Origin of the sequence: Paraburkholderia sp. Cy-641 (assembly GCF_011752945.1) — a bacterium.
In the GTDB taxonomy this organism is placed as follows: domain Bacteria; phylum Pseudomonadota; class Gammaproteobacteria; order Burkholderiales; family Burkholderiaceae; genus Paraburkholderia.
On the sequence record NZ_VWWM01000057.1, the window covers coordinates 1 to 49307 of the forward strand.

The 49307-nt window shown below is 64.8% G+C and carries 38 protein-coding genes and 1 pseudogene; 15 read left to right on the forward strand and 24 right to left on the reverse strand.

Annotated elements, in window-relative coordinates; translation table 11 throughout:
• Positions 1-51 precede the first annotated feature (51 nt).
• From tagF to F3J20_RS25245, 3 genes are all read right to left on the reverse strand, one after another.
• Positions 52-1062, reverse strand: coding sequence for a type VI secretion system-associated protein TagF (gene tagF, locus F3J20_RS25235; RefSeq protein ID WP_167284890.1), 1011 nt, complete (start codon positions 1060-1062; stop codon positions 52-54).
• Positions 1059-4898, reverse strand: a complete 3840-nt coding sequence (tssM, locus tag F3J20_RS25240; RefSeq protein WP_167284896.1) for a type VI secretion system membrane subunit TssM — start codon at positions 4896-4898, stop codon at positions 1059-1061. The genes tagF and tssM overlap by 4 nt, the downstream gene beginning before the upstream one ends.
• 265 nt (positions 4899-5163) lie before the next feature.
• Entirely contained in the window at positions 5164-6021 is an 858-nt protein-coding gene (locus tag F3J20_RS25245; protein WP_167050105.1) for a M15 family metallopeptidase, read from the reverse strand.
• A 135-nt stretch (positions 6022-6156) separates the two neighbouring features.
• On the opposite strand from F3J20_RS25245, the gene F3J20_RS25250 reads away from it, so the two are divergent.
• Entirely contained in the window at positions 6157-7071 is a 915-nt protein-coding gene (locus F3J20_RS25250; RefSeq protein WP_167284898.1) for a hypothetical protein, read from the forward strand.
• Positions 7072-7296: 225 nt separating this feature from the next.
• Here the strand turns inward: F3J20_RS25250 and F3J20_RS25255 are convergent, their stop codons facing one another.
• From F3J20_RS25255 to F3J20_RS25285, 7 genes are all read right to left on the reverse strand, one after another.
• The gene (locus tag F3J20_RS25255) at positions 7297-8013 is read right to left on the reverse strand and encodes a carbonic anhydrase family protein (protein WP_167284899.1); all 717 of its coding nucleotides are present in this window, start codon (positions 8011-8013) and stop codon (positions 7297-7299) included.
• Positions 8014-8202: 189 nt separating this feature from the next.
• Positions 8203-9453, reverse strand: a complete 1251-nt coding sequence (locus F3J20_RS25260; RefSeq protein ID WP_167284901.1) for a DUF445 domain-containing protein — start codon at positions 9451-9453, stop codon at positions 8203-8205.
• A gap of 54 nt (positions 9454-9507) precedes the next feature.
• The gene (locus F3J20_RS25265) at positions 9508-10188 is read right to left on the reverse strand and encodes an EcsC family protein (protein WP_240159373.1); all 681 of its coding nucleotides are present in this window, start codon (positions 10186-10188) and stop codon (positions 9508-9510) included.
• Positions 10189-10361: 173 nt separating this feature from the next.
• On the reverse strand, positions 10362-12494 hold the full coding sequence (locus F3J20_RS25270) for a heavy metal translocating P-type ATPase (protein WP_167284902.1): 2133 nt from the start codon (positions 12492-12494) through the stop codon (positions 10362-10364).
• Between the two features lie 16 nt (positions 12495-12510).
• Entirely contained in the window at positions 12511-13224 is a 714-nt protein-coding gene (locus tag F3J20_RS25275; RefSeq protein ID WP_167284904.1) for an HMA2 domain-containing protein, read from the reverse strand.
• 93 nt (positions 13225-13317) lie between these two features.
• Complete coding sequence (locus tag F3J20_RS25280) at positions 13318-13884, reverse strand: DUF5132 domain-containing protein (RefSeq protein WP_205299367.1); 567 nt, start codon at positions 13882-13884, stop codon at positions 13318-13320.
• 33 nt (positions 13885-13917) lie between these two features.
• On the reverse strand, positions 13918-15282 hold the full coding sequence (locus F3J20_RS25285; protein ID WP_167284906.1) for an amidase: 1365 nt from the start codon (positions 15280-15282) through the stop codon (positions 13918-13920).
• A gap of 416 nt (positions 15283-15698) precedes the next feature.
• Here F3J20_RS25285 and F3J20_RS31900 point away from each other — a divergent pair, with 416 nt between their 5' ends.
• Both F3J20_RS31900 and F3J20_RS25295 read left to right on the forward strand, forming a co-directional pair.
• Positions 15699-15977 (forward strand): hypothetical protein, encoded by a 279-nt coding sequence (locus F3J20_RS31900; RefSeq protein ID WP_205299368.1) that lies wholly within the window; start codon positions 15699-15701, stop codon positions 15975-15977.
• Between the two features lie 919 nt (positions 15978-16896).
• Positions 16897-18036: a porin gene (locus F3J20_RS25295; RefSeq protein WP_167050121.1), complete on the forward strand. Its 1140-nt coding sequence runs from the start codon at positions 16897-16899 to the stop codon at positions 18034-18036.
• 174 nt (positions 18037-18210) lie between these two features.
• On the opposite strand, the gene F3J20_RS25300 is transcribed toward F3J20_RS25295, so the two are convergent.
• Complete coding sequence (locus tag F3J20_RS25300) at positions 18211-19293, reverse strand: porin (RefSeq protein WP_167050161.1); 1083 nt, start codon at positions 19291-19293, stop codon at positions 18211-18213.
• Between the two features lie 313 nt (positions 19294-19606).
• Here F3J20_RS25300 and F3J20_RS25305 point away from each other — a divergent pair, with 313 nt between their 5' ends.
• Together F3J20_RS25305 and F3J20_RS25310 are read left to right on the forward strand one after the other, a co-directional pair.
• The gene (locus F3J20_RS25305; RefSeq protein WP_167284907.1) at positions 19607-19987 is read left to right on the forward strand and encodes a transposase; all 381 of its coding nucleotides are present in this window, start codon (positions 19607-19609) and stop codon (positions 19985-19987) included.
• A gap of 341 nt (positions 19988-20328) precedes the next feature.
• A complete protein-coding gene (locus F3J20_RS25310; protein ID WP_167284909.1) occupies positions 20329-21963 on the forward strand; it encodes an acyl-CoA synthetase in 1635 nt (544 codons plus the stop codon).
• 43 nt (positions 21964-22006) lie between these two features.
• Here the strand turns inward: F3J20_RS25310 and F3J20_RS25315 are convergent, their stop codons facing one another.
• Positions 22007-22642, reverse strand: coding sequence for a LysE family transporter (locus F3J20_RS25315; protein WP_167284911.1), 636 nt, complete (start codon positions 22640-22642; stop codon positions 22007-22009).
• A 555-nt stretch (positions 22643-23197) separates the two neighbouring features.
• Here F3J20_RS25315 and F3J20_RS25320 point away from each other — a divergent pair.
• The gene (locus F3J20_RS25320) at positions 23198-23464 is read left to right on the forward strand and encodes an H-NS family nucleoid-associated regulatory protein (protein ID WP_167050129.1); all 267 of its coding nucleotides are present in this window, start codon (positions 23198-23200) and stop codon (positions 23462-23464) included.
• 156 nt (positions 23465-23620) lie between these two features.
• On the opposite strand, the gene pcaG is transcribed toward F3J20_RS25320, so the two are convergent.
• Together pcaG and pcaH are read right to left on the reverse strand one after the other, a co-directional pair.
• Positions 23621-24208, reverse strand: coding sequence for a protocatechuate 3,4-dioxygenase subunit alpha (pcaG, locus tag F3J20_RS25325; RefSeq protein ID WP_167050131.1), 588 nt, complete (start codon positions 24206-24208; stop codon positions 23621-23623).
• 3 nt (positions 24209-24211) lie between these two features.
• Entirely contained in the window at positions 24212-24916 is a 705-nt protein-coding gene (gene pcaH, locus F3J20_RS25330) for a protocatechuate 3,4-dioxygenase subunit beta (RefSeq protein WP_167284912.1), read from the reverse strand.
• A gap of 111 nt (positions 24917-25027) precedes the next feature.
• Here pcaH and pcaQ point away from each other — a divergent pair, with 111 nt between their 5' ends.
• Both pcaQ and F3J20_RS25340 read left to right on the forward strand, forming a co-directional pair.
• A complete protein-coding gene (gene pcaQ, locus F3J20_RS25335; RefSeq protein ID WP_240162899.1) occupies positions 25028-26092 on the forward strand; it encodes a pca operon transcription factor PcaQ in 1065 nt (354 codons plus the stop codon).
• A 299-nt stretch (positions 26093-26391) separates the two neighbouring features.
• Complete coding sequence (locus F3J20_RS25340) at positions 26392-27519, forward strand: VOC family protein (protein WP_167050135.1); 1128 nt, start codon at positions 26392-26394, stop codon at positions 27517-27519.
• A 90-nt stretch (positions 27520-27609) separates the two neighbouring features.
• Here the strand turns inward: F3J20_RS25340 and F3J20_RS25345 are convergent, their stop codons facing one another.
• The 5 genes from F3J20_RS25345 to F3J20_RS25365 all read right to left on the reverse strand — a co-directional run bounded on the left by F3J20_RS25345 (position 27610) and on the right by F3J20_RS25365 (position 32618).
• Positions 27610-28245 carry an XRE family transcriptional regulator gene (locus F3J20_RS25345; protein ID WP_167050137.1) on the reverse strand — a complete coding sequence of 212 codons (636 nt, stop codon included), beginning with the start codon at positions 28243-28245 and terminating at the stop codon, positions 27610-27612.
• Positions 28246-28483: 238 nt separating this feature from the next.
• Complete coding sequence (locus F3J20_RS25350) at positions 28484-29305, reverse strand: isocitrate lyase/phosphoenolpyruvate mutase family protein (RefSeq protein WP_167284914.1); 822 nt, start codon at positions 29303-29305, stop codon at positions 28484-28486.
• A gap of 436 nt (positions 29306-29741) precedes the next feature.
• Positions 29742-30053 carry a DUF4148 domain-containing protein gene (locus F3J20_RS25355; RefSeq protein ID WP_167050141.1) on the reverse strand — a complete coding sequence of 104 codons (312 nt, stop codon included), beginning with the start codon at positions 30051-30053 and terminating at the stop codon, positions 29742-29744.
• 194 nt (positions 30054-30247) lie between these two features.
• A complete protein-coding gene (locus tag F3J20_RS25360) occupies positions 30248-31363 on the reverse strand; it encodes an aldose epimerase family protein (RefSeq protein WP_167284915.1) in 1116 nt (371 codons plus the stop codon).
• Positions 31364-31394: 31 nt separating this feature from the next.
• Complete coding sequence (locus F3J20_RS25365; RefSeq protein WP_167050145.1) at positions 31395-32618, reverse strand: DNA-binding transcriptional regulator; 1224 nt, start codon at positions 32616-32618, stop codon at positions 31395-31397.
• A 278-nt stretch (positions 32619-32896) separates the two neighbouring features.
• Here F3J20_RS25365 and xylA point away from each other — a divergent pair, with 278 nt between their 5' ends.
• The 6 genes from xylA (at position 32897) to F3J20_RS25395 (ending at position 41420) form a co-directional block, all read left to right on the forward strand.
• Complete coding sequence (gene xylA, locus F3J20_RS25370; RefSeq protein ID WP_167284917.1) at positions 32897-34219, forward strand: xylose isomerase; 1323 nt, start codon at positions 32897-32899, stop codon at positions 34217-34219.
• Positions 34220-34413: 194 nt separating this feature from the next.
• On the forward strand, positions 34414-35442 hold the full coding sequence (gene xylF / locus F3J20_RS25375; RefSeq protein WP_167050149.1) for a D-xylose ABC transporter substrate-binding protein: 1029 nt from the start codon (positions 34414-34416) through the stop codon (positions 35440-35442).
• Between the two features lie 106 nt (positions 35443-35548).
• The gene (xylG, locus tag F3J20_RS25380) at positions 35549-37108 is read left to right on the forward strand and encodes a D-xylose ABC transporter ATP-binding protein (protein WP_167050151.1); all 1560 of its coding nucleotides are present in this window, start codon (positions 35549-35551) and stop codon (positions 37106-37108) included.
• On the forward strand, positions 37105-38304 hold the full coding sequence (locus F3J20_RS25385; protein ID WP_167284918.1) for a sugar ABC transporter permease: 1200 nt from the start codon (positions 37105-37107) through the stop codon (positions 38302-38304). The genes xylG and F3J20_RS25385 overlap by 4 nt, the downstream gene beginning before the upstream one ends.
• Before the next feature lie 339 nt (positions 38305-38643).
• The gene (locus F3J20_RS25390; protein WP_167284920.1) at positions 38644-40914 is read left to right on the forward strand and encodes a molybdopterin cofactor-binding domain-containing protein; all 2271 of its coding nucleotides are present in this window, start codon (positions 38644-38646) and stop codon (positions 40912-40914) included.
• 50 nt (positions 40915-40964) lie between these two features.
• Entirely contained in the window at positions 40965-41420 is a 456-nt protein-coding gene (locus tag F3J20_RS25395) for a (2Fe-2S)-binding protein (protein WP_167284921.1), read from the forward strand.
• Positions 41421-41464: 44 nt separating this feature from the next.
• On the opposite strand, the gene F3J20_RS25400 is transcribed toward F3J20_RS25395, so the two are convergent.
• From F3J20_RS25400 to tssI, 4 genes are read right to left on the reverse strand one after another with little or no spacing between them, the layout of a single operon-like run.
• The gene (locus F3J20_RS25400; protein WP_167284923.1) at positions 41465-41713 is read right to left on the reverse strand and encodes a PAAR domain-containing protein; all 249 of its coding nucleotides are present in this window, start codon (positions 41711-41713) and stop codon (positions 41465-41467) included.
• A 27-nt stretch (positions 41714-41740) separates the two neighbouring features.
• Positions 41741-42901, reverse strand: a complete 1161-nt coding sequence (locus tag F3J20_RS25405) for a type VI immunity family protein (protein ID WP_240162900.1) — start codon at positions 42899-42901, stop codon at positions 41741-41743.
• Positions 42882-44147, reverse strand: a complete 1266-nt coding sequence (locus F3J20_RS25410; protein ID WP_167284925.1) for a VRR-NUC domain-containing protein — start codon at positions 44145-44147, stop codon at positions 42882-42884. Before F3J20_RS25410 ends, F3J20_RS25405 begins: the two co-directional genes overlap by 20 nt.
• A 27-nt stretch (positions 44148-44174) precedes the next feature.
• Positions 44175-46898: a type VI secretion system Vgr family protein gene (gene tssI / locus F3J20_RS25415; protein ID WP_167284931.1), complete on the reverse strand. Its 2724-nt coding sequence runs from the start codon at positions 46896-46898 to the stop codon at positions 44175-44177.
• Positions 46899-47231: 333 nt separating this feature from the next.
• Here tssI and F3J20_RS25420 point away from each other — a divergent pair.
• A pseudogene (locus F3J20_RS25420) lies at positions 47232-47479 on the forward strand (hypothetical protein).
• A 175-nt stretch (positions 47480-47654) separates the two neighbouring features.
• Here the strand turns inward: F3J20_RS25420 and F3J20_RS25425 are convergent.
• Positions 47655-49229: an efflux transporter outer membrane subunit gene (locus F3J20_RS25425; protein WP_167284935.1), complete on the reverse strand. Its 1575-nt coding sequence runs from the start codon at positions 49227-49229 to the stop codon at positions 47655-47657.
• Positions 49230-49307: the final 78 nt, after the last annotated feature.

Consider the following 49307-nt stretch of genomic DNA (forward strand, 5'->3'; position numbering starts at 1 on the left):
CGCCCCGCGGCCAGCGCCGTGGCCCGTAGCGTGCGCGCGGGCTGCGCGCGCTTATGCGCGACGCGCATGGCCGGCCTCCCCAACGAACGCTTCGCGGAACGTGTCGATCGCCAGCCGCAGCGACAGTTGCGGCTGATCGAGGTAGCTGACGAGTTTGCTGATGCCATGGTCGCTTTGTGCGTGATCGTCGACCCACTCGGGATCGTCGATATCGATGTTGTGAGCGGAGTAGGTTTGCGGATCGACCACGCTGTGCAGGGTCTTGGCCGAGGCGCCGTTGAAGCCGACGATGAGCCGCTCGCGCTGCGCGATCGTGCCGATGAAGATCGCGAGTTCGAAGTCGGCCTTCGAGACGAACGGCGCGATCAGCTCCAGCCAGAACGCGGCGACGAGGCTGCGGTAGAACGGGTCGGTCGGCAGCGGCAGCGTGAGGCCGCGCTCCAGATGCGACGAGCCGCTCGTCATCACGGGCCGCAGCAGTGAGCCGAGCGCGAGCATCGCGCCGCGCAGGCGCACCGGGTGGCCGCTCGCGAGCAGCATCCGTTCGAGGCCTTCGAGCGTCTGGTGCTCGACGAAGTCGTTGAAGGTGCCGTCGTGCGGGTTGCCCGTGCCGCCCACGTCCACCGGCACCTGGGTTTCGCCGAGCGCCTGCAGCGCGCCGGCCGGTTCATTCGCGCCGAGCAGCGGCTGCATCTGCTGGGCGGCGCGCGACCACAGCCGCGCGAACGCGAGCGGGCTGCGCGCGAGGAAGGCGAGCGGCTGCTCGACTTCGAGCGCCGTGGCGGCGAGAAACGGAAAGCGCCGCGACGACTGATCGTGGCTCGCCACCATGTGCCCCGCGATCGCGAGCTTGCTCTGCGAGCCGAGAAACGCGAAATGCATCGGCTGGGCGTCGCCGTAAACGATCTTCCAGCGCGGGTCGTCGGCGAGCAGTTCCATGGCCTGGGCGATCCAGCGGTCTAGCGTTTGCAGCAACTGCGGATTGTGCGCACTTTTGACGAAGTCGCCGCGCGACGGAATCTTGCCGAAGTACGCGATCTGCGCCTGAACGGACTGCGTCATTGCGCGGTTCCTCCTGTCTGGTTGGGCGTCGTCGCCACGGTGGCGGGGGCCGTGCCGGTGCCGCTCGTAGCTGCGGCCGCAGCCGGGTTGGCCGCGCCGGTGCTGGCGATCGACGAGGGCAACTGCACGCCGCTCAGGCCTTGCTGTTGCGGCGCGCTGGCGCTCGCGGCGGTGGGCTGCGAGCTGCTGACGATGCGCATGCTGACCGATACTGTCACGCTGCCTTGCGTCCACGTGAGGTCGAACGTGCCGTCCGGATGACGCGTGCGTTGCGCCGAGTTGATGAGCTTCTCGAGACCGTAGCGGCCCGGCTCGTTGACGAGCTGGATCGTGCGGCCGTCGAACGTGGTGGCCGACAGCGAGGCGCCCGGCGTGCCCTGCGGATTGGGCCACACGAAGTTGCTCCACTGCGGCGGCGTGTTGCGGTAGCGCATCTGCTGGCCGTCGATGGCGATCGTGTACTCGGTCGTGCCGCTCGAAGGCTGCGGCAGGATCTGGAACACGGTCTGCGGCTCGCTCGCGCCGCCGGCGCCCGCGCCTGCCGCGCCGCCCGAGAGCGGCGCCACCCAGCGCGCGAAGCCGCTGGTGAAGTCGGGCGTGAGCGCGAGACCCATGTCGCCCCAGGTCCGCGCCGAGAGCGTGTCGCCGCGGCGCACGGCGAGCGGCCCGAGCGTCGTGCCGACGAACTTCGAGATCGCGCCGTCCGGCCCGAACATCTGGGCGATTTCGCTGGCGCCGGCCTCGACCTTCGCGGTGCCCGAGAACGGGTACTTGTTGGCAAGCGAAGCCTGGAACGGCTGGTACACCTGCGCGTTCCACACCTTGTTGACTTCCACGCTCGCCGGCTGGATCACGACCGCATAGGCCTGCATGAGCGGCCGCACGAGCAGCGGGCGCAGCGTTTTGCGCTGCGTGTCGGTCAGGCCCGTGAGCATCTGTTCGTCGACGAACTTCAGCGAATCGGCGAGTTCGGAGCCGTTGCCGTCGAGCGTTTGCTGCATCAGCTGACGCGCGCCCGGACCCGGGTCGCCCTGGTTCTTGATGAGGTTCAGCCGCGTGCGCACCTTCGAGAGCGTGTCCATGTAGCCGCCGAGCAGCGACGCGTTGTCGTGCGTGACGACCATGCGGCCGAGCCCCGCGAACGCCTGGCCGATCGGGCCCATCGACGGTTCGACCGGATTGCCGTTGAGGTCGAGGTTGGCCGTGACCGGGCTGCGCGAGAACCACTGCTTGACCCAGCCCATCACGCCGCTTTCCGCGTGCTTGATGCTCACGTGCACGAGCGAGGGGTTGTCCCAGGAGGTCTGGTCGTAGGCGGTTTCGAGGATCTTGCGGATCGGCGAGTCCTGCGGGTCGCCGAGGCGGTTCATCGCGTCGACGGCCTGACCGAACGTGCCGAAGTCCTGCACGGCGATGCCCTGCATGAACTTCTGCCAGTTCTCCGCATATTCGGTCTTGTACATCGCGACGAGCGCCTTCTGGATCTGCTCGGGGCTGCCTTCGAGCGTGAGATCGTCCTGCGCCGAGGTGTTGAGCACCCAGTCCTTCGCCTGCAGCTCCTTCGTCGCGGCGTCGCGGATCGCGGGCTGCACGTACTGGAACCACGCCTCGCGCGTGAAGGTGCCGGAAATTGCGTAGCTGCCCGCGATCAGCGAAGTGTTGGTGTCGCCGACGATGCGCGCGACCGTCATCGGCGCGAAGCGCGTCGAGGCGCGCGCCTTGATCTCCTCGTAGACGCGCTGGCGGGCCGGCATGCCGCGCACCACGTGGCGCAGGTCTTCGCGCGTCTGGTCGACGAGCGCGAGGTTCGCGTCGATCATCGGCCAGTCGTCGTCGGAGACGCGCGAGAGGTAGAACGTAATCATGCGCTCGGCGCTCTTGATCATCTCGTCGCGCGGCATGTTGCCGCGATTCGTTTCGAGCCAGCCGCGCCAGAAGCGCGCGATCTGGTCGCTCAGGTGCGCCGCTTCGACGTGGCGCTTGTCGGAGAGCATCAGGTAGGTCTTGAGCGCGTTGTAGGCGTCTTCGACGCTGGTGGGCGAGGCGTCGCTATAGAGGCCGCCCTGGTTCGCGGCCGCCATCGCCGCGTGCGCCGAGACGGGCGTCGCGCCCGCATCGGGCGCGTGCGAGAGCGGCGCCAGCAGTTCGGGGTGCGCGTCGACGTCCTTGAGGAACGAGGCGAGATTCTGCGAGACGGGCGTGAGCATGATCTGCTTCACGCCGCTGTAGTACTCCTGCAGCAGATGCTGTTCGAGCCGGTCGCCCTGATAGAGGCCGAGCGAGACCGCGAGCGGCCGGTCGCGGCGGAACTGTTCGAGTTGCTCGATGCGGTCTTCGAGAATGTCCATCGCCTGCAGGCGCGATTGCAGGTCGTTGCGGTTCTGCTGGAGGCGCTCGACGTTGTCGAGATCGGCCTGCACGTTCGCCACGAGCTGCTGGTTGCCGATGGCCGACCACGTCCAGCCGCCGAGCGCGAGCGCGAGCACCGCGACGAAACCGAAGAACGTGCCATAGCGCAGGCGCGTCTTGGCAGGGCTCGCGAATTGCCGCACCGTTTGCCGGTCCGCGAAGATCACCTTCGAGAACAGGTCGCGCAGGAAGAAGCCGTTCTTCGAGAACGCGCTGTGCGGCTTGGGCAGATCGTCCGTGGCAAGCGCGAAGCGGTTCGCGATGCGCTGCGCGGCGGCGCTGTTCGTCTCGCCTTCCTGCAGCGCGCTCGTGAAATAGAAGCCGCGGAAGATCGGCTTGTACTGGAACGGGTTGTTCTCGAACAGCGTGGCGAGGAACGCGCGCAGCGCCGGCTTGATCGCCGAGAATTCGAGCGGGAAGCTCAGTTGCCCCGGCGCAAGCTGCTTGCCGCGGCTGATCGACATCTGCGCGATGCTGATTTCCTTGAGGCCGTCGTAAAGCTCCTCGAAGCGCTCGTCGAACAGCGCGACGATGTCGCGCTTCTCGTCGGGCTCGTAGGGCAGCGTCGCGCCCCACACTCGGTCGTATTCCTGGCGGTCGTTGCCGCTGAAGAACTCGGTGAAGCCGGTGATCAGGTCGGCCTTCGTGAACATCACGTAGACGGGCGCGAACACTTCGAGCTTCTCGGTCAGTTCCTGCACGCGCTGGCGCAGGTTCTTCGCGAGGTTGATCGCGAACTCGGGGCGGTTGCCCGTCAGCTCGGCGATGCTCGCGGTGACGATGATGCCGTTGATCGGCGCTTTCGGACGGTAGCGCTTGAGCAGACCGAGGAAGCCGAGCCATTCGCTGCGGTCTTCCTCGTGGACAGAGTAGCGGCCCGCCGTGTCGAGCAGGATGCCTTCCGTCGTGAAGAACCAGTCGCAGTTGCGCGTGCCGCCGATGCCGTGCACCACGGCGTTGTGCTTGTCGGCGAACGGGAACTGCAGGCCCGAGTTCAGCACGGCACTGCTCTTGCCGGCCGCCGGGTTGCCGATGACGATGTACCACGGCAGCTGATAGAGCGCCGAGCCGCCGGAAAGCTGACCGATCTTCGAGGTCTTGATGGTCTTCACGGCGTCGACGAGCCGGGTGCGCAGCACATCCAGATCCGCCTGCCCGGTGGGCCCGGCGGGGGCGGCCGGGCCGTTCTCGGTCTGCGCCTGCTGTTCGAGCATGTCGCCGAGCTTGCGGTTCGCGCGGCGCACGCGCATGCGCTGCCAGAGCCAGAACAGAAGCCGGATCACGAGCAGCGCGCCGAGCACGACGGCGACCCACACGAGGTCGATCTGTAGTGCGTCGGCGGCGATGATCAGCACGGCAGCGAGCGCGATCACGCCGATGATGGAGAGCGTGCGCTTGTGAGTCAACACGTTGAGGAGGCGTTGCATAAGCCGGTCAGGTCCTGGTGCCTTGGGTGCTGTTTGTCGTGGTGTGCGGGGGCGTCACGTGCGCTGCGCGCTCGGGCAAAGCCGGCCGTGGCAGCCGGGACGCATAGGGGGATTCATGTTCGGCCGGGGCGGGAAGCGGATGGCGCGGCGCCCGATGCGGCGCCGCCAGAGGTGTTGTCGCCGTGATGGGCGGCAAGGTCGGTTTTGTCACCGAGCGGAATGAATGAACGCCCCATAAAACTCCCCATTTATTTCCTGTCGCGCCTCATTTGACATTTGCCGGCGCGCGACCCAGTACGAAGCCGGGTTTGTGATATTCGACGTGGCCCAGATCCATCAATTTCCAACGGCCGCCCCAGGTCAGTCCTACCTGTTCGGCCACCTGGCCATATAACTGATAGCCCCGCATCGCCCAGGGGTCTTTTTCTGAAATGACGAGCTTGCCGTCGCGCAGAAATGCGTTGTCGGCCGCCAGTCCGTATTGGTGATAGCTTTGGAAGGCCGCCGCATTAGTCACATTGCCGCCCATTTGCGCAAGCCGGTTTTGCCGCTCGGGGCTGCGGTAACCTTCCAGCAATGCCATTTCATAACCGTATTGCTCGCGCATGATTTTATAGACGAGCAATAGGCGCGTGCGAAAATCGGCATCCAGCAGATTCCAGTCGCGGCTCGCATCGTGCAGCTCGGGCCGTACCTGCTCGACCTCCTTCGTGGTAAAGGCCTCGGGAGGCAGCGGTGGCGGCGGAATCAGCTGCTCGCCGTTCAGCAGGGCAGCGATTTTTTCGTCCGGTACCCGGGGTGTGTCATCGTATTGAAATAGCTGATGGCCGCGCAATGCAATTGCAATCAGCGGCGGCGTCGCAAGAATACATGCGGTAATGAAAATCGGCAAGCGCCGCCTGATAAGTATATTTTTCAGGCCGGTCATTCGCGAATGGGAAAAACTTGCCGATCTAAAAAGGTGGCTGCGCGCGTGAGTCGCGCTTGTCGACGCGCGACGAATAATTACGCTATGCAATTCGAATAGCGTGCTGAAAACCGTCGCACGCACGGCCGGCAATAGCAATAGCGCGGCGAGCGGCACGGCAATGGCGAAATAGACGACGAGAGCAATGGCGACCAAAAGCGAACCCGCGTGGTGGTAATTGTTTTTTGTAAAGCTTGATTTTAGAATCAGCGCTGCCCGAAGCTGGGCCGCCTCGTATTATTGCGGTGAAACAGGCCCGATTCAATGAGCACGATTCGAAAGAGACAGTAAATGAGTGCGCCGGACAACTCCACCCCTAAAGCTCCGCCCAGCCTGCTGGCCGACAAAGCCGCCGATGCGAACGCGCCCGGCGCGCCGCCTGGCGGCTCACGCATCCTCGCGAATCTCGAGGGCCGCGTCGTGCCGCCAGCCTCACCGCCTCGCGAAGGGCGCTCACGCGCGCCGCTCGCGGTGGCGGCACTGCTGGTGATCGGCGCCGCCGCCTTCGGCGCGTGGCACGTATTCGAGCGTGGCGAGCCTGCGGGCCACGCGACACCCGCGGTCGTTGCCGCTGTGGACAGCGGCGCGAAAGCCCCCGCGGTCGCGGCCGCTTCGGCGCCGCAAGCGGCCACCATCGTGGCCGATGACGATTCCGCCGGCGCGAAACAGGCCGCCAATGAGGCCGCCGATGCCGGTGCGTCGGCGGCGGTCCCGGACGATGCCCGGCTTTCCCGCGCGCTGGCCGACGGCGCGCGCGATGCGGGGGCGAGCGCGCCGTCCGCCGGCGCCGTGCCCACCGTACCTATTGCCAGCGCGTCCGCGAATCCGAACCGCAAGCATGCGGCCAAGGCTGCCGAAACCCGGCACGAAGCGAAGGCCGCCGGGCATGCCGCGAACGCCAGGGAGGAAGCTCTCGCGAAGAAGCGGCACGACAAGCGCGCGACCGGCCAGAAGGATGATTCCGATGCCGATCTGCTGGCCGTGCTGGTCGCTCGCACGAAGCCCGCGAACGGCAAGGACGCCGCCGTGCATACGACGAAGGCGAAAGCGCAGGCCGGCAAGCCGCTGACGCTCGCGGAACAGGTCAAGGCCTGCGGCGAGCGGGGCTTCTTCGAGGATCAGCTGTGCCGCTGGCGCGTGTGCGACGGGCATTGGGGCAAGGACCCGGTGTGCCCCGAGGCGGCGCGCGTGAGTACCGAGCATTGAGCCGCGCACCTTTGAATGACGCGCTGGCGTTGTTCAGAGGTGCATGTGTGCTCGCACGGTTCAGTGCGAGCCGCGCATCATGAGCCATGCTGCTGCCGCCGTATCCGCGGGAAGCGGCGGCGCGGCATCACGTAGATCGAGCCGGTCAAGCCGGCATCGCTGCCGCGCGCCTGGAGTCTGTTCTTGCGCGCGGCGCGTTTGTCCTGCGCGCCGATCGCCCCAGACTCACAACGTATATTTCAGCAGCGGTCGGCCGTTTAGCGGCTGCGTGTCGCGCGCATTGAACGCATAGTGCTGCCGGAACGCTTCTATGTCCGCACCCGACAGCGAGACCGGTTCGTTCAGCACGTACCATTCGACGTTTTCGGATAGCGGCGGCGTCGTCAGCGAGCCGAGATAGTGGTAGTAGCAGTTCATGCAGGCCGGCACGAGCGCGGCGGCGTCGAACGAGTCGAGCGGCACGCGAACGTCGCGCTGCGCGGCGCGCACGAGCGCGGCGAATTGTTCGTTGCCGGCCCCCTCGCGATATAGCACCGCAATTACCGCAAGCCGGCCGTCCTGCGCCTTGAATACGAAGTGCCCTTCGAGCGGATGGCGTAGGCCGTCGATCGTGTGCTCGGCCGGCGCGTGGAAATGCGCCTGCATCAACCTGAAGTGACGGCCGCGAATCGTCGCGGCGCTCTTCGCCGGCACGATCTGCACGGTGTTGCCGTTATCGACGACGCTCGCGCCTTCGCCCGTCACGTGCATCACGATCGCGTCGTTCTCGTCGGGCGTGCATTCGGCCAGGGTGACGTCCTCGCCGCGGATCTCGATCGGCGACTGCGATTCGCCCGATTCGAGGTGCCATTCTTTCTGATGGCGGTAGTCGAGCGGGTCGTCCTGCGATGGCGAAGTTACCTCGGCATGTTGCGCGGGAATCGGGCGGAGCGGGTTTGACATGCAATTACCTCTCGGGTCGACGATGGTGCATCGGCGCGACGGCGCTGGCCGGCGCGCAAGCAAAGCAGCGGCAACGACGGCGGGGTTCGGGCGCGGTTGCCGGGCCACATCCGTTTGCATCTTGTACAACCGTAAAGACAGCGCCATGACATCCCGCGGCCGGGCGGCTGCGCGCTCGAAGGGCTGGCTTCACGACAGCAGACGTTCCGCCACGAAGATGCCCAATCCGACCAGTCCGCCGATCAGCGTCCCGTTGATACGGATGAATTGCAGGTCCTTGCCGACTTGCAGTTCGAGCTTGTCGATCAGCGTCGCGGTATCCCAGCGGGCGACCACGCCCGAAATAAAGCCGCCGATCTCGCTGCGGTTCGGCACGATTGCGGTGTAGACAAGCTGCTGCGCCCAGCGATTGACCAGCACGCTGACCTCGGCATGCGTATCGAGCCACTCGCCGGCTGCCGCGAGGCCACGCGCGAGGACTTGCTGCAGCACCCCCTCGCGCGCCGCCAGTTCGACCTGCAGCCTGTCGCCGGCCTCCGTGCCCAGCCATTCGAGGTAGCCGTCCAGCACCGCGCCGTCGAGCACTTCCGCCTTGATCCGCTCGCCCTCTTCGAGCAGTTGCGGGTCGTCGGCGAGACGCGTCATCAAGCCGTCGAGCATGCCGCGGTACTGCCGGCGCCAGACATGCCCGGGGTCCTCACGCGCCGCGTCGATGGTTTTTTGCAACTCGGCGAGGAACGCGTCCGTCACCTTGTCGTCGACCCAGCCCGGCACCCAGCGCGCGCTGCTGCCGGAGACCGCGCGGCGAATGTTGTCCTGATGCGCGTCGATGAAATCCTGCGCCCGGTCCAGTGCGGTGTCGAACGTGGCCTCATGATGTCCTCGCGCCACCAGCACCGACAGCAAGCGGCCGAGCAGCGGCGCCGCGGCAATGGAATCGATGCCTTTGCGCACGAGGCCGAGACTGTAGTCGCGCACTTCGCGACTACCCAGCGAGTCGAGCAGCAAGGGAAACAGATGCTGCAAACGGTCGGCAACCTGCGCGGCATGCTCGGGAGCGCGAATCCAGCGTGCCGCCCAGCCCGCCGCGTCAATCGCTTCGAGACGGCCCGTCACTTCCGCGGGCGTCAGGAAATTGCTCGCGACAAAAGCGCCGAAACTCTCGCCGATCCGCACCTTGTGCCGCGCGATCACCGCGGTATGCGGCAGCGGTACGCCGAATGGATGACGGAACAGCGCCACGACCGCGAACCAGTCGGCGCAGGCGCCGACCATCGCCGCTTCGGTAAACGCATGGACATAGGCGAGCCAGGGCCAGTGCATCCGCGCTATCGCGATCGAAGTCGCGACGAACAGGATCAGCATCAGAAGCAGCAAGCCGCCCGCCAGCCAGCGCATGCGTTTGAGCTCGATGCGGCGCAGGTCGACCGCGAATTGCACCGCGGTTGCGTCGGAGCCCCTCGGCGGCTTGCTGACCATTACGCCAGGCCGAAGTCAGGACGCGCGCTTCGCCGGCAACCGGGGCGCAGGCACTTGTAAGCACTGTTGATATGCATGACGAACGGTCTCGCTGTCGTAGATGCGTTCCAGACGCCTGATCGTGAAATGTCCGCGCGCGACACGGTGAAAGTGATCCGCAAAAATGACGTTCAAGGTGGCGCCGCCCACCGCGCCGAGTACCGGCACCATGCTGGCCGCCGACATATCCGCCGCCATCAGGCCAAAACGCCCGACGATTTCGCCGACCAGCTTGGCGACGATCGGCGTCGAGGCATTGACCGCTCCCCGCTCCGAAATGAGCGCGGCCACGTCGACGGTCAGTTTCGTCAACATCAGGCGCGTGGCGTAGTAACCGGCGTTCAGTTCATTGCGTCGGCCCAGCGTATCGTGCGTGCCGAGCGCGAACACCTCGAGACAGGCGAGGCGGGTCTCGAGCCGGCTCAGATCCTCGCCTTCGGCACGCGCAATCTCGGCGATGGCGCGCAGCATCAACGCGGTGGTCAACGGCAATTCCACCGGTAGCGCCATCACCCCGAAAAAGCCGCCGATGCCACCGGCCGCGCCGATCATCAGCTTGCTCATCCATGCGCTGCCCACCGCGTCGGGGCCTTCGTCCAGCGAGTTGATCGCCAGCTCCAGGCAACGGAAAATCGCCGACTGCACGACCTCGCGCATGCGCCGGTTGAGGCCGCCCGGAAAATGCTCGACCAGCGCATTGAGCGGCTGGCCGGCATAATCGGCCAGCCGCGCGGCAAAGTGCGGATGTTCGAGCCTATCCACCGCCGCGCTCAGTTCGCGCCGATGTTGCGAGGTCATGGCGTGGCCGGTCCTGGCCGGTGCGGACGGTTTCATGAGCGGCGCAACGCGGGTCGAATGCCGTTCAGGCTGGCAACGATCGCCGAGCCGTTGCTGATGACGGCCGTGATCTCGGGGCTGACCAGCCCGCCGGGCAGGGCCAGTCCCAGGGCGACCGCGTTCATCGCCGCGACGATTCCATAGTTCTGCTTGATAAGGCCCACCGCGCCACGCGAAATCTCGATGGCCTTGATGAGCTTCCACAGCGAATCTTCCATCAGCACCACGTCGGCCGACTCGTGCGTGATATCCGCGCCGTATTTCATCGCGATGCCGACATCGGCAAAGCTGAGCGCGGGCGAATCATTGATGCCGTCGCCGACCATCGCCACGACGCGCCCTTCCCGCTGCAACTGCAAGATCACCTCGGCCTTGTCGGCGGGCATCATGTTGGCTACCTGACGGGTCAGCCCGACGCGCTCGCCCACCGCGCGCGCGACCACGGCGTTGTCGCCGGTCAGCATGATCGTGTCGCGAATGCCCATGCGGTGCAGCGTCTCGACGATGTCCCGGCTCTCCGGGCGAATCCGGTCTTCGTAGGCGATCAGCCCGGCCAGCTTGCCGTCGATCGCCACGTACAGACTCGAGCAGCCGCGCGCGTCGATCGCCGTGCGCTCGGCCGCGATGTGGTCGACGCGAATTTCGTTCTGGCGCAGGAAGCGCTCGCTGCCGACATGCATGTAATAGCCGTTGACCTGGCCTTCCACGCCGAGGCCGATCCGGTATTCGGTCTCATCGCAAGGCGGCGGCAATAGCCGCAGTTCGCGGCTTTTCTCGCGCAGCGCCTCGGCCACCGGGTGCTGCAGATGCGTTTCGGCCGCCACCGCGAGTTCGAGCAGATGCTCTGACGAAATATTCGGCATGAACGACTGCATCTGCACCACATGAGGCGTGCCGACGCTCAGCGTGCCGGTCTTGTCGAATACCACGGTATCGACTTGCGCCAGCTTTTCCATATGGCCGCCACTCTTGATCACGATGCCGGCGCGCGCGGCGTGCGTCATCGACGACAGCACGGCGGTCGGCGCCGCGACGCGAATGCCGGTGCCGAAGTCGACGATCACGAGCGACAGGAAACGGTTGAAATCGCGCGACAGCAGCGCCGTGCCGATCGCGAGGCCAAGCGTCGGCATCACGAGGCGGTCGGCGAAGCGTTCCGCGTGGTTCTGCATGCGCGTGTCGCCGATCGGCGCGGAGTCGACCAGGTGCGCGATCTGACCGGCAGTGGTTTGCGCGCCGACGCGCAGCGCGCGCAGCGTCAGTTGCCCCTCGCGCAGCACCGTGGCCGCGAATACCGCTTCGCCGGCCTTGCGCGACACCGGCAAGCCTTCGCCCGTGATCGTCTTCTGATCGATCATGCCGTGGCCGTGGGTGATTTCGCCGTCGACCGGAATCATCTCCCCCGGATAGACCACCACTGAATCGTCGACCGCGAGTTCGGTTGCCGGAACGGCGACGATTTCGCCGTCGCGCACCACCCAGGCCGTCTTGCTCTGGAATTCGAGCAGCTCGGTCACGGCGCGCTTCGAGCCGGCCGCGGTCAGATCGCGAATCCAGTCGCCAAGGCGGATCAGCCAGGTAATCACGCCGCCCGTCACCATGTTGCCCTGGCCGATCGACACCGAAATCGCCAGCGTATCGAGGAAGTCGACGTTCAGACGCTGCTCGGTACGCCAGACATGCCAGGCACGCCTGAAGATCGGGAATGCGTTGTGCAGCATCAACGGGACGTTGAGCGCGAACAGCACGGGATTCGACGAGAACGCCATGGCCAGCGACAGACTCGGCAACGCCAACGGCCAGCGCGGCCGCTCCGGCACCGTCTGACTGCGCGCGGCACCGACCGCGCGCGCGCCGCCGGTCGGATCGAGGTACTGGAGCAGTTGCCCGAGATCGGCCAGGCTGAAGCCTTCGAGCATTTCGAGCAGCGCATCGACCTCGTCGAGTTTCGTGGGCTCGTAATGAATAATCAGGCTCGCGCAATCGTATTTGATGCAGGCGTCGTCGATGAAATCCTGTTGTTGGAGCCACGACAGCGCGGATTCGGCGAGCGGGGACGGTGCGCACAGCACGGGCACGTGCAGGCGCACGCGACCGGGGATCGCGTGACGGATGGAAAATTCCATGTGGCTTCCGGTTGGCTCAGCGTGCGGCCGAAGACATCGGCGCGGCCGCTGGCGCCGCGTGCCCTTCGTGTTTCAACTCGACAAAATGATTGGCGGCGAACAACGCAAGCGTCACCCACATGGGGGTCGCCGCCTCGGCACCGATTTCGGCGAAGGTCACGACGGCCAGCCCGGCCACGAGAACGATCTTCAGATCGATGGTGTTGCCGCTCAACGACTTGATCTGGTAGTCGAGCTTCCTGATCGTGTCGACCGCCACGCGCACCGTATGGGAGCGCTCGGCCAGGAACTCGGCCTCGGCTTCGATCTTCTTCGCAATCTCGCCGATCTCATCACCGGGCAGCGCGGCGTGCACCGACATGTCGTTCTGCGCACAGTAGTGATGGAAATGCGCCTGGAATTCGCGTTCCCGCTTCAGGTCGTAATGGATCACGATGCTGCCGGTATCGTGCTTGGCCTTGACCTTGGTGATGCCGGGAATCGACATGAAGACGTTCTGGAACATCTCCAGATACGCGGGATTGTGCTTCGCGCCAGGAATACGCATGCGCACGCGTCCCGGCACCTTGTGCTCGATACGGATCACGTGCTTCTTTTTGCTGGCCGGTTCGGCGGCACGGCTCTCCTGCGCCGGCGGCGTCGGTGACGCTTCCGGCCGCGGCTGTGGATCGTTCGTTACCGCAGGCGCGGCGTCATGGTGAGCGGCACCAGAGTGGGGAACTTGACTCATGAAAGATCGACGTGGGGCAGGAGAAAGGGTGCAGTCCTTCCTGCCGGTTGGAACGGCACCCAGGCAACGTGCTGGCGCTGCAAAGCGGCGGAATCAGGCTTTGGCGGGCTCGACGGCCGGCGCGATTCCGTCCGCCGCCGCGGCTTCTTCGGCGTGCACCTCAGCCGCGATATCGCTCACGTGCTCGCGCACCTCGCCGACGGCCGAACGCGCCTTGCGACCGAACTTGTAGGCCCCGCGCACCGTGCTGTTGAACAACGGCTGTACGCGCTCGCCCAGTTTCGGCAGATACTTGGGCGCCAGAACCGCGGCCGCGCCGATCAGAATGCCCGGAATCAGAGCCGCCTCGAACAGCGCGGCGCCCACGACCACCACGCCGACGGTCGCCGCCTTCGACGTGAAATCCTCGCCGTTGCGAACCGGATGGTCTTCTTCGCCGTCAACCATGCGCGCATGCCCGGACATGGTTCCTTCTTCGTCCAAGGCAGCCCCTTCGCCGAGTTTGACTTTGTACTTGCCCATGGTTCGGTGATCCTTTTCTGCAGTTGTTTGGAGAGATCCGGCCCGTCGCCCGTTTTCGGGGCGGGTTGTTCTTTTTAATCGAACCGGGTGACTCGTCCATGACCGCCTTATTTCATATTCCTCATCGATTGATTGCAAAAGCATTTGCAATGCCGACTATGTGGTTACGGATCATCGTCCCGCAGCCTCGTTCACGAACCAGCGGGCCAGCGAAAACAGCGCGGCATCCTCGCCGGCCGCGCCGATGAACTGCAGCCCGAGCGGCAGGTTCTCGTCGCGCAGCGCCGGCAGCGTCAGCGCGGGAACGCCGAGAATCGATGCCGGCACCGCGAAGCCGGGGTTGCCTGTCGACGTGAAGCCGCGTGGCGCGGCGCCGGTCGCGCCGAGCGTCACGACGCCGTCGCAGTTCGCCATCAGCTCGGCGAACGTGTCGCGCAGCCTCGCGCGGCGCGCGAGCGCAGTCGCATAGTCGTGCTGGGTCATCGCCGTGGCATTGGCGAGGCGCCGCAGCAGCGCATGGCTAATCGCGCTCGCGTTGGTCTGTGCGTAGCCTTCGAGCGGCCAGCGCGATTCCCACGCGATGATCGACAGCGTCAGTTCCAGCAGGCCGTCTGCCAGCTCCCGTTCGAATTGTTCGACCACCTCTGCCTGCGCGCGGGTGACGACTTCCACGCCGCGTTCGCGCAGCCAGGCCGCCGCGGCATCGAGCGCCGCACGCGCGCCGGGCGTCGCCGCGCTCAAGCCCGCGGTTTCGAGCAGCACGAGGCGGCGCGGCGCGCGCGTGTCCGGCAAGGTGTCGGGGCCCATGAGACCCGCATGGCCGGGATCGCCGCCGACCCGCGAGGCGATGGCGCGAGCCGCTGCCCAGACGTCGTCGAGCGTCGTGCCGAGCAGGCCGGCGGCGCTGTGGCTCAGGTGGTCGAAGCTGCCGCTGCGGTTCAGTGCGCCATAGGTCGGCTTGAAGCCGATGCAGCCGCAATAGCTGGCCGGCCGGATCGTCGAACCCACCACCTGGCTGCCGAGGGCGAGCGGCACGAAGCCCGCGCCGACCGCCGCGGCCGATCCGGCGCTCGAACCGCCGGGCGTGCGCTGCGGATCGTGAGGGTTGGCCGTGCTCGAGAACATTTCGGTGGCCGCGAATTCGGCCGTCGAGGTCTTGCCGACGATGATCGCGCCAGCCTGGCGCAACGCCTGCACGCTAGCCGCATCGCGCCGCGTCTGCGTGCCGGTCCACATCGGCGAGCCTTGGGCGGTCGGCAGGTCCGCCGTTTCGATGATGTCCTTGACGCCGATCGTGATGCCGTCGAGCGGCGACAGCGGCTTGCCGTCGAGCCAGCGTTGCGTCGAGCGTTGCGCCTCGGCGCGCGCGCGTTCGAGGGCCAGCGCGACGAACGCGCGAACCTCGTGCTCGCGGGCGTCGAGGCGCGCGAGCCCGGTTTCCAGCAGCGCGAGCGGGCTCGTCGCGCCGCTCCGGAACGCGGCGGCATGGCTGACGTAGGAAGAGGGCGGCGTATAGGCGATCAGCGGGCTCTGCATCGGCGGAAGTCCTTCGATAGGCGTTTGAGAATGGACAGCGGGACGGCGGGCGCGGCACCGGGTCGGCGGATGGGGCCGCACTGCATGGATATACCATGACAATCGACGAGCCGACGAGCTTGACCGGCCTGGAAATGCCGGCTTGCGGCGCGGGCGGCTCGTGCCGCGACAAGACAGCGTGGCGACACGGCGTGACTGGCCGGCATCGGGCCTCGGACAGTGCGCCTGAGCGAAGGCGCAGCTTCCCTGCATTCCACCCGCCGACTCCATCGCCTTCTTTGGCGGGCCAGCGCACAGAGCGGCACCTTGCGTGACGATAGTCTTGTTTCAAACGGGACGAAGAATCCGTTGCCCGGAGAATGGCATGTCGTTGGTGACAGGTCGGCTTCCACACCATATCAATAACGAGAACCATCATGCGAGCTGACCATACCGCCGCCGAGACGATCCCATCCCAGCCGTTGGCGAGCACGCCGCTCGACGGCGCCGGCGAAGACATGCCGCAACGGCCGGCGCGGGCACTGACGCGAGCCGCTTTCTGTTTTGCGTGGCTTTTCGGGCTGGAGCCGTTCCTCGCGGTATCGACGGATGACGCGCGGGGCTCGCGGCTCGATCGTCACCAGGCGTTCGGCGGTGTGTCACGGAGCAGCGCGCATCATCTTCCCGAAGACGGGGGCGCGCCCAGGCACCCGTAGCGCCGACCATAAGCCGGGAGACCGTGGAATCAGGGAAACTCCGTGTGAAAACCACAGCAGTCAGGCCGTTAAATAAAGACGGGAAGGCTTATTGACGTAGGCCATCCGCTTTCAGCACGGGTTTTGTCACGCGACGGTCGGCGTCGCAATTCACCTCCGGGCAACACCCGTGCTGAAGGCTTCTTCGTGCGCGGCACGCAAGCCTTAATCGGCGCGGAAAAACCGCGAACCGAAGCCAGAATCAGAAAAACCGCCGTGAAGGCGGTTTTTTATTGGCAGCCGCGTCTGAACCGGCGGAAGCCGGGAGCATTGAGCAGCGAGGCTGAGCGGGCTTGCCTGCACGCGGCACATAGCCGATACGCAGGTATCCGCATGTAATCGTGAAATAAATGGATTGCGTCGCAATCCATTCGGTAATTTCGACGTCGTGGGTCTTATCGCGAAAATGACAGCATTAACTTTACTAAGTTCCCGGAATTAAAAAATAAATTTCGCACGCCGCCCAAAACCCTCTCTTCAATCGCCTTTTATTACAAAAAATTAGTCGGCGATATTCACGAATCGTTCCGACCCGATTACGTCACGCGTATTAAAGAGCGTTGCAAACACGCAACTTCGAAGATTGAGATGTTGAAAGTTGATTTTGGCTAAGGCAACCGAACTCCTGTCATTATTTTGCAATAAACGTCGGAAAAACAACTACTTAACGCCACCTGTCCGAACATTGTTGCGAATTTTGAAAAATCCTGTTGCGCAAACTACCTGCGTCGCTATTAGGGTGTCCACCTACACTCACGCTTCGCTTGAAGGGTGCCCCGTCGATCCGAGCGTTCGGCCGACAAGGCGGCAGCAGATGCGATGCGTCCCGCTGCCGAGGCAAGTCCTGCTCCCCGTGAAAATTTTTCGAATTGGAGTTCCCATGAAAAAGAGTCTTATCGTCGTCGCGGCTGCCGCATCGGTCGCATCGGTCGCTCACGCACAAAGCAGCGTGACCCTGTATGGTGTGCTCGACGCGGGCCTGACGTACACCAGCAACGTTGCTGGCCATTCCAAGTGGGCAGCAGGTAGCGGCGGCATCAGCCAGAGCATGTTCGGCCTGCGCGGTTCGGAAGACCTGGGCAACGGTCTGAAGGCAATCTTCACGTTGGAAAGCGGCTTCGACATCAACAACGGCAAGTTCGCCAACAACAACGGCATGTTCAACCGTCAGGCATTCGTCGGCCTGTCGAGCGCGCAATTCGGTACGGTCACGCTGGGTCGCCAGTACGACGCAGTGCAGGACTACCTCGCGCCGCTGACCGCAACGGGCAGCTGGGGCGGCACGTCGTTCGCGCACCCGTTCAACAACGACAACCTGAACACCAACGGCGGTCTGTCGGTCAACAACTCGATCAAGTACTCGAGCGCTAACTACGCAGGCTTCACGTTCGGCGGCACGTACGGCTTCTCGAACCAGGCTGGCGCATTCGCGAACAACCGCCAGTACAGCCTGGGTGCTGCATACCAGTGGCAAGGCCTGCACCTCGGTGCTGCCTACGCGCAACAGAACAACCCGAACGGCAACGGCGGCGCATCGGACGGCGTGCTGGCGAACACCTCGGGCGTTCTGGAAGGCAACTTCCGTCAGCGTCAGTTCGGCGCGGCAGCTTCGTACGGCTTCGGCCCGGCGCTGGTCGGCGTGGCCTGGACGCAATCGCGCGTCGACAACCTGGTCGGCGCAGCGGACGGTCAGCGTCAAGGCTACACCAACAACTACGAAATCAACGGCAAGTACAACCTGACCCCGGCTCTCGGCCTCGGCATCGCGTACACGTTCACCGACGCACGCGGCTACGGCGTCAACGCCGACGGTAACGACATGAAGACCCGTTACCACCAGATCGGCCTGCAGGCTGACTACTCGCTGTCGCGTCGCACCGACGTCTACGCTCAGGCCGTGTACCAGCACGCAATGGGCGATGGCGGCGTGGCTTCGATCTACAGCGGCGACAACTCGGTTCCGACGTCGTCGTCGAAGAACCAGACGGCTGCTACGGTCGGCCTGCGTCACCGCTTCTAAGCTTCCGCAGAAGCCTGTAGTTCATGCAGTAGAAAAAGGTGCCGTTCGCGGCACCTTTTTTATGTGCGCGTCGCTTGCCGATCCGGCGAGTCGACGCAAAAAACCCGGTATCCGCCACAACGGATACCGGGTTTTTTTATGCCGCGAGAGGGGCCTGCGCGGGCCCCATCCGCGTCAGAAAATCGTTCGCAGACCGAGCGCGATGCCGGTCTGGTTGTTGCGGCCCGGCAGTTCGACCGATGCGGCGCCCGACACCTTGTCGAAGTCGACGGTGCCGTACACCTCGGTGCGCTTCGACAGCGCGTACTCGGCCAACGCCACGAACGTGTAGCGATAGCCGCTGCCCAGTTCGCCGTTGCCGATTGCCGCGTTCGACATATGGTCGTAGTACGCCGCGCCCGTCAGCGTGAGCGCGCGCGTGGCCTGCCACGTGACGCCGGCGAACGGGCCGTTGTCGATGCGCCCCGAGCCCTGGACGATATCGACACCCGGCACGAGCGTCTGCTGCGCGAGCGCGCTGTCGACGAAGCCCGTGTCGTCCTTCGAATGCAGATAGCCGACGTACAGCTTCGCCGCGCTGAACGCATAAACCGCGTTGGCATTGAAGACGGTCTGCTTGCGATTGCCGTTGTCGCTGTTTTGCTGCACGCCGGCCGCGACCGACAGCGGACCCGCCACGTACGACAGCGTGAAGCCGTACATATTGCCGGCGCCGAGATGGCCCGGCACCTGGCCCGAGAAGCCGTCCTCGCCGGTCGAGGTCGAGTTCGTGCCGAACGAGTACATCGCGGCCACCGTCAGGCCCTGGAACGTGCCGCTATATTTGACCGCGTTGTCGGCGTAGAGCCCCGCGCCGAGCGCGCCCGGCAACCACGAGTTCTCGTTGTAGTTGCCGACCGTGAGCGGGTCGTAGGTATCGCCGAGCAGATCGAACAGCGGCGTCTTCTGGCGACCGAGCGTGAGCGTGCCGTACGGGCTGCTCAGGCCCACGTACGCGTTGCGGTTGAAGATGCGATGGCTGTCCGATGCCGAGCCGTCCTGCAGGTTGATGCCGCTTTCCAGATCGAAGATCGCCTTCATGCCGTGACCCAGGTCTTCCGAGCCGCGCAGACCCCAGCGGCTATTGGTGATCGCGCCGTTCGTCATGTACAGGCGGTTGTCGTTCCGGGCGTTCGAGTTCGTCAGATAGCGCACGCTGACGTCGGCGACGCCGTACAGCGTGATCGAACTTTGCGCGCAAGCCTGCTCCGACGTCATGGCGAGGGCGGCTCCGCCCACGACTGCGGCGGTCTTGAGAAAGCAGAGATGTCTCACTGGTTTTCCTGCGTGTGGATGGGTGGATTTTTTCGTTTGGACACGGCGCTCGCGGGCGGGCCGCGGCGCCGGGCGCGCCGATGATAGACCACGACTCGCATTGCACCCTTCATGCGGCGGTGCAATAACTTATTGTGTTTTTTGACAATTGCACTCGCGCGATTAACAAGAATTGACCTTTGCCCAGGCTCGGTTCGAGTAGTCTCAAAAATATTCGCTATAGATATTGTTTCGCAGAGACGCTCGCATACACGTTGTGCGCGAGCGCGCCGCGCTTTTATGCATGAATATTCCTTCTTCCGAACCGCTGACGGCCTGGCCCGCCGTTCAGGAGTTAACCGACGAGCAATGGCTGCGGGTCGAGCCGCTGCTGCCTGAATCGCTGAACGAGGGGCCACGTCGCGGACGTCCGCCGATCGATCTGCGCCGCGTGCTGGATAGCGTGATGTGGGTGTTGCACACGCGCGCGCCGTGGAGCGCGATGCCCGAGCATCATGTGCCGTATCAGACCGCGCATCGCTATTATTTGCGCTGGAAAAAATCCGGTGTGCTGACCGCGATCATGTTCGCGCTGTTCAAGACGGATGCCGTTCTCGAACGGCGCGCGACACGTCGCGGCGGTGTGCGCCTGGATTAGCGCGTTCGTTTGCGCTGCGCGGACGTGTCGCGCGGCGTCTCGATATAGACTCGTGAAAAAGCCGTCGCCGGATTATTCCGGCGACGGCTTTTTCAATTCCCGCACAATGCAATGGCGGGCGTGTGAAGTCATGCTGGGGTTTCTTCGAGTGGTCGTCGCGCAAAGTCGGTGGGCGGAGCGCCATTGATCGGCAGCAAACGGCCTGGAAGCCGTACTGGCCGGGCCGGTTCGAGCACGCTACGCTGCTATTTGAATGACGGGCAGTTCACGCCGACAATAGCGAAGCCAGCTCATCAACCAGAACAATCGGCGGCGCGGCTCGCGCCTCAGGAGACGATGCAATGACGAAGCACAGGTTCGACGACGGTCTCGAGCAGCGCGAGGCCAATTATGTCCCGCTCACGCCAATCGACTTCCTCGCGCGCGCCGCGCAGGTGTATGGCGAGCGGCTCGCGATCGTCCACGGGGAGATTCGCCGCAGCTGGAGCGAGACCTACGAACGCGCGCGGCGGCTCGCGAGCGCGCTGCGCGAGGCCGGCATTGGCCGTGGCGATACGGTCGCCGCGCTGCTGCCCAACATTCCGCCGATGATCGAGGCGCACTTCGGCGTGCCGATGGCGGGCGCCGTGCTCAACACGCTCAATACGCGGCTCGACGTCGCCTCGCTGCTGTTCATGCTGCGCCACGGCGAGGCGAAGGTGCTGATCGTCGATACCGAATACGGCGAGCTCGCGCATCGCGCCGCGCTCGAATTTCCCGGGCTGCGCGTGATCAGCGTGGCCGACGCGCAGCCCGCCGACGCCGCGCAGTTTATCCGCGCGACCGACTACGAAGCGTTCCTGCAAGCGGGCGACTCGGCCTTCGAGTGGGCCCGGCCCGCCGACGAATGGGATGCGATTGCGCTCAACTACACGTCGGGCACGACCGGCGATCCGAAGGGCGTGGTCTATCACCATCGCGGCGCGTATCTGAATGCGCTCAGCAATATCCTCGAATGGGACATGCCGAAGCACGCGGTCTATCTATGGACGCTGCCGCTGTTTCACTGCAACGGCTGGTGCTTTCCGTGGACCGTCGCCGCGCGCGCGGGCGTCAACGTCTGCCTGCGCAAGTTCGATGCGAAGACCGTGTTCGAACTGATTCGCCGCGAGCGCATCACGCATTACTGCGGCGCGCCGATCGTGCAGAACGCGCTCGCCAATGCGCCGGCCGAGTGGCGCGAGGGTATCGAGCATCGCGTCTCGACGATGGTCGCGGGCGCGGCACCGCCGCCCGCGGTGATCGCGAAGATGAGGGAGATCGGCTTCGATCTGACGCACGTGTACGGCCTCACCGAAACCTATGGGCCGGCGGCCGTCTGCGCGAAGCAGGACGCGTGGGATGCGCTCGACGAAAACACGCGCGCCGATCTGACCGCGCGCCAGGGCGTGCGTTATCACCTGCAGGCGGCCGTCGCGGTGCTCGACCCGGACACGCTCGAAGCGGTGCCGGACGACGGCGAAACGCTCGGCGAGATCATGTTTCGCGGCAACATCTGCATGAAGGGCTATCTGAAGAACGAACGCGCGACCGAAGCGGCGTTTCGCGGCGGCTGGTTCCATACCGGCGATCTTGGCGTACGCACGCCCGACGGCTATATCCGCATTCGCGACCGCAGCAAGGACATCATCATCTCGGGCGGCGAGAATATTTCGAGCATCGAGGTCGAGGACACGCTGTATCGCCATCCGGCGGTATCGGTCGCGGCGGTGGTCGCGATGGCCGATCCGAAGTGGGGCGAAGTGCCGTGCGCGTTCATCGAACTGAAGGAAGGCGCGCAGGCGACCGAGGAAGACATCATCGCGCACTGCCGGCTGTTTCTGGCCGGCTACAAATTGCCGAAGGCGGTGCGTTTCGGGGAATTGCCGAAGACGTCGACGGGGAAAATCCAGAAGTTCGAACTGCGGGCGCGCATCAAGGCGGAAGGCAAGGGCTGACGCGCGGGGCGCGCGCTACGAACGGCGCGCGCCCATGCATCGCTCAGATTCCCACCTTGTGCGCGTTCAGAATCAGGCGCAACCCGAGTGCCGTGACCGCGCTCGCGGCGATGCGGTCGATCCACGCCTTCCAGCGCAGATAGATTTCGCGCGGACGCTTGCTCGAAAAGCACAGCGCGACGATCGTGTACCAGCCGGCCTCGATCGCGAAGATCGCGGGCGGCAGCGCGAAGTAGCACCACACCGGCGGATGCTGCGGCAGCAGCGCGGCGAAGATACTGCCGTAGTAGACGGCTGTTTTCGGATTGCTGAGCTGCGTGCTAAGGCCGATCCAGAACGATTTGCGCGGATTGCCGGCGCCGCTTTGCGTGGCGTCGAAGGCGAGCGGCTTCGCGGCGCCGCGCCAGATTTTCGAGGCGAGGTAGACGAGGTAGACGCCCCCGGCGATCTTCAGGCCGACGTACAGCCATGCGACCGTCGCGAGCAGTGTATAGAGGCCGAGCAGCGCGATGCCGCTGAAGAACACGCCACCGATGCCCATGCCGAGCGCCGTCGCCAGACCGTCGCCGCGCGACAGGCCGATCGCATTGCGCGCGACGATGACGAAGCTCGGCCCGGGACTCATCGCGCCCAGCAGCAGCGCGGCGAGAATCGTGAGGACGGCGGTCGAAGCGGGCATGGTCGTGTCTCCTTTGAGGTGGTCCCGTCGCTCGAAGCGCTGGCGTGACGGGCCGAGCGGGGCGGCTTGTGAGGGCCGGGGTGTGGAGTATCGCATTGTCTGGCGGGAACGCGGCTGAAGTCATGCCCGCTGAAAGGGACATAAGGGGACATAGAGACATCAGCCGAACAATCGGCGGCAAAGGCAAGAGTCCTTTGCTACGGGCGAAATAAGCCCAATGCTAGAATGGCCTTCCATACGCCGCCGCTCCCTCGAACCCGTGAGGCGAGGCCGGGGCGTAGTTCGGGGACGCAATTCAAAGGTGTAATTCGAACCGCCCGGCGGCGAATGCGTCCGATCTCCGTGTTCCGGTTCAGGCGCTTCCATCGGCAATCAAACAGGCATGGCTGGCAGATGCGGGTTTTCACGCATCCTTGAAAAGGCTGTGCATTCGGATTACTGAGTGGATTACCCCGCGAATTGCCTTGCTTCCTCTGAATCGAACACGGGCTTCGCGTTGTTTTGCGAAATTCCCGGTTGTCTAACGCCAGCAGGCTGCTGCGATACCAATACGCTATGAAAGAGCAAGAACGGCAACAACGACTGTTCGAACACGATGAGAATGTGCGCGAGCGCATGGTCGCGTGGATTCGCCGACGCATGGACGACTACGACATCACACTCGAAGCGCTGGCCGAATCGCTCGAAGCCGACGAGAAAGCCGCCAGCGCGGTGAAGTACCGCGACGCGTTCGGCAATACGTGGGATGGTCGCGGCGATAAACCCGCCTGGCTCGCGCGCGCGATTTACGCGGGACAAAGCATCGAACATTTCCGTTGCTGAGCGCGCCACCCGGCATCGCGGCAAAAAAGCGAAAGCCAAAAAAAAGCCCGCTTAAAGGCGGGCTCAACTCTTACTACTCGGAGTTTCACGATCCAGTCGCTTGACGGATCACGTCGAGTGTAATTGAAAGCGATATGAAAGTGTGAAAAAACCGCTTCACAGATCAAAAAACACGGTTTCCTTATCGCCCTGCATGCGGATGTCGAAGCGGTAGACGTTCGCTGCACCCGGCTCGCGACGCGCGATCAGCGTGTTGCGGCGCTCGGCCGGCACCGACGCCAGCACGGCGTCCTGGCCGTTTGCCTCGGCTTCGTCTTCGAAGTAGATGCGCGTGAACGTGTGCAGCAGCATGCCGCGCATCGTCAGGATCACGTTGATGTGCGGCGCTTCGGTGGGGTTCGCGCGGCCCGGCTTCACCGTCTCGACGATAAAGCGCTTGTGCGGGTCCGTGCCCGTGCCGACGCGCGCAAAGCCGTGAAAACCGGTCTTCAGGATTTCCTCGCGCGATTCCGGATAGTGGCCGTTCGAATCGACCTGCGACATCTCGACCATCGCGTCGCCGACCGCGTTGCCGTCGCCGTCGAACACCTGGCCGACGATCGTGATGTGCTCGCCGGCCGCTTCCATGTCGGCGAGGACGTGCGTGAACAGGCTCTTGTAGTCGAAGTCGTATTGCTGCGGGCAAAGACCGTAGGCGAAGTACGGGCCAACGGTTTGCGAAGGCGTTTGCTTGAGGGTCGTCATGGCTTAGCGCTCCATCGGGGTTTCGTTCGGGCCGCGCAGCACGATGTCGAAATCGTAGCCGAGCGCATAAGCCTCTTGGGTGGTGTCGAGCGAGAACTTCGCGATCATGCGCTCACGGGCATGTTCCGGTGTGCCCTGGTAGATCGGGTCGAACGCGAGCAGCGGGTCGCCGGGGAAGTACATCTGCGTGACGAGACGCGAGCCGAAGTGGTCGCCGAACAGCGAGAAGTGGATGTGCTGCGGACGCCAGGCGTTCGGGTGATTGCCCCACGGATACGCGCCCGGCTTGATGCTCAGGAAGCGGTAGCGGCCTTCGTTGTCGGTGAGGCAGCGGCCCGCGCCGAGGAAGTTCGGGTCGAGCGGCGCGTCGTGCTGGTCGGCCTTGTGCACGTAGCGGCCGGCCGCGTTCGCCTGCCACACTTCGACGAGCGTGTTGCGCACCGGGCGGCCGCCTTCGTCGAGCACGCGACCCGTCACGATGATGCGCTCGCCGAGCGGCTCGCCGTTGCGCACCGCGTTGCGCGTCAGATCGTGGTCGAGCGCGCCGAGGTCCTCGGTGCCGTAGACCGGCACGCGCTGGTCGCGCAGCTTTTCCTTCAGCGGGATCAGCGGGCGGGTGGGGCCGCGTTTGACCGACGAACCGTACTGGGGATAGACGTAAGCGGGATGGGACGCGAACTCGCGCGGGGTGAGGGAAGAATCTTCCATGAAGTGTCTCCGTGGGAGGAATCGTGGGGGGCGACGTTGTGACAGGAACTTTATCCAAAGCCGGCGGTTATGCAAAATGACGTTTTCACCCGTTTCGTATAACCTCACGTTATGCAACGAAGCCTCGCGGATAGCCGCGTCAAATTCCGTCATCTCCAGTGCTTTCTGGCCGTCGCGCAGTTCGGCAGCGTCCAGCGGGCGGCGGACAGTCTGTCCATCACGCAGCCGGCCGTGTCGAAGACGGTCGCCGAGCTGGAGGCGATTCTCGGCGTGAAGCTGTTCGAGCGCGGCCGCCACGGCGCGGTGCCGACCCGCGAGGGACAACTCTTCATGCCGCACGCGAGCGCCTGCGTGAGCGCGCTGCGCCAGGGCGTCGACCTGCTCGCGCGCGCGGAAGGCGCGGCCGCCGCCACGCTCGAAGTCGGCGTGCTGCCGACCGTGGCCGCGGTGCTCGTGCCGCCCGTGCTGCGGCGGTTCGCGGCGCAGTGGCCGCGCGTGATCGTGCGTCTCGCGACCGGCGCGAACCCGGAGCTGCTCGAACGCCTGAAAGCGGGCTCGATCGAATTCGCGATCGGCCGTCTCGCGGACCCGGAACGGATGGTCGGCCTGAGCTTCGAGCAACTGTTCACCGAGCCGCTGATCGCGGTGGTGCGCGCCAGGCATCCGCTCGCTCAGGGGCCCGGCTTGCAGGCGGCGTCGCTGGAAGAGTTTCCGGTCGTGCTGCCGCCGTTCGGCACCTTGATCCGCCAGTCGGCGGAGAGCCTGCTCAGTGCGTGGGGCGTGCCGCCGTTGTCGGCGTTCGTCGAGGTGCTGTCGGTCTCGACGGGGCGGGCATTGGCGCTCGAAAACGGCGCGGTGTGGTTCGTGCCGCTGAGCGCGGTGGAATACGAGCTGGCGCAAGGCATGCTGGTGCGCTTGCCGCTGCCGTTCACGGGCACCAGCGAGCCGGTCGGGCTGATCCGCCGCTCGGATACGCAGCCGTCGGCCGTGGGGCGCGCGTTTATCGAGGCGGTGCGCGAGTTCGCGCGGGAGAGGATGACGGCGATTTCAGGCAAGGCCGCGGGCAAGGAGGCGGCCAGAAACGGGAGCCACGGCGCGGACAAGGCGCGGAGCAGGCGCGCGCGCAAGTCTCGCCGAAGCAGCGGGCCGGGCGATGCGGACGAGGCGCCCCAATGACCGGCCAGTTGGCGCGCAGGGTTGGCGCACTGCGGCGGGTGCAAGCGTCGGCGCCCTGAAGGGCGAGCCAGGATGAACCACAGGACGAACCAGGATGAACCATCCGGTACAAAACGAAGGTTGCGAACGCCCCGCGACCCGGTGTAAAAACACGGTGCAACAGCCGCCGCGATCCGTCCGGGTTGCGGCATGCCACGCGCGCATCATGCATGGCGCACCCCATCGCGAACAGCCGGCACGGTTGCGTCGAATTCCGACCGACCGGCTGCCGCGTCGAAAGACCGTACAAGGAGATTGTCATGCCCAGCGACTTGCCCACTCCAGAGGCCGCGCAGCGCGCCGTGTTGGCGTCTGAGCACAATCCGCTCGGCACGGCCGGCCTCGAATTCGTGGAGTTTGCCGCGCGCGATCCGCACGCGCTCGGCGAGGTTTTCACGCGGCTCGGCTTCAAGGCGATCGCGCGCCATATCAGCAAGGCCGTCACGCTGTACCGGCAGGGCGAGATGAATTTCCTCATCAACGCCGAACCCGACTCGTTTGCCGCGCGTTATGCCGAAGAGTACGGCGTCGGCATCTGCGCAATCGGGATTCGCGTGGCCAATGCGCAGCGCGCGTTCGAACGCGCAGTCGAACTCGGCGCGTGGGAGTTCGAAGGCGAGCGCCTCGGCGTGGGCGAGCTGCTGATTCCGGCGATCCAGGGCATCGGCGATTCGCATATCTATTTCGTCGACCGTTGGCGCGGGCGTGGCGGTCAGCGCGGCGGCCTCGGCGATATCTCGATCTTCGACATCGATTTCCGGCCGATCGAAATCGACACGGCGCAGGCCGATCTCAATCACGCGGGCAGCGGGCTCGTTGCGGTCGATCATCTGACGCAGACGGTCGGCGAAGGCCGCATGCAGGAATGGATCGACTTCTATCGCGATCTGCTCAACTTCCGCGAGATTCACGAACTGCATGCGAACTGGCACGTATCGGCGGAATCGCGCGTGATGGTGTCGCCGTGCGGCGCGATCCGCGTGCCGCTCTATGAAGAAGGCACGCGCCGGACCAACCTGATGCACGACTATCTGCCCGATCATCCGGGCGAGGGCGTGCAGCACATCGCGCTTGCCACCGACGACATCCTCGCGTGCGTCGAGCGCCTGCTCGCGAACGGCGTCGAATTCGTCGAGCCGCCGCCGCGTTACTACGAAGGGCTCGATGCGCGTTTGCCGGGGCACGGGCTCGACGTCGAACGGTTGCGCCGCACGCATGTGCTCGTCGATGGCGAGATCGGCGCGGACGGTGTGCCGCTGCTGTTTTTCCAGACCTTCGTGCGCCGCGGTGCTGGCGAGATCTTCTTCGAGATCGTGCAGCGCAAGGGGCATCATGGTTTCGGCGAGGGCAACCTCGCGGTGCTGGCGCAGGCGCGCGAGGGCAGCTAGTTTTTATGCGTTCATGCGCGCGCGGGCGTTGAATCGCGCGCCGCGCGAACGCCGCCTCGGGCTCGGGGCTCAGGGCGCGCCCAGCGCGCGTTATTTCTTCATCGACTCGACGGTCACCGGCGGCGTTTGCGGCAGGTCCGCGTTCGTCGCCATCCACAACACTTCCGCGTCTTCCTCGCTCGTGGACACCGCCGCATGGCCCGTGCGGCTGTCGAAGTAGAGGCTATCGCCCGCATTCAGATGCGTCGGCGCATACAACTCCGAATAGAGGCACACGCTGCCGCTAATGACGTACAGGAATTCCTCGCCTTCGTGACGGCCCCAGTCGTCGAAGGCATCGAGCGTATGTGCGGAAATGCGGATGCGAAACGGCAGCATCGCTTTGTGCGCGAGATCGGTAGCGAGTAACTCCATCTGGTAGCCGCGATACGCGTGGCGCTGGCCTTCGTTCTTACGGGTCAGCGCGCGCCGGCCGCTTGCGCTCACTTTCGGCGTGGAGCCGAACAGTTCGCCGATTTCGATCTTCAGGCCCAGGACGATTTTTTGCAGCACGTCGAAAGTGGGGGACATCAGGCCGTTTTCGACTTTGGACAGCGTCGAGCGCGATACGCCGCACAGGCGGCTCGCGGTTTCGAGCGTCAGGTCCTGCGCCTGGCGGGCGGCGCGCACGCGCCGGCCGAGGTCGGTGGTGGACGGGTCGGCGGGTTTGGTGAGGTGGGTGTCCATGAGGCTTGCGGCTCGTTCGGGTCCGCGCTTGATCGTGGCGAATGGGGTTTCCGATCATAACATTCGATGCGGCGGCCTGATTCGCCGGGCATGAACGGCGCGGCGAAAGGGGGAGCCTGCATGGGAGAGGCGCAAGGCGCGGGTGCGCTTTTCTCATCGGAAACGTTGGCCGTCGCGAGGCACAGCTTCATCTGCCCGAGCGAGTTTGTGCCGCAACACGCGCATCGCAACTCGCAACTCACACGCCGCGATTGAACAACTCGTTGAGCTGCGAGCCGGGCGCCGCGCCCGTGAACTCGAAGCGTCCTTCGGCGAGCGCCCGGGCCGACTGCATGAAGCCGCCCCATGCCGCGCGCGCGAGCCCGCCGCCGACGCTGATGCGCCGCACGCCGAGCGCCGCGACGTCCTGCACGGTAAGCGTCGACGTCGAGCCGATCAGCAGATTGACGGGCTTCGGCGCCACGGCCGCGACCACCGCCTCGATCTGCTCGCGCGTCTGGATGCCGGGTGCGTACAGACAGTCGGCGCCTGCCGCCGCGTAGGCCTTCAGGCGCGTAAGCGCGTCGTCGAGATCGGCCTGGCCGGCGAAGAAGTTTTCCGCGCGGCCGATCAGCAACGTGTCGCCGCCGGTTTCGTCGATCGCGCGTCGTGCCGCGCTGATGCGCTGCACGGCGACGTCGACGGGGAAGAGCGGCGCGGCTGCGTCGCCAGTCGAATCCTCGATAGACAGGCCCGCTACGCCGGTTGCGACCGCGAGCTTCACGCTTTCGGCGACTTCCTGCGGGTCGCGGCCGAAGCCATTTTCGAAGTCGGCGTTGACCGGCAGATCGGTCGCCTCGACGATCGTGCGCAGATGCGCGAGGACCGCTGCGCGCGGGAGCGTGTTGTCGGCGTGGCCGGTGGACCATGCGAAACCCGAGCTCGTCGTGGCCAGCGCCTTGAAGCCGAGCGTTTGCAGATAGCGCGCACTGCCCGCATCCCAGGGATTGGGCAGCACGAAACAGCCGGACGTATGCAGGGCGCGGAAAGCGGCGCGTTTCTCAGCGGCGGTGCGGGGCATGGCATGTCTCCAGGAAATGAGGGAGCTGCAGCGAAGGAGCCGAGGCTCGTGGATCGTGCAAATCGGGATTGGACACAGCGGGATTCGATACAGCGGGATTCAACACAGGTTGAGTCTATTTTCTTATCGAATGTATGCATTGATGAAATGCATCAACATGTACTGCGCACTCGACAGATCGGATCGACGATATTCGCATGGATCGATGCCTGCTGGTCCCGCTTCGCGAAGTGCTCCGCGTCAATGCAAGAAAGCGAGCCATGCCCTGGAAAGGCATGGCTCGCTTCATATGGCATGGAGACTGTAAAGCCGTATACGCCGCGCGAGATACGCATGCCGCAAAAGCGCGACGCGTGTCAAAAGACACTCAAGCGACTCTCAAGCGTCCTGTCGAAAACGCCTGCCCGCGCGATTGCGATACGGTGTGCAGTACGCCTTACTGATCCGCGGGATTCGTCACCATCGGATGCTGCCCGCCCGATTGCGACGTTCCCGTCGCCGGCGTTCCATAGCCGGTGGTGTCGCCCTGGGCCATGGCGTTCTGCGTGGCGACGCGTGCTTCGGCTGCCTGAATATCGGCCGGATAGCTGGCGTCCGTCGATTCGGCCGGGTTGTAGCCCACCTGTTCGAGCTGCTGCAATTGCGCCTTCACTTCCGCGCGCGTGACCGGCTGCTCGGATTGCGCGAACGCCGCGAGCGGCGCGGCGATGACGGCCGCGAATACGGCGGCCTGAATCAGCGATTTCATGATGTTTTCCCTCCGACATTGTCTATCGGTACCGCGACAATCCCGGCACCCATTGACGGAGTCTAGAAAGTGGGCCGCCTTGGGGAAACCACCAGGTCGTTAATTCAGTATTGACGCAAACAACAAGTCGGCGCGTTGTAATGGGGGCGTGGTGCCGTTCGTAAGAGAAACGCGGAAATTAGCGGGACATTCGCTCAAGCGCCCTTGCGCACGTCGACACGATAAGCGGTGATTTGCCGGTAAGTGTCACCGGGCCGCACGATCGCCTGATCCTGTCCGGTCATATTGACCTGGTTCGGAAAGCCGCAGGCTTCGAGGCACAAACCCGCATGCCGTTGATAACGCACTCCGCCGCGGCCGCCGTTGCCGTTCAGTGCATTGCCGGTATAGAACTGCAAGCCGGGCTGATCGGTCGATACGGTCAGCTCGCGTCCGCTGCCCGGATCGTATGCGCATGCAACCTCGCGCACTCGCGGCGGCGTGCTTTCATTCGAGCCGTGCACGCCATTCGCGCCATTCGCGCCGCTTTCGTCCTCATCGCGCAGCACATAGCAATGATCGAAGCCGCCCGCTCGCGCAAGTTGCGCATGCGGCCAGTCGAGCCGCGCGCCGAGCGGCGCGCTCTGCCGGAAGTCGAATGCATTGCCCGCGACGTCGGCGAGCTTGCACGGAATCATCGTCGCGTCGACTTCGAAAAAACGTTCGGCGTCGATCGACAGTACATGCCCTCGAATATCGGTGCCCGCGCGCCCCGTCAGATTGAAGTACGGATGACTCGTCAGATTGAGCGGCGTCGCCGCGTCGGTGATCGCTTCGTATTCGATCGTCAGCGTGCCGTCGTCGTCGAGCGAATAGCGCACCTGCACGGTCACGTTGCCCGGAAACCCGGCGTCGCCTTCGGGCGATTCGAGGCGCATCAGCAACGCGCCGTCGTCCTCGCTCACGTCCCACAGCGCGCGATGAAAACCGACCGTGCCGCCGTGCAGCAGGTTCGTGCCTTCATTGCGGTCGAGCGTGTACTCGATGTCGTCGAGCATAAAGCGCGCGCCGGCAATACGGTTGGCCCAGCGACCGATCAGTCCGCCCATATAGGTCGTTGCCGCGACGTATTCGGCGGGCGTGTCGTGGCCGAGCAGAATATCGCCGAGACGTCCCGCGCGATCCGGCGCATGCCAGGAGATCAGCGTCGCGCCGAGGTCGCTGATGGCGACCTTCATGCCGTGCGCGTTGCGCAGCGTATAGAGCCGGACGCGATCGCCGCCGTGCAGCGTGCCCCACGGCTCGGAAGAAAGTTGTGCGATGCTGATCATGTGGTCGGTGCAAAGAAAAAATAAAAAGCGCTCAGCCCGCCGTTTGCTCCGGCTTCGAACTCGCGCGCTCCTGGTATTCGCGCGGCGTGCAGCCGAGTTCGCGCCGGAATACCGCGTACATGTATTGCAGCGACGTAAAGCCGCAGCGAATCGCGACCTCCGCGCTCGACGCGTCGCGTTTCGCGAGCAGCGACTTCGCAACGTCGAGCTTGTGGCGCAGGATTTCCTGGTGCACGGTGCATTGCCGTTCGCGCCGGAAGTACTCTTCGAGCGACGAACGCGACACGCCCACATAGTCGGCCACCTGTTCGGTGCGGATGCCCTGGCAGGCGTACTGGCGAATGAAGTGCCGCGCGCGCATCACGTAAGGGCTCGCGAGTGGCTGATGCCGCGTCGATTCGAGCACGTTGATGCCGACCGGCGGCACGAGGATGCGGCGCCCCGGAAAACGCGCGCCGTGCAGCATCTGATGCAGGATGTGCGCGGCGGTGCGGCCCATTTCCTCGGTGCCCTGAATCACCGACGAAAGCGGAATGCGCGTGAGCGTACGCGTGAGAGGATCGTTGTCGATGCCGATGATCGCGACTTCCTCGGGCACCGGAATGCCCGCGATCAGGCAGGCCTGCAACAGATGGCGCGCCCGCGCATCGGTCACGGCGATGATGCCGACCGGCTTCGGCAATTGCCGCAGCCACGTCGTGAGCTGTTCGGTCGCCTGGTTCCATGACGGCGCGCTTGTCGACAGGCCGCGATAGATCTCGCTGCCGATCTGCGCGGTGCCGTGTCCGTCCGTGCTGCGCAAATGGGCGAACGCGAGTTCGCGCTGCTGCGCCCAGCGGTTTTCCTGCGCCTGCGGCAGGCTGTAGAGCGCGAAGTTTTCGAGCCCGGCGCCGATCAGATGCGTGTACGCGAGCGATACGAGCTTGCTGTTGTCGGTCGCGATATAGGGTAAGTCCGGGGGATACTGCTCCGGGTCTTCGTACGAGGAGCCCACCGCGACCACCGGCAACGGACAGCCGCGCAGCGCTTCGTACACGGCGGGGTCGTCGAAATCCGCGATGATGCCGTCGCCGTCGAAGCGCTCGATGCCCGCGAGCCGGCAGCGAAAGTCTTCTTCGAGGAACAGGTCCCACGCGACCCGCGTCGACAGCAGGTAGTTGCCGATGCCGGTGATGATCTCGCGGTCGTAGACCTTGTTCGCGTTGAACAGCAGCGCGATCCGATGGGTCGTCTGGGGGGCTTGCGGGCGGGTCATGACGGTAAGCGGCGTAGGGCTCGAATGGCCACGGCGCCTTTGTCTCCTGTGTAGTCGAGCGGGCGCCGGCGGGCCGCCCCGTTTTTTAAGCGTCCGGTTATTCTAGGCCCCGAATCGCGCCGCGGTAATCAACAAACGCGCGGGCGGTAAGAAACATCAAGCGTGCTGCGCAATTTCGCAATTGCCGACATATCGTGCAAGCGGCAGCATGGCGTCACTTTGTCGACCGGCGCGGCGCCGTCGCGCGGGTTGCGATGCGGCACAACAAGGAGACGCAGATGCCTTACTTCGAACACATTCCCGAGATCCGTTATGAAGGTCCGCACGCGGATAATCCGCTTGCGTACCGTCACTACGACAGAAACAGGAAAGTGCTCGGCAAGACGCTCGAAGAACATCTGCGCATCGCCGTATGCTACTGGCATACGTTCGTGTGGCCCGGCGTCGATATCTTCGGCCAGGGCACGTTCCATCGTCCATGGCAGCAGCCCGGCGACGCGATGGAGCGGGCCCTGCAGAAAGCCGATGCCGCATTCGAGTTCTTCTCGAAGCTCGGCACGCCGTACTACACGTTCCACGATACCGACGTCGCGCCCGAAGGCACGAGCGTCAAGGACTATAGCGAGAACTTCCTGCGCGTGTCCGACTACCTCGCGCGCAAGCAGCAGGACACCGGCATCAGGCTGCTGTGGGGCACCGCGAACCTGTTCTCGCATCCGCGCTATGCGGGGGGCGCGGCAACCAGTCCGAATCCGGAAATCTTCGCCTTCGCCGCGACCCAGGTGCGTCACGCGCTCGACGCGACGCAGCGCCTCGGCGGCGAAAACTACGTATTGTGGGGCGGCCGCGAGGGCTACGACACGCTGCTCAATACCGACCTCGTGCGCGAACGCGCGCAGCTTGCGCGTTTCCTGCACATGGTGGTCGATCACAAGCACAAGATCGGCTTCAAGGGCGCGCTGCTGATCGAGCCGAAGCCGCAGGAGCCGACCAAACATCAATACGACTACGACGTCGCGACCGTACACGGCTTCCTGCTGCAATACGGGCTCGACAAGGACATTCGCGTGAACATCGAGGCGAATCACGCGACGCTCGCGGGGCACTCGTTCCATCACGAGATCGCGACGGCGTTTGCGCTCGGCATTTTCGGCAGCGTCGATGCGAATCGCGGCGATCCGCAAAATGGTTGGGATACCGATCAATTCCCTAATAGCGTCGAGGAACTGACGCTCGCGTTCTACGAGATTCTGCGTCACGGCGGCTTCACGACCGGCGGCATGAACTTCGACTCGAAGGTGCGCCGGCAGAGCGTCGATGCGGCAGACCTGTTTCACGGCCATATCGGCGCGATCGACAACCTCGCGCTCGGCCTCGAACGCGCGGCGGTGCTGATCGAAAACGATCTCCTCGAACAGTTCAAGCGCCAGCGTTATGCCGGCTGGGACACGGAGTTCGGCCGCAAGATCCTGTCCGGCGACCATTCGCTGGCGACGCTCGCAACGGATACGCTGGCGCGCGATCTGAATCCGCAACACGCGAGCGGACAGCAGGAACGCATGGAAAACATCGTCAATCAGGCGATCTATAGCGGACGTTGAAGAACGTAAGCGGCGCAACGGAACGCGCGGCAAGCGGCACTTTATGAAGCATCGGAAAAAGCCTTACACAAAGATCGCGCGGCCACGCTGATCGCGCGAAACAGGAAGCTGTGGGTTGTCGTTGATCCGGTTCTGCGGCTCGCAGCGCAGGCCGACCCATCCGGTATTCCGGTTATCACAACAAGGAGACAGAAATGAAATTCGCAATGCGTCGTCACGTACTGAGTTCGCTCCTATGCGGAGCGGTGCTCGCCAGCCTGTCGCTTGCCGCACCGCTCGCGCATGCGAGCAAGGATCATCCGGAAATCGGCTTCTGTATCGACGATCTGCGCGTCGAGCGCTGGTCGCGCGATCGCGACTATTTCGTCGCCGCGGCGGAAAAGCTCGGCGCGAAAGTGTCGGTGCAGTCGGCCGACGCGAGCGAGGAGCGGCAGATCTCGCAGATCGAAAACCTCATTTCGCGTGGTGTCGACGTAATCGTGATCGTGCCGTTCAACTCGAAGACGCTCGGCAACGTGGTCGCCGAAGCGAAGAAGGCCGGCATCAAGGTCGTGTCGTATGACCGCCTGATTCTCGATGCCGACATCGACGCCTATATCTCGTTCGACAACGAGAAGGTCGGCGAAATGCAGGCCCAGGGTGTTTATGACGTGCGGCCGAAGGGCAACTACTTCCTGCTTGGCGGCGCGCCGACCGACAACAACGCGAAGATGCTGCGCCAGGGACAACTGAAGGTGCTGCAACCGGCGATCGACAAGGGCGACATCAAGGTGGTCGGCCAGCAGTGGGTGCCGGAGTGGAGCGCATCGACGGCGCTGCGCATCATGGAAGACGCGCTGACCGCGAACAACAACAAGATCGACGCCGTCGTCGCCTCGAACGACGGCACCGCCGGCGGCGCGATCCAGGCGCTCGCCGCGCAGGGCCTCGCGGGCAAGGTACCGATCTCGGGCCAGGACGCCGACCTCGCGGCCGTCAAGCGCGTGGCGGCCGGCACGCAGACGATGACGGTCTACAAGCCGCTCAAGCTGATCGCGGGCGAAGCGGCGAAGCTGTCGGTGGCGCTTGCGAAGGGCGAGAAGCCGGGCTTCAATGCGCAATACGACAACGGCAAGAAGAAGGTCGATACGGTGCTGTTGCAGCCGACCAAGCTGACCAAGGCCAACCTCGACATCGTCGTGAAAGACGGCTTCTACACGCAGGCGCAGCTCGCGAGCCAATAAGGCGGAAGACGGGGACGGAAGACGGGCGCGGCGTGAGCGCCACGCTTCGCGGGCCACGGTGCCCGCGAGCGTGGCCGCCCGCCCACCTTGCAGCGAGGCATAGCGAATGACGCAACCTCTTCTGACGATGCGCGGCATCGTCAAAGCTTTTTCCGGCGTGAAGGCGCTCGACGGCATCGACCTGACCGTCTCGCCGGGCGAATGCGTGGGCCTGTGCGGCGAGAACGGCGCGGGCAAGTCGACGCTGATGAAAGTGCTTTCCGGCGTCTATCCGCACGGTACCTGGGATGGCGAAATACGCTGGGAAGGCGAGTCGCTGAAGGCCACGAGCATTCGCGACACCGAGCGCGCGGGCATCATCATCATTCACCAGGAGCTGATGCTGGTGCCGGAGCTCTCGGTCGCGGAGAACATTTTTCTCGGCAACGAAATCACGCTGCCCGGCGGCCGCATGAACTACGCGGCGATGTATCAGCGCGCCGACGAACTGTTGCGCGAACTCGGCATTAGCGGCATCAATGCCGCGCAGCCGGTGATGAACTACGGCGGCGGCCATCAGCAGCTGATCGAAATCGCGAAGGCGCTCAACAAGCGCGCGAAGCTGCTGATTCTCGATGAACCGTCGTCGTCGCTGACTGCCGCCGAGATCGCGATTCTGCTCGACATCGTGCGCGATCTGAAGCGGCGCGGCATTGCCTGCGTGTACATCTCGCACAAGCTCGACGAAGTCGCGGCGGTTTGCGACACGATCAGCGTGATTCGCGACGGCCGTCATGTCGCGACCGAGCCGATGCACGCGCTGACGACCGACCGCATCATCTCGCTGATGGTGGGCCGCGAGATCAGAAACCTGTTTCCGCGCGAGCCGCATCCGATCGGCGAGGTGGTTTTCGAAGCGCGCCACGTGACCTGTTTCGACGTGACGAATCCGCGCCGCAAGCGTGTGGACGACGTGTCGTTCTCGTTGCGGCGCGGCGAGATTCTCGGCGTCGCGGGACTCGTCGGCGCGGGCCGCACCGAACTGATGCAGGCGATCTTCGGCGCGTACGCGGGCGGGAGCGAAGCGAGCGTCATGCTCGACGGCAAGCCCTTGAAGATTCGCGCGCCGATCGACGCGATTCGCGCCGGCATCGCGATGGTGCCCGAGGATCGCAAGCGTCACGGCATCGTGCCGGGCTTGAGCGTCGGCCACAACATCACGCTCGCGGTGTTGCAGCGTTTCGCATCGGGCGGGCGCATCGATTCCGCCGCCGAACTCGACACGATCAATACGGAAATGAGGCGGCTTTCGGTGCGCGCGGCGAATCCGATGCTGTCGATTGCGAGCCTCTCGGGCGGCAATCAGCAGAAGGCGGTGCTCACGCGCATGCTGCTGACCGATCCGAAAGTGCTGATCCTCGACGAACCGACGCGCGGCGTCGACGTCGGCGCGAAATACGAAATCTACAAGCTGATCTTTCAACTGGCGCAGCGCGGCATGTCGATCATCATGGTGTCGTCCGAATTGCCGGAAGTACTCGGCCTGAGCGACCGCGTGCTCGTGATCGGCGAAGGCGAATTGCGTGGCGACTTCGTCAACGACGGTCTCACCCAGGAAGACATACTCGGCGCCGCGATCCGTCCCGTGCATCCCTCTTCGAACTTAACCGCAGCGAGTGCCGCATGACGCCCGACGTGACTTCCCAACGCACCGACCATGCCGTGCCGCGAGGCGGATTCGGCGGCGCGCAGCGCATTCAGCAACTGTTCGCGCGCTACAAGATTCTCGCCTTGCTGATTGCCGTCGCGGTGATCTGGACGTTCTTCTCGGTGCTCACGCACGGCGCGTTCGTCACGCCGCGCAATATATCGAACCTGCTGCGGCAGATGTCGATTACCGGCATGCTCGCCTGCGGCATGGTGTTCGTCATCATCGCCGGCGAGATCGATCTGTCGGTCGGCTCGCTGCTCGGCCTGCTCGGCGGCGTCGCGGCGATTCTCGACGTGAACCGTCACTGGCCGATCGGCGTGACGATTCCCGTGGTGCTGCTGCTCGGCGTGGCGGTCGGCGTGTTCAACGGATGGTGGTCGACGTACCGGCGCGTGCCGTCGTTTATCGTCGGGCTTGGCGGCATGCTCGCGTATCGCGGCATTCTGCTCGGCGTCACGGGCGGCTCGACCATCGCACCGGTTTCGGATAGCTTCGTATTCGTCGGCCAGGGCTATCTGCCGCGGCTCGCGGGCGACACGCTCGCGATCGTCATGTTCGTGCTGCTCGCCTTCCTGACGATACGGCAGCGCGCGAACCGCCAGCGTTATCAGTTGCGGGTCGTGCCGTTCTGGCAGGACGTCGCGAAGGTGATCGGCGCGGGCGCGATACTGGCGGGCTTCGTGGCCACGCTTGACCACTACGGCGGCATTCCGGTGCCCGTGCTGCTGCTGCTCGCGCTGCTCGGCATCTTCACGTGGATCGCCACGCAGACCGTGTTCGGCCGCCGCATCTACGCGGTCGGTTCGAACCTCGAAGCGACGCGGCTGTCCGGCGTCAACACCGACCGCGTGAAGCTCGCGATCTTCGCGCTGATGGGGCTCATGTGCGCGTTCGCGGGCATTGTCAACACGGCGCGGCTCGCGGCCGGCTCGCCGTCGGCGGGCACGATGGGCGAGCTCGATGCGATCGCCGCGTGCTTCATCGGCGGCACCTCGATGCGCGGCGGCTCCGGCACCGTGTACGGCGCGCTGATCGGCGCGCTCGTGATGGCGAGCCTCGATAACGGCATGTCGATGCTCGACGTCGACGCGTACTGGCAGATGATCGTGAAGGGCGGCATTCTCGTGCTGGCCGTGTGGATCGATGTGGTGTCGGGTTCGAATCGCCGTTGAAGGGTTTGAGTTGCAGCAATACGCGTGGTGTGCCTGGGGAACCGGCGCACCGCGCGAGATGCGGTTACATGAAACTTCACACAGCGCCCAGGCACTAGCCGCGCGCAGTTAATGAAGCACCCCACGATTTTCCCCCGCCGCCCGCATTCCTTGCACGCCCATACCGCACGGCCACCCGAGCCGCGTGCGCGCATTTAAGTCTCCCGCCGGCCGGTTCGTCTTATTACTATTCGCAAACAACGGCGCGAGCGGAGTCGGGCACGGAGTCGGGCGTCTGCGCGCTTGCGCCGCTTTCCCGTCATCGTGCCAGCCGGTCGAGCCATGCCATCGAGCCATGCCATGTTAACGCGCAGAACCTTCCTGCTCGGCGGCGCCAGCGCGTTGGGCGGTCTGCTGCTCGGCTGGGGCGTGCTGCCGCCGCGGCAGCGCCTGACGACGTCGGCGCCATTGCCGGTGCAAGGCTCGCAGGTCGCGCTCAACGGCTGGGTCAAGATCGCCGCCGACGACAGCGTGACGATCTTGATGGGCAAGAGCGAAATGGGCCAGGGCATCCACACCGGCCTCGCGATGCTGCTTGCCGAGGAACTCGACGCGGACTGGTCGCGGGTCAGCGTCGAAGCCGCGCCGATCGACCGGATCTACAACGCCGTGCAGAGCATTGTCGACGACCTGCCGTTTCGGCCCGACGACGATAGCCTCGTCAAGCGCGGCGTCGTGTGGATCACGAGCAAGGCGGTGCGCGAATTCGGCACGATGATGACGGGCGGTTCGTCGAGCATGAACGATCTGTGGACACCGATGCGCGAAGCCGGCGCATCGGCGCGCGCGATGCTGATCGGCGCGGCGGCCGAACAGTGGCAGGTGGCGCCCGGCGAATGCCGCGTGGAAAAGGGCTACGTGCTGCACGGGTCAGGCCGGAAGGCGAGCTTCGGCACATTGGCGACGCTGGCGGCGCGGCAGCCGTTGCCGCGCAAGGTCGACTTGAAGCAGCCCGCCGATTTCAGGCTGATCGGCCAGCCCGTGCGGCGCATCGAGGCCGCGTCGAAAATCGATGGCAGCGCGCGTTTCGGCATCGACGTATTGCCGGGCGGCTTGCTGTACGCGAGCGTCGTGATGTGCCCGACGCTCGGCGGCACCGTCGCGCGGTTCGACGCAACGCCCGTGCGGACCATGCCGGGCTTCGTCAAGGCGTTCGCGGTCGCGCCGTATGCGGGCGGCACCGGCGGCGTGGCCGTGATCGCGGACAACCCGTATCGCGCGATGAACGCGGTCGCCGCGCTCAAGGTGGACTGGCAGGACGGCGCGGCCGCGAAGGTGTCGAGCGCGGAGATCGATCGCCATCTGCTGGACGCGCTCGATGGTGCCGACGGCCATGTGTACTTCCAGCGCGGCAATCTCGACAACGCGATGAGCCGCGCGGCGCGCACGATCGACGCCGTGTACCACGTGCCGTATCTCGCGCATGGCGCGGTCGAGCCGCTGAACTGCACGGTGCGGGTCGCGGACGGCGCGGCGACCGTGTGGGTCTCGACGCAGATGCCGGGGCTCGCGCGGCAGCACGTCGCGCGGGCGCTCGGCATCGATGCCGGGTTCGTCGACGTGCAACCGCAGTTGTTGGGCGGCGCGTTCGGGCGGCGGCTCGAACTCGATTTCATCGCGCAGGCCGCGGTCATTGCGCGCGAAGCCGAGGGCCGTCCGGTGCAAACGATCTGGTCGCGCGCGCAGGATTTCACGCACGACTTTTATCGACCCGCCTGCGCGGCGCGGCTTCGGGCCGGCTTCGACGGTGACGGCAAACTCGTTGCGTGGCACGCGAAATCGGCGGGGCAGGCGATCGTGCCGGAAGCGCTTGCGCGCTACTACGGCGTGCCGCGCATTCCGATCGACAAGACCACTTGCGAAGGCGCGTTCGATCAGCCATACGAGTGGCCGGCCGCGCGCGTGTCGCACGAGATCGTCGAATTGCCGGTGCCGGTCGGCTTTTGGCGCTCGGTCGGCCATTCGCACCAGGCGTTCTTTACCGAGAGCTTCACCGACGAAGCCGCTGTGGCGGCGAAGCAGGACCCGCTCGAATTTCGCGCGGCGCTGCTCGCGCAGCATCCGCGGCATCTTGCGGTGCTCAAGCGTGTCGGGGTGCTGTCGGGCTGGGGGCATCCGCTTGAGCCTGCTAACGACGGCGCGCGCCGTGCGCGCGGCATTGCGCTGCACGAGGCGTTCGGCAGCGTCGTCGCGCAGGTTGCCGAGGTGTCGATCGGACCGCAGAAGCAGATTCGCGTGCATCGCGTGGTGTGCGTGATCGATTGCGGCTTGCCGGTGAATCCGAACCTGATCCGTCAGCAGATGGAAGGCGGCATTGTGTTCGGTTTGTCGAGCGCGTTGCAGAACGAGATCACGATCGTCGACGGCCAGGTGCAGCAGAAGAATTTCGTGGACTTTCCGGTCGTGCGAATGAACGTGTGTCCGGCGATCGAAACCGACATCATGCCGAGCCAGCTGCATCCGCAGGGCGTCGGCGAGCCGGCCGTGCCGCCGGTTGCGCCGGCGGTGGCCAACGCGGTGTTCGCGCTGACCGGGCAGCGTTTGCGCACGTTGCCGCTGAAGCTCGCGTAAGCGTGGGTTCGATCGGGCTCGGCCCTGGTTTCGCGATTCGGGAGAACAACATGGCAATACTGAATATCAACGGACGCGCGATGAAGGTCGAGGCCGAGCCGGACATGCCGTTGCTCTGGGTGCTGCGCTGCGACCTCGGCATGACGGGCACGAAGTTCGGCTGCGGCGTGGGCATCTGCGGCGCCTGCACGATCAATCTCGACGATGCCGCGTGCTTCGCCTGTCAGACCCCGATGTCGAGCCTGCACACGCAGAAGATCACGACGATCGAAGGCCTTCAGGGACGCGAGGCGCAGGCGTTGAAGGCTGCATGGCTCGAACTCGACGTCGTGCAATGCGGCTATTGCCAGAGCGCGCAACTGATGGCGGCCTGCGCGCTGCTCAAGCACAAGCCGAATCCGAACGATGCGGATATCGATGCGGCGATGACGCCGGTGGTGTGCCGTTGCGGCACGTATCCGCGGGTGCGGGCGGCGATTCATCTGGCGGCGCGGCGGATGGGGTAGGGCGCATCGCACGGATTCGGCACGACGCCAGAATGATCGCCACGTCACCGCACGCTCGAAATCAGGCGGCAGCCGCATGTTCCACGATGACCGGCGCGAGCAAGCGGCACGCCGTTATCGATCATCGTGTCGTCGCCCTCGATGATGACGTTAGGCTGAATCTGCGGGTGTAGCGGACACTCGATCAGGTCGCCCTTGCGCGCGAGTGCTACGCCGTCGTAGTCCGCCGTTGTCGAGGCGGTGACGACTTTGCCGCCGTGGTCGGTGGTGTCGCCGAGCCGAATAAAATCCATGTCGTTGTCCTGGATCAGTTTGCTGGGTCAGTTTCTCTTCGGCGGGACGATTTCAGGCGTGCGCGGCAAGGGAGGCGCACCGGGCAGATCAAAGCGGGCTTCCCATCGACGGGTGCCATCGGGGTCGGCATGGTCGGCGCCCGGCACGTTGGTGTGCAGCGAGGGAGGCGCGGGATTACGCAGCACGCGTAGCACGCGATTGACGAACACGTAGGGTTCGGGAAGTCCCTCCTCAGGCGCGCCGAGGCGGGGGAAGTCGCCCGCGCGGATCAGCAGGCAGTGGCCGACCCGCCCGATGCCAATGTCAGGCCGTGCCAGGTCGGCTCGCACGGCGGCTTCCCCGCCGAGGCGGTCGACAAACAGGTCGCCAATGAGGGTGTACCAGTTCACGCCCTTGATGAACCCGTAACGCCTCACTTTTGCACCGGGAGGAAGGTCGTCGTAAATCTCCGTCGGGCGTTCCGCTGATTCGCCTGTATACGACATGGTGTTGTATTCCATATCTTGTATGAACGCGTAGCTGTCGATTTCCAGTCCGCTGAACCGTTGCGCAAGCGCCCATTCCTGCGGCATATACTCGTGGAAACTGTACGGCAGGATGGATGAGAATCCGCCGTAGCCACCCCGCACCGGAAGCTGTTCGCAGACAAAACGCAGGAACGCCTCGTAGCTCCGGACACCTTCGGGCGTGTTCACGAAATCCATCGGCATCCAGAATTTCATGTACGACAGACCACGGTCCCGTCCCTTTTTCACGATGGCTCCACCCGGAATCTCGTAGTCCGCCGCCATGGCCCGGTTGGTCAGCGTCTTGATCTGATAGGCCGCGGCGCTATCCTCGTCGATCGCGCTGGAGCGCACGACCTCCACCTTGACCTCTGGAGGGGTTTCCAGAATTGCCCGGCGGATCGCCTCGATCCCGCGTGGTGTCTTCCGGCTGAAGCGGCCGTCATCGCCATTCCTGCCGCCTTTCAGGTAAGGGCCAAACAGTTGCTCGAAACGGTCGAAGCAGGCGAGCAGTCCCCGGCGTACATCGGGCTTCGAACCGCGCTCGAAGAACACCGTGCCGATCACGTCGGGGAAGATCACCAGCCGGCCCTGGTTGTCGTGCTGACATAGTTCCTCGCCATAGCGGCTGAAGGCTTCCGCCGGTGTCAGCACCGGCTTTTTATGGGAAGAATTCATCATGTGATCCGTTTGCAGTAAAAGAAAAATTGGGCGAGCGGGTCAGTGCAGCCATCAGCGCTGCGTCGCCCGCTGTCGCGGTGATCGCTACCAGCGCGGCCAGCGCGCCGACCAAGGCCTGCGTTAGCACGACGGGAACGAGGACTCCATCGATGACGAGGACAACCACGGCCATCCCCCCGGACATGGTGATGCACACCTGTCCCCAGTCGATCTGCCGGAGTTGCTGGACGGTCAGGTCGGTCTGCTGTCTGATCTGCTGCCATGCGGCCTTGAGTTCAGCAGCGGTGTAGCGCGACACGGCCCGGTTTGCATCGTCGAGGTAGTGCCATTCATGGCCGGCGGCATGCGCTTCCGTTATCCACCGGCCCTGCTCGAACAGCCACTGCGCCTCCTGACGCAGCCAGGCCTGGGTGTCGTCAGAAAGCTCGCGGGCCCCTTGTGCCGCCGTATCCCATAACGCCGCCACACCGCTCGCGGCCGAATCGGCTGCGCCCTCCAGCGCGCTCCACGGCTCGAACCATGCGGCCTGTGGGACCGGTATCTTCGAGCGGAGCCGGGCGCGCAGCAGCAGCCTGCCGGCGACCTTGCCGAGGAACCCGGCGGCAATGGCCGCCTCGACCATTGCCTTTGCACGTTCCTCACCACCCGAGACTTTCAGCACGGTCATGTGGCGGTTATCGCCGGCAATGCCGAGATAGTCGCGCTCCTGGTTTTCGCCCCAGGTGTCTCCCGGAAACTTGACCTCGACGAGCCTCAGCAGGTTCGGCCACTGAGCCATGCCGTCGTGATCGACGGTCCCACGACCCGGCCACCGGTTGCCCTCGTTCTCGACGATCACCACGTCCGGACGGCGGACTTCGCCTGCAAGGCTGCCGGGTAGGGGAAACGGATTCTGGCTGTGACGGCGCCCGGGGATGTCACCATCGGTCCGACTGAGGAAAGGTATGGGCGGATATTCATTTGTGATCCACGGCCGCATATCAAACGACACCTCGGCCTTATACCGCCAGCGGAACTCATGCTTCCTTTCATCCGCGCGAATCGCCGCGCTCATTGCAATCTGCTTGAGCAGGCTCGTTCCCACGAGGCCATCCGACCTCTGTACCCGGAGTACCTCGGGCCACCACATCGCCGAGCGGATTTTTTCTTCGAGGTAACCCATCGCCTGATGCGGAAGACGGACGTATTTGGGTATGTCCTCCCGAATGGTCACTGTTGTGTCAACGGGAATCATCTGTGCTGCCATAACTTCATGGTCTCCTGTCCGGCTGTTTCATTCAGTAATGTGGTCAGAAAAAACCTCCGTCCCGCCACCCGCGAGGTGCCACGACTCGACTCTGGACTGCTGCCTCGCGGTATTGACCCGCAGTTGCACCGATTGCGATGCCGGCGCGAATGCGGGCATCGTTTCTCCCTTGTCGCTCGTCATGCCACTGAGCGCTCTCCCGGTCGGCAGATACAACCGGTAAGGATGCCGAGCCATGGGCAAGCCGCTTTTCTGATCGAGCAGGACGTACCGCGCCTGATAGTCGGGCCTGAAAGTCTCGAGTGGCCGCGGCATGGAGTCGGGCCCCGTCTTGCTCCACCTCGCGCACTTTTCGAGAATCGTGCCTGTCGTGCCGTTTGTGATGCCGCTGCCGTTGATCTGGATGTACGAGCCGCGCGAGCCGATCCAGATTTCCTGCGCCGCCTCGATGACGATCTTTCCGTCGGTGCTGGTGATGGTGAGGTCTTTCAGCGCGGCGAGCGCCATCTGGTCGTTCTGTGCCTGAATCTCGACCTTGCCCTTTGCCGCAAACAGCCGGATGCCGAATTGCGCCGCCACGAACGAAATGGCGCCGCGCACCGACGCAAATAGCGAACGGCCCGACACGATGCTGACGTCGCGCCCCGCCGTGACGGCATGATCGTTCTGGCTTGCCAGATGCGTGCTGTCGGCGGCCGTTGCGGCGAGACCCGACGCGCTCGCGAGTACGAGGTCCGGCCGCGTCATTTCCGGCGACGGGTAGGCCGCGCTTTTTGCGCCACCTCTGATCGCGTCGTTCTGCGCCTTCATGCCGGCGGTCACATCGCACGGGTTCATCTGCGCGTCCTGCGCCTTGTGTCGTTGCGCCAATCGCGCCATGTCCTCATGCTGCTCGCGCGCCTGCCGCAGACGCTGCACCGTTTCGCCCATGTCCTTCATGGGTGCGTCCGCGCCCACACGTGTCTCGGTCGTAATGAGCATGCCGCGATTGGCGCGTGCCACGCCATGCGCTTCAGTCGCCAGTTCGAACCCTTCGCCGCGTGCCTGGGCCCGTCCGCGGTTGCCGTCGATGCGCGTATTGCTGCCGAGTACCAGCCGCGAGTTCGCATGATCGCTCGTCACCTGCACCTGGAGTTTGCCGGGCGTGTCGTCGGTCACGACGCTGTTGGCCCCGAGGCCTTCGAGGTCCCGGCTGCGCCAGCCCGTCAGCGCCTGGTTCTTCGGCAGTTCCCATGGCGGCAGCTGCGTGCGGTTCACCATGCGGCCGGATATATAGGGCTTGTCCGGGTCGCCTTCGTGGTAACTGATGGCGACCTCCTGACCCACACGCGGCAGCGCGGCAAACCCGTACTCCATGCCCTGCCAGGGCGACACCGCGCGCACCCAGCAGCTCGCCATGCTGTTGCGCTCGCTGAGCCGGTCCCAGACGAAGCGGACCTTCACCCGCGCATGAGCGTCCGGCCAGATCGCATAGTTTGCCGGTCCGGTGACGATCGCCGTTTCCGTGCCGCATTGAGGCTTCTTCTTCAGCCGGTTGCGGTAGAAACGGTTGGCCGGGTGCAGTTCGAACCGGGTGATACACCGGTATGGCTTTTCGTTGCCGCTGGCCTCGTCGTTGTCGCGGATATCGAGCGTCAGGGCGCTCACGAGGTATTCGGCATTGGCGGTCTGATCCGGATGGCCTTCGAGGTGGAAGGTATGCCCGATAGCCAGACCGCGCAGGTTGCCCCGGCCCTGGGCCGTGAGACTGCGCACACGCAGTGCATCGGCGCGCACGTTCGCCAGGTAGCGAGCCTCGTCCTCGATGTCGTTCGGCGTTCCCGACAGTCCGCCCGAACCCGCCAGCGGTTGCGAATAGTCGCCCCAGTCGTACTGCTCGGTGTCGGCATAAGGCAGGTTGTCGTAGCGGTTCAACGGATCGGACAGCAGGATTCGGCCGAGGCGCGTCGGATCGTAGTCGGTGAGGGTAACGGTGCCCGCCGTCAGCGCGCGCGAGACCTCGAACCTGTGGATATGCTCCTCGTCGATGCGTGCGCCGTCGGGTGCCTGATACCGGATCGTGTCGTACATGTTGTGATGCGCGTGATAACTGCCGGGCGAATCACACAGGACCAGCGTCGGCCCTTCCATGAAAAACGTGATGCCCCATTCGCGCCATATCCGGCGCAGGAACGCGAAATCGCTCTCCCACATCTGCCGCACGTAGTCGCGTTTCGGCCAGCCTTGGGCCAGTCCCGGCGCGCCAAGGCGATAATCGACCGGATACGGATAGGCATCGAGCACCTGTCTCGTGATCTCGGCGATATTCATGTTCCTGAAAATGCGGCTGTCGCGGTTCAGTGTCGCGAGCCACAGCCATGGACGTATCGTCATGCGGTAGTAGGCATGACGCGGGTCCTCTCCGGCGAGTGCCATGTCCGTGATGAGGCCGGTGATCTCGCGCAAGCCGGCTCCCTTATTCGAGAGACCGCTCTCGCCCGGCAGGCCCGCAACGAAAGTCCCTTTGCCATCGAACTGGATCGACACGCTGACTTCGCGGCCCACGAGTTCGTCGGGTCTAATCATCGCGCGTGCCGCGGTAGCGCGTAGTGTCGGCGTATCGCGAGTCTTCAGTTTCACCGAGTATTCGTAGAGCTTGCCCAGCTTTTCGATGCCTTGCAGGCGCACCGGAAACACCACGGGCTCACCGTTCCACACGGGTAGGACCTTGCCCGTGAGGGCAAGTGTGCGGACCTGTTTCGGCGTGTACATCGGTTCTCTCCGGTGGTGGATAGGGCGCAGGCAGACGTATCGGCCGATCGCATGAATTCAGGTGTGTGCTCCTGAGGCAAGCGGTAGCTTCATCGAATGTATGGCCTGCGATCGTTTTCCATTTCTCGATGAAACGCAACGGCACGATGCCGAGAATTGACCGGGGATATCTGTACCGCGAATAGATTCGGTAATCCCTGAAATGCGTTGAGAAGCCACGCCCTTGTGATTTCCGCCGCGTAACGGTGCGACGCAAGTCTGTGCTGGAGAGCGCGATCCGCTAGTTGCTGAAATTGTCAGAAATCCTGAAATTTTGAAGCTCGGGAGAGCCGCGTGGCAATGCCGAATATCAATGGACAGACAGTGAGGGGCGCTGTGTCGACGAGATGTCATTGCTATGGGTGCTGTGTTGCGACCTCGGCATGGCGGGCAGCAAGTTCTGCTGCGGCTTGGCTATCCGGGGTGCGCGCGCGTCGTGCAATGCGGATATCGATGCGGCGATGACGCCGGTGGTGTGCCGTTGCGGCACGTATCCGCGGGTGCGGGCGGCGATTCATCTGGCGGCGCGGCGGATGGGGTAGGGCGGGGTAAGGCGGGACAAGCCGCACCGCACCCGCCTCACTCAACTGGCGAACCGAACCTCCTCCACGATGGCGATGATCACCGTGAAGATGCCGATGCATCCCCCAAGCGTCGCCGCGCCTTGCAGGCATGCCGACATGACGTGACCGCGTAGCGAATCGCGGTGTCCGGTATTCAGGGTGCCTTGCCCGCCGAGGTTGTCGTCGCCGGCATGGCCGCCGCCTTCGCCGCGACAGGCGTCGCCTTCAGCTGCGCCGGCGTTTCGCCCGGCGTGCTCTGCCCGCCGACCTCCCAGCCACCGCCCAGCGACAGGAACAGATTGACCTGATCGACTGCCACCTGGCCCTCGGCGCCCGCGAGTTGCGACTTCGCCGCCGTCAGCGTGCGCGTCGCGTCGAGATCGGAGATGAACGACTCGCGGCCCGCGAGATACAGCCGGTGCGTTTCATCCGCCGATTGCGCGGCCGACTTCAGCGCCGCGCGCAGCGAATCGGCGCGCGCGTAGTCGGAGGCGTAGGTCGCGAGATTGGTCTCGGTTTCGCGCAGCGCGTTCAGCACCACACCGTCGAACTTCGCGAGCGCGACCTGGCTCGACGCCTCGGCTTCGCGAATGCGGCCGCGCGCGCCGTTGGTCGGGAAGGTCCAGCTAATCAGCGGACCGAAGGCCCAGCGCCCGGTCGGCGAGGTACCGATGTCTTCGAGAATGCCCGTGAAGCCCGTCGATGCGCCGATGCTCACGCTCGGATAGAGCGCCCCGGTCGCCACGCCGATACGTGCCGTCGAGGCCGCGAGCTGACGCTCGGCTTCGTGCACGTCGGGGCGGCGGCGCAGCAGCGCGGCGCCGTCGCCGATCGGAATCGGCTGGCTGAGTTGCGGCAGCCGATCGCAGGCGAGCACGGCCGGCGGTAGATCGGACGGCGCGCGCGCGAGCAGCGCCGCGAGCCGGTATTGCGCGATCTTGCGGCGCGCCGTGTAGCGCGGGATATCGGCCGCGAGGTTGTCGACCTGGGTCTGACCGCGCGTGACTTCGGTCTGATTGCCGCGGCCCGCGTCGCGCAGACGGCGCGACACGTCCACGCGCTGCTTCTGCAACGCGAGCGATTGCTGGGCGATGCGCAACTCCTCGGCCGCCGAGCATTGCTCGACGTACGAGCGCACGACGTTGGCGACCACGGTGATGCGCGCGAGGTCGCCCGCGGCTTCGACGGCTTCGGTGTCCGCCGCGGACGCTTCGACGCCGCGGCGCAGCTTGCCGAACAGATCGATTTCGTACGAGATGCTGATGCCGAGGTCGGCTTCGTTGGCGACCGGCAGTTTCTCGAAGAGCAGGTATTGCTCGGCCGATTCCTGTGCGCGTTCGACCGCTGCCGACGCCTTGCCCGAGAAGCCGCCCTGCGCCTGCGCGACGCCGAGCGCCTCGCGTGAGCGCGCGAGATTCGCGGCCGCGACGCGCAGATCGGTGTTCGACTTCAGCGCTTCGTCGATGAGGCTGTTCAGCACCGGATCGTCGTAGAGCTTCCACCAGACCGTCGGCGTGTTGAGGGTCGAGGTCAGGGTGGGGTCGGCGCCTTCGAGCGCGCCTTTGGCGAGCGGCGCGTTGACGAGCGCCTGCTTCGGCAGCGTGTAGTCGGGGCCGACGTTGATGCAGCCGTTCAGCGCGACCGCCAGCGGCAATAGCGGCAACAGCGGGAGCCATGGCCGCAGCGGCAGGCGCGGCGCCAGTGAGGGCAAGGGGCGCGCGAATTTCATTGCGACGCGCCCGACGCAGCCGCGGCCGACGCGGCGGAACCGGCCGCCACGGCCGAACCGGGCGCCACCGGCGCGGCC

Bases quoted from the DNA above. Each gene is read 5' to 3' on its own strand.
- F3J20_RS25425 (WP_167284935.1), bottom strand. From the start codon at position 49,229: ATGAAATTCGCGCGCCCCTTGCCCTCACTGGCGCCGCGCCTGCCGCTG.
- pcaG (WP_167050131.1), bottom strand. From the start codon at position 24,208: ATGACGACCCTCAAGCAAACGCCTTCGCAAACCGTTGGCCCGTACTTC.
- F3J20_RS25320 (WP_167050129.1), top strand. From the start codon at position 23,198: ATGAAAGAGCAAGAACGGCAACAACGACTGTTCGAACACGATGAGAAT.
- F3J20_RS25410 (WP_167284925.1), bottom strand. From the start codon at position 44,147: ATGGCAGCACAGATGATTCCCGTTGACACAACAGTGACCATTCGGGAG.
- F3J20_RS25285 (WP_167284906.1), bottom strand. From the start codon at position 15,282: ATGCAGAGCCCGCTGATCGCCTATACGCCGCCCTCTTCCTACGTCAGC.
- tagF (WP_167284890.1), bottom strand. From the start codon at position 1,062: ATGACGCAGTCCGTTCAGGCGCAGATCGCGTACTTCGGCAAGATTCCG.
- F3J20_RS25350 (WP_167284914.1), bottom strand. From the start codon at position 29,305: ATGCCCCGCACCGCCGCTGAGAAACGCGCCGCTTTCCGCGCCCTGCAT.
- F3J20_RS31900 (WP_205299368.1), top strand. From the start codon at position 15,699: ATGCGAGCTGACCATACCGCCGCCGAGACGATCCCATCCCAGCCGTTG.
- F3J20_RS25360 (WP_167284915.1), bottom strand. From the start codon at position 31,363: ATGATCAGCATCGCACAACTTTCTTCCGAGCCGTGGGGCACGCTGCAC.
- F3J20_RS25310 (WP_167284909.1), top strand. From the start codon at position 20,329: ATGACGAAGCACAGGTTCGACGACGGTCTCGAGCAGCGCGAGGCCAAT.
- F3J20_RS25315 (WP_167284911.1), bottom strand. From the start codon at position 22,642: ATGCCCGCTTCGACCGCCGTCCTCACGATTCTCGCCGCGCTGCTGCTG.
- F3J20_RS25355 (WP_167050141.1), bottom strand. From the start codon at position 30,053: ATGAAATCGCTGATTCAGGCCGCCGTATTCGCGGCCGTCATCGCCGCG.
- F3J20_RS25295 (WP_167050121.1), top strand. From the start codon at position 16,897: ATGAAAAAGAGTCTTATCGTCGTCGCGGCTGCCGCATCGGTCGCATCG.
- pcaH (WP_167284912.1), bottom strand. From the start codon at position 24,916: ATGGAAGATTCTTCCCTCACCCCGCGCGAGTTCGCGTCCCATCCCGCT.
- F3J20_RS25400 (WP_167284923.1), bottom strand. From the start codon at position 41,713: ATGGATTTTATTCGGCTCGGCGACACCACCGACCACGGCGGCAAAGTC.
- F3J20_RS25345 (WP_167050137.1), bottom strand. From the start codon at position 28,245: ATGGACACCCACCTCACCAAACCCGCCGACCCGTCCACCACCGACCTC.
- F3J20_RS25300 (WP_167050161.1), bottom strand. From the start codon at position 19,293: ATGACGTCGGAGCAGGCTTGCGCGCAAAGTTCGATCACGCTGTACGGC.
- F3J20_RS25270 (WP_167284902.1), bottom strand. From the start codon at position 12,494: ATGGAATTTTCCATCCGTCACGCGATCCCCGGTCGCGTGCGCCTGCAC.
- xylG (WP_167050151.1), top strand. From the start codon at position 35,549: ATGACGCAACCTCTTCTGACGATGCGCGGCATCGTCAAAGCTTTTTCC.
- xylA (WP_167284917.1), top strand. From the start codon at position 32,897: ATGCCTTACTTCGAACACATTCCCGAGATCCGTTATGAAGGTCCGCAC.
- F3J20_RS25365 (WP_167050145.1), bottom strand. From the start codon at position 32,618: ATGACCCGCCCGCAAGCCCCCCAGACGACCCATCGGATCGCGCTGCTG.
- F3J20_RS25340 (WP_167050135.1), top strand. From the start codon at position 26,392: ATGCCCAGCGACTTGCCCACTCCAGAGGCCGCGCAGCGCGCCGTGTTG.
- F3J20_RS25390 (WP_167284920.1), top strand. From the start codon at position 38,644: ATGTTAACGCGCAGAACCTTCCTGCTCGGCGGCGCCAGCGCGTTGGGC.
- F3J20_RS25265 (WP_240159373.1), bottom strand. From the start codon at position 10,188: ATGCGCGAGGTCGTGCAGTCGGCGATTTTCCGTTGCCTGGAGCTGGCG.
- tssM (WP_167284896.1), bottom strand. From the start codon at position 4,898: ATGCAACGCCTCCTCAACGTGTTGACTCACAAGCGCACGCTCTCCATC.
- F3J20_RS25405 (WP_240162900.1), bottom strand. From the start codon at position 42,901: ATGATGAATTCTTCCCATAAAAAGCCGGTGCTGACACCGGCGGAAGCC.
- tssI (WP_167284931.1), bottom strand. From the start codon at position 46,898: ATGTACACGCCGAAACAGGTCCGCACACTTGCCCTCACGGGCAAGGTC.
- F3J20_RS25395 (WP_167284921.1), top strand. From the start codon at position 40,965: ATGGCAATACTGAATATCAACGGACGCGCGATGAAGGTCGAGGCCGAG.
- pcaQ (WP_240162899.1), top strand. From the start codon at position 25,028: ATGCAACGAAGCCTCGCGGATAGCCGCGTCAAATTCCGTCATCTCCAG.
- F3J20_RS25275 (WP_167284904.1), bottom strand. From the start codon at position 13,224: ATGAGTCAAGTTCCCCACTCTGGTGCCGCTCACCATGACGCCGCGCCT.
- F3J20_RS25385 (WP_167284918.1), top strand. From the start codon at position 37,105: ATGACGCCCGACGTGACTTCCCAACGCACCGACCATGCCGTGCCGCGA.
- F3J20_RS25255 (WP_167284899.1), bottom strand. From the start codon at position 8,013: ATGTCAAACCCGCTCCGCCCGATTCCCGCGCAACATGCCGAGGTAACT.
- F3J20_RS25250 (WP_167284898.1), top strand. From the start codon at position 6,157: ATGAGTGCGCCGGACAACTCCACCCCTAAAGCTCCGCCCAGCCTGCTG.
- xylF (WP_167050149.1), top strand. From the start codon at position 34,414: ATGAAATTCGCAATGCGTCGTCACGTACTGAGTTCGCTCCTATGCGGA.